This window comes from Rhizobium acaciae (genome assembly GCF_025941625.1).
GTDB lineage: Bacteria > Pseudomonadota > Alphaproteobacteria > Rhizobiales > Rhizobiaceae > Rhizobium > Rhizobium acaciae.
Genome location: NZ_JAPCZO010000037.1, coordinates 1 through 50,933 on the forward strand (window position 1 = coordinate 1; position 50,933 = coordinate 50,933).

Genomic DNA, 50,933 nt, shown 5'->3' on the forward strand with positions numbered 1-50,933 from the left:
AGCGAATGAGCCGCGTTTCTCTCGTCGCCCATCACGAAGAAATCGCGCCGAGTGACGGACGCGGTTTAATTGCCGCATCTTCCCCGCTGCGCTTACGTCGCCGCGCTAAAATCGGCCGCCAGCACCGCGTCCTTCAGCGCCTGCGAATACGGATGCCGCGGGTTGTCCAACACGGCCCGGGCCTGTCCGCGCTCGACGATTTCGCCTTTGCGCATGATGATGATGTTGTCGCTGATGTAATAGGCGGTGGCGAGGTCGTGGGTGATGTAGACGATCGAAAGACCGAGCTCGTTTTTCAGGCGGCCGAAGAGATTGACGATGGCCATGCGCAGCGATGCATCGACCATGGAGACCGGTTCATCGGCGACCAGCAGGCGGGGTTGCGGGATCAGCGCGCGGGCGATGGCGACTCGCTGAAGCTGGCCGCCCGAGAGTTCGTGGGGAAACCGGCCTTTCACTTCTTCAAGGGTCAGGCCGACATGGACGAGGGCTGCATCCGCCATCTTCTCCGCCTGCTCTCGGTCCGGCCGGTTTCCCGAGAACGAAAAATTGCGGGCGGTCTCGAAGAGATAACGGTCGACACGTTTCAGCGGGTTGAAGGCTTCGAAGGGGTTCTGCAGAACCGGCTGCACCTCCTTCATGAAAGCCTTGCGTTCGGATCTGCTATGGATGGCGACGGTCCTGCCGCTGAATTGAAGCTCGCCTTCCGTCGGTTCGGTCTGGCCGAGGATCATCGCCGCGATCGTCGATTTTCCCGAGCCGGATTCTCCAACGATCGAGAGGATCTCCGGCTCCGCTCCCAGTTCGAAGCTGACGTCCTTGACCGCCGTAATCAGCCGCCGGCCGAGCATGCCGCCCTGCCTATAGACTTTCGTAACATGCGAGAGGCTAAGAAGAGCGCTCAAACCTGATCTCCCGTAACGGCAAAACACGCCACGCGCCGCTGCGGCTCGACGGTGACGAGCGGCGGAGCCTTCTGCGAGCAGATCTCCATGCGCTTCGGACAGCGCGGGTGAAACCGGCAGCCTTCCGGCGGCATGGCGAGGTTGGGCGGCCGTCCCTCCAGCGAAGGGCGGGCCGTCGCATCGCCGATGCGCGGCAGGCTGCCGACGAGATGCTGCGTATAGGGATGGAGCGGTTTGTTGAAGAGCTTGGCGGTCGGCGCTTCCTCGACAAGACGCCCGGCATAGACGATGCCGATGCGGTCGGAGACCGTCGCGTGAACCCCCATGTCATGGGTGACGAACAGGAAGGACGAGCCCATCTCGCGCTGGATTTCGCGGATCATCGACAGCACGTCGCGCTGAACGATCACGTCGAGCGCGGTCGTCGGTTCGTCGGCGATGATGAATTCCGGCGTCAGGATGGTGGCCAGCGCAATGGTCATGCGCTGGCGCATGCCGCCGGAGAGTTCGTGGGGATAGGCATCGAGCAGATGCGGATCCAGCTTCAGCCGCTGCAGATGGGCGGCGACCCTTTCGAGAAAGACCGGGCCGCTGACCTTCATGTGGCGAAAGGCGAAATCGGTGAAGGAATGACGGATCCGGCGCACCGGATTGAGCACATTCATCGAGCCCTGCATGATATAGGACAGATGCTTCCAGCGCAGCGCCAACCGATCCTCCGGCTTCATCGCGTAAATATCCTGGGTGCCACCGTCGAAATGGAATGTCACTTTCCCGGACACGACCCTCAGCGGCGGCCGGATCGCGCCGGCGATGGTCTTGATCAAGGTCGTCTTGCCACTGCTCGATTCACCGGCGACGCCATAGACCTCGCCGCGGGCAATCGTCAGGCTGATATCGTCGACGGCACGCACCTCGCGATCGACGCCGTAGAGGAAGGCACGGTAATAGGCTTTCAGATTCTCAATTTCGACCAAAGGATCCATACTAACTTCCCATCCGGTTCAGCCGGCTGCGCGGATCATTGTATTCGTTCATCGACATGGACAGCAGGAAGAGCGCCAGGAAGAGGACGACGATGACGGCGACGGGGGCGGCCACCCACCACCATATGCCTGAGATCAGCGCCGAATGCGCATTGGCCCAATAGATCATCATGCCCATGGTCGGCGTCTCGATATCGGTGAAGCCCAGCACCGACAGGGTGATCTCCATGCCGATCGACCAGATCATGTTGTTCATAGTGGTGGCAAAGACGATCGGCAGAACATAGGGCAGGTGCTCCTCGACGAGGATCTTGCGCATGCTCATGCCGGAATAGACGCTCTGGGTGGTGAAGGATCTCGTCTTCAGGCTGATCGCCACCGAACGGATGAGGCGTGCATCATAGGACCAGCCGAGCGCGGCCATGATCAGGATCAGCGCCGTCCAGGTCATGCTGTCCTTCAGCACGAAGTAGAAAAGGATCAGCAGCGGAAATTGCGGGATGACCATGACGCTGTCGTTGATGGCCATCAGCACCCGGTCGACTGCGCCGCCGGCATAGCCGGCGACGAGGCCGACGACCAGCGAGATGATGCGTGAAATGAAGGCGACGCCGATGCCGAAAAACAGGGTGTTCCTAAGCGCGGTCGTCAGTTGCCAGAAAACGTCCTGGCCGCGCGACGTCGTGCCGAGCCAATATTCGCCATCGGGCGGCATATCGGGCGGCAGAAGATAGATGTCGGTCGCGCCGTAGGGCGAGAAATAGGACACCACTATCAATGCGACGATGACGGCAAAGAGCAGCAGGCCGCAGAGGAATTCCATATTCTGGCGCGCGAGGTCGCGGACGATCGTAAACATGCTCTATTCCACCTTGATGCGCGGGTCGATCAGCGGGCTCAGAATGTCGATGATGAAGACGGCGGCGGCAACGCCGACGATCGACAATGCGCTGAGGCCGAGCACCAGGCTGTAGTCGCCGGCATGCACCGCTTCGATCAGCAGGTTGCCGATGCCCGGATAGCCGAAGACGATTTCGGTGATGACCGTGCCGTTGAAGATCGCGCCGAGCGACATGGCAAGCCCGGTGAACTGCGGCACCATGGCATTGCGGGCGATATAGGAGCGCAGGATCTTCCGCTTCGGAACGCCGCCGAGCTCGGCGAAGACGACGTAATCCTCGGTGATGATGTTGGAAACGAGCGCGCGCATCCCGATCAGCCAGCTGCCCGCGCCGACCATGATCAGCGACAAGGCCGGAAGGATCGAGTGTTTCAGGATATCGAGGACCAGGGCGAAGGAGAGGTCCAGATTGGCGTTCATCTCGTAGCCGCCATTGATCGGCAGCACCGGCCAGAGATAGCCGAACACAATCAGAAGCACGAAGGCCAGGATGTAATAGGGAATGGGAAGCAGGGCGATGAAGACGAGGCTGACGGCCTTCAGCACCATGTCCTTGCGGTAATAGCCGGCGAGCGCGCCGATCGCATTGCCGAGCACGAAGGTGATCAGGGTCGACACCGTCATCAGCCCGATGGTCCAGGGCAGGGACCGCAGGATGATGGTGGAAACGGGCGTGGGAAAAGCCGATAGCGAGGGACCGAGATCACCGGTCGCAAGCCGCAGCCAGAAATTCAGGTATTGCTGCCAGATCGAGCCCTCCATGCCGTAAAGCTCGCGAAGCGACTGGCGCATCAGCTCGATCGCATTCGGATCGGACTGCCCCATCTGGGTGATGGCGCCTATGCTTTCTTCGACCGGATCGATCGGGGTCAGGTGGGTGACGAAGAATGTGATGGTCACGCCAAGAAATACGACAAGCAGAAACTGACCGAACCGCTTCAGCACAAAGATCAGATAGGACGTCATAGGGCGGTGGTTCCTCTCTGGTTCCCTTCAGCAAGTGGAAAGGATCGACGGACATGCCACATGCCCGTCGATTAGGGGGCCGGCGCGCAACACTCGCGCCGGCGTTGGGAGGATTATTTCGGTTGTGCCGGCTTCAGCTTGACCATCATCAGCCTGGAGTTGGCCCAATTCGGCACTGGATCGGTATAGGGATCAGCGATCGTCGGATAACCGGTCCAATAAGTCGTATCCATCGAGGTGAAGACGTTATACGACATCAGCGGGATCGTCGGCATTTCGCGGGCGACCAGCTTCAGATAATCCTTGCCGAGCTCGACGCCCTTCGGATCGTCGGCGCTGATGCCGCGGATGCTTTCGATGATCTTGTCGAGCTCCGGATTGCTCCAGCGCTGCCAGTTGCGCGGCGGCTGATTGTCACCCTTCTTGGCCACGAACTGCGAGTGCCAGCTGTCGAGGAAGAACGACAGGTCGGGATCGCCGCCCCAGGTTTCGACGCTCCAGGCAATCGCCACCTGGAAATCGCCGGGCTGGAGCGCCACCTGCCACAGTTTCGCGGCCGGCACGGCTTTGGCGTCGATACCGAAAGCGGCCCATTGCTGTGCGATCAGCGTTCCGGCCCGGGTGAAGACGGAGCGGGTGTCACCCTCGACCGTCATCCGGACTTTGAACGGCTGTCCATCAGGGGTCAGCCATTTGCCGCCGGATTTCTTGAAGCCTGCCTTCTCCAGCAGTTCGCCGGCAGCCTTCGGATCCGGTTTCCACCAGCCATAGCCGAAGGCACCGCTGATCGCCTCCGGATCGGTCGGGATCTGGTCCTTGAACTTCGGCTGCTTGCGCAGGATATCGGCGATCTGTTGCCCGACCGTCGGGTCATAAGGCTTGATCTTGCTCTTGCCGGTATCGATCTCGAAATTCTTCAGCCAATCCTGCATCGGCGCCTGATAGTCCTTCATCGTGGCCGCCGTCGGTGGCACGCCGAGCGCCGAAAGCGTCGCTGCCCCGCGATAGCTCGCCATATCAACCGCCTTGATGTCGATCAGCAGCGCAAGCGCCCAGCGTACATCGGCGTTGTCGAAGGGCGGATTCTGGGTGTTGAAGATCACGGCCGGAAGCGTCGGGTCCGGATGGGCGAAGGGAAAACCCGGGAACCAGGTCTCGATCGTCTTGGATTTTTCCTTCAGCGTGAACATGCCCTCGGGCGTGTTGTCGTGGATGATATCGAGATTATGCTCGAGCTGAGCGATGGTGCGTTTATCCGGCGGGCCGGGATCGGCATAGGTGACATATTTCGGAGCCGGCTCGCCGAAGCGGGCAAGCGATGTCCGCTGCCAGTCGTCGCGCTTCTCCCAGGTATACCACTTGCCCTGGGGGTCGAAGGACTTGAGCTTGTAGGCGCCGAGCGAAACGGGATTGGCGAAATCATAACGAAGCGGATCTTCGACTTTCTCGAAGACATGCTTGGGCATGATCCAGGCGCCGTTCCAGCGAACGGTGAAGATGGCGTGGAAGCGCGAATTGGGCTTCTTCAGCTTGAACACGACAGTCGAGGGGTCGGTCGCCTCGACACTTGCCACCTGCACCGAGAAGGCAGCACTCCAGACCATGCCGGGGTGATCCATCTGCGTCTTGACGGTGTAGACCACGTCGTCTGCCGTGAACTCCACGCCGTCGCTCCAGAAGAGCCCCTTGCGCAGTTTCACGGTCATCTCGGTGAAGTCGGCATTATATTGCGGCTTGTCGGCAGCCAGCGAATTGTCCCAGGTCGCGCCGCCAAGCCCTTGTTCGGGGTCGATATACCAGAGCGTATCCATGGTCAGCTGCTGCAGGCCGGTCGAAACGCCGCCGCCGCCATTGACCCAGATATTGAACCAGCCGGGATTTTTGATCGTCCCTTCCGGATTTTCGACGATGAGCGTCTCCTTGCGCGGCAAGGAGGTGTAGTCATCGGCCTTGGCCGTCGCTGTCAAGCCGAGTGCGGCCAACGCGACGCCAAATGCGAGCCTCTTCCACTGTTGCATGAACTCCTCCCTAGAAAGCGACGATACGGCGGCCGCAAAGGCACGCATGGGCACGTCGCGGTTGTCGGTTCGCAGAGGCGTCAGGACTTGAACAGTCGGGTCCAGGACCTCAGTGAACCATCTCTCCGGCTCCCTGCCTCCTCGCAGCGAGCCGAATATCTCAGAGCATGATGCCGAAAAGTGTCAGCGGTTTTCGGACGACATCATGCTCTAACTCTTTAATTTAGAACAGGATTCAGATTTTAGGCCGCCCCGGCCTAAAATCATCCTGTTCTAGCCGGGGGCGCCCCAATGGGCTACCCGGCGGTAGCTGTCACACCGACAGCCGGATGACGTTGTAGGAGAACGGTTTCAGCGCCGCCCGCAGCCGTCCATCCTCGATCTTTCCACTCTCGACATTGACGGGGGCGACCGTCTTCGGCCGCGCAGCCGTGTTGACGGCTTCCAGATCACCGTGGGTCATTTCCACCTGCTCGACCACCCGGGCATTTGCGAAGCCTTCCAGCCGCACATCGAGATCGAGCGCCGTGCTCGGATGGCGGTTGACGGCAAAGAAGGTCAAGGTCTTGCCGTCCTCGGAATGGACTGCCGATACGTCGAGATAGGGGACGTCGTTCTCCTCGTCGCTGTCATAGGTCGGGCCATCGACGACCAGCTGCAGCGCCGTTCCACGGCCATATCTGGAGGCGTAATAGAACGGGTAATAGATGGTCTGGCGCCAGGCAGCGCCGCCGTCCTCGGTCATGATCGGGGCGATGACGTTGACGAGCTGCGCGATGCAGGCGATGCGCACCCGGTCGGAGCGACGGATGAAGGTATTCAAGATGCCGCCGACCTGCAGCACGTCCTCGAAATTATAGATGTCTTCCAAGAGATGCGGCGCATCCGGCCATTCGTCGCGCGCCAGGATCTCCTTGTCCTGCTGGTTGGAATGATACCAGACATTCCATTCGTCGAAGGAAATGCCGATCGTCTTCTTCGAGCGTTTTTTCGCCTTGATGTAGTCGATCACGCCGCCGATCGTGGTGATGTAGCGGTCGAGCTTCGTCGCGCGGGCGAGATAGTTGAGCGTGTTTTTCTCGCGGTTGGCAAAATACATATGCAGCGAGATATGGTCGGCGCTGTCATAGCACTGCTCGAGGACCTGGGCCTCCCATTCGGGGTAGGTCTTCATGTCGGAATTGGACGAGCCGCAGACCACGAGTTCAAGCGACTTGTCGAAGCCGCGCATGGCCTTCGCCGTCTCATCCGCCAGCCGGCCATATTCATAGGCCGACTTGTGGCCGACCTGCCAGGGACCATCCATCTCGTTGCCGAGGCACCACAATTTGACGTCGTGCGGATTGGACCAGCCGTGTTTGCGGCGCAGATCCGACCAGTAGGTGCCGCCTGGATGATTGCAATATTCGAGGAAATTGCGGGCGGCATCCAGGCCGCGTGATCCGAGATTGACGGCGAGCATCGGCTTGGTATTCGCCTTCTTGCACCAGTCGACGAATTCATTGACGCCAATCTGGTTGGCTTCGCGGGTGCGCCAGGCAAGGTCGAGGCGAACCGGGCGCTCGGCACGCGGGCCAACGCCGTCTTCCCAATTATAGGCCGAGACGAAGTTGCCGCCGGGATAGCGGCAGTATGGGGTGTCGAGCTCACGGACGAGATCAAGGACATCCTGGCGAAATCCGTCCTCGTCGGCCGTCGGGTGTCCGGGCTCATAAATGCCCCCGTAGATCGCCCTGCCGAGATGCTCGAGAAATGAACTGTAGAGCCTGGAATCAATGGTCGCGATGCGGAAATCGCGGTGAACCACAACGTTCGTCTTCAACGGATCCTCCCGTTTATATATCAAATATTTTGTTTTCTTGCCTCTAACTTGATATCAGGAATGTTGTTCTGTCAACCAAGTTGCGGCTTTAATCATACTAATATGGATTTCAGAGAAAATTGTTTTATTTCAGTTGTTTCTGCGATTTTGACGACGACGGAAACTGGAAAGAATCGTGATATTTAAATCAAGATATCCGATTTTGATTTTTCAGACATGCAGCCGCATGATGATATCGCGTCCGTGATTTCCGAAGCCGCGGCCGAAAATATTGACGCCACCGGTATGGCCGGCATTTTCTGCGATGCCGACACGGAGCCGGATGGAGGAATGCTGGGCAAGGGCAAGATCGCTGAGCGTGACATTCGAGGCGGCGATACCGTCGATGAAGGTTCCGCGCGTGGAGATGCGCCAGGTCTTCATCATCCCATATTGCGAGCCCTCGAGCTTCCACCATGCCGGCGTGAAAGCGCCGCGCTTGTCGCCATAGTCGCCGGGAGACGTCCAGGTTCCGATCGCCATTCCATTGACCCAGAGGGTTATGTCAGACGGCCAGTCCGGATTGGTGCCCGGCACTTCCGACGACAGCTCCAGCGAAAACTCGATGGCACGGATATCCTTGTTCAACACCTTGGCATTGTTTGGGAATTTATATTCCACATATCCCCTGCCGAACCAGACGAGCCCGGCCTGCATGCGCTGCGGATCGAGAAAATAGTCGGGGACATCGAGAGGACCGATGACGCTCTCGGTGGAGCAAAGACCACATGGCGCATGGACGTCACAACTGGTGTAGAGCCCGACCGGCATCTCGACTTCGATGATATTGTTGGCCCTTTGGGCCGCACTTTCCTCAAAGCTGATCAGAATTTCGCTATAGATTGCCGAGCAGATCTTCTGGTTTCCCTTGCGGGCCTTCGTCAGCTGGGAATCGACAAGCCGGGCATCTTCCAAGATCTGAATCCCGGTGGCGACAGTCGATTGAGGCAGAGAAAGGGCACGCGCGATATCGTTGATATTCATCGGCCCTTTGGCGCAGAGCAGCTTGAGCATCTCGAGCCGCGCCGGCGCCGAAAGCGCGCGTATCGCATCATTATTCTCGCCGGCGGCAATCGTCAAAAACGAGCGTTCCATCATTCCCCCACCATTTCCGATGAAATGATGTATATCGGATATTATGATACATCAAGTGGGAATGCTTCGCCGGTTTGTAGGATAGCGGCCCCGGTTTCAACCGGCCATGAATGAACGTGAAGTCCTTCCGACTTCCGATATGACAGTGGTATCGGGATCGTTACGCGTCAAAGTCCGGCGCGTCTCGGATCGGCTGGCGGGGTGGAACTGCGAGCTCAATTCCCCCGATCGATCGCAAGCGGGCGCGAATGGCATCGGCGAGATTCCGGATCGTCATGCTGGCCATCGCTACCTCCATTCGTCAATGACGCATATGAAACACCGATTGCATATTCTCAAGCAATGACCGAGATGCGTTTCCGTCCTCAGCCTGGCAGGTCCACAACAAGAGTGGTCCGCCGGCCCGGGTCAATGCCCGGTCGCATCGGATTGCAGGTCGGCATCGGTCAGTGTTCCGAGGAAAGCGACGATGTCGTCGATTTCGGGATCGGTGAGGGCGGGCGCATCGCCCGGCTTCCTGCCGAAGGGCGGGTCCTGGTTGAGATTGTCCCAATAGGCCTGCGGCAGGTCGTCATATCTACGGACCGTGCCGTCTGAGTTTTTCGGATACCAGCGGCCGGGATCGCTGTCGCGCGTCGCGTAGAAGGAGACGACGTCGCGCAGCGAGTGGAAATAGCCATTGTGGAAGAAGCTCTTCTTCAGCGAGACATTGCGCAGCGTCGGGGTGCGGAACAGGCCGCAATATTCGCTGCGTCCGGCAAAGTCGGTACGCTGCGGGCCGCAAAGACCGAGATCATGATAGTTGGGATCACTGTTGGCCGGGATCGCCATGTTGCGCGGTGCGGCAAGCCCGAGGAAGCCGAAATCGGAAAATTGCGGCGGCTCGCCGTCATTGGCGGGTTCGCTTAAGTGACAGCTCGAACAGTTGCCCTTGGCCGGATCCTCGAACAGTTGTCGTCCGTGCAGCTCCTGCGCCGTCAGAGTCGTCTTGCCGGCGAGAAAGGCGTCGTAGCGGCTGGAATAGGGATAGAAATCCGGGCCGCTCTGTTCGAAGGTGGCGAGCGCCTCGGCGGCGGCATCGAAGGCATCTTGCGGATTGTCGAACACCGTCTCGCCGAAGGCTGCCTTGATGTCGCCGGCATAGGCCGCCGTCTGCAGCTTCGCCACCACTGCGGCCGCATCCTTGTTGCCCATCTCGAAAGGCGAGAGCAGCGGGATCTTCGCCTGATCGGCGCCGTGATCGACCCGGCCGTCCCAGGTCAGGCCACCCGTCGGGCCATTGTCGACGCTTTCGTCCCCCTCGTCTTCGGAATCGTAGTAGTGTTCGGTGAAAGCAGGTACTGCCTGCAGATAGCGCAGCGTTGGAACCGCGCGCAGGCCCGGTTGGTCGCCATGTTCGCCGCCCATTTCGACCGGCATGGCCGATGCCGGGCTGAAGGCGTGAGCTGGATCATGGCAGGACGCGCAGGCATGGAGCCCCGAGGCCGACAGCGAGGGATCTGAGAATATCTTGCGGCCGAGCGCGGTGAGCGTTTCGGCCCAGGCAAAGGCCTCAGCGCGCGACATCGGACCGGGATGAACGCCGGAGGCGGTCGCCGCGCTGCTTTGCCGCAGGGGAAGAATGGCAAGACAGAGCGCTACGGCACCCATGCTCACCGCCAGGCCGGACGGCACAAGCCAGATGGTCTTGATCGTCATCATAAGGATTCCAATAGCTTAAGGCTGGTTTCCTCCATGATCGAACCTCGTTGCAACAAATTGATGACGGCTATTCCCTGCGGCATCACGGCAACCCCTGATGTCACAAAGTTGATAGACGGCCGGAATAGCGTCCGAACGCCCCCCGAGCGTTCTTCGCTCCCTCTAGCCAACGCCCCCTAGCCATGAGGTACTCCCCGTGAAAAGACTGAAACTCCTCCATTCCATCTGTCTCGCCGGATCGGCCATCGTGCCGTTTGCCATGGCGACGGCAGCCCATGCGGCGCCCGCCGGTTACGACAAGATCGACAATGTCGTCGTCATCTATGCCGAAAACCGCAGCTTCGATAATCTCTACGGCAGCTTTCCCGGCGCCGACGGGCTCTCCAACGCGACCGCCGATCGCGCCCGCCAGCTTGACCGCGACGGCCAGCCGCTGTCCGAACTGCCGCCAGCCTGGGGCGGCCTCACCGCCAAGGGTGTCTCGCCTGCCGTCACCGAGGCGCAGTCGGCCCATCTTGCCAACGCCGCCTTCGCGATCGACGACCCGAAGGGTTTCGCAGAGGCGCCTTCGGTCATCACTCGCGACCTCTGGCACCGCTTCTACCAGGAGCAGATGCAGATCGACGGCGGCAAGAACGACAAGTTCGTCGCCTGGGCCGATTCCGGCAGCCTAGTCATGGGCCATTACGATGGCTCCATCCTGCCGATGTGGCAGGTCGCCAAGAAATACGTCATTGCCGACAATTTCTTCCAGGGCGCCTTCGGCGGTTCGTTCCTCAACCATTTCGCGCTGGTCTGCGCCTGTGCACCCTATTATCCGGATGCCGACAAGAGCCCCGCCAAGCCGACCATCGCCAAGGTGGATGCGGACGGCACGTCGCTGACGGTCGCGGAAAACGCCTCGAAGTCGGCGCTGGAGGGCGCACCGAAATTCGTCTCCGACGGCAACCTGACGCCTGACTTCTACGCCGTCAACACCATGCAGCCGCCCTACCAGCCGAGCGCTAATCCGCCGGCCAAGAACGGCGATCCGGCCTATGCCGATCCTGCCGCCGCAACGACGCTGCCGCCGCAACATGAAATCACCATCGGCGATCTCATGTCGCTGAAGGGCGTCAGCTGGGCCTGGTATAGCGGCGCCTGGCAGGCAGTCCTTGACGGCAAGAATGCCACCCCGGTGCCGAACTTCCAGTTCCACCACCAGCCGTTCAACTATTTCGCCAATTTCGCGCCCGGCACCCCGGCGCGTGCCGAGCATCTGAAAGATGGTGGCCTTGGCGGCGAAGCCTTCCTCAAAGATATCGACGACGGCAAGCTGCCGGCGGTTTCCTTCTACAAGCCGCAGGGCAACCTCAACGAACATGGCGGTTATGCCGATGTTTCGAGCGGCGACCAGCATCTTGCCGATATCGTCTCCCACCTCGAGAAGAGCCCGCAATGGGGCCATATGCTCGTCATCGTCACCTATGACGAAAATGGCGGCTTCTGGGATCATGTCGCGCCGCCGAAGGCTGATCGCTGGGGCCCGGGCAACCGCATTCCGGCCTTCATCATCTCGCCCTTCGCCAAGGGCGGCATGGTCGATCATACCCAGTACGACACGACCTCGATCATCCGCTTCATCACCGCGCGCTACGATCTGCCGGTGCTGCCGGGGATCATCGCCCGCGACAAGGCGCTGCGCAATAACGACCGGCCGCCGATGGGTGACCTGACAGCCGCGCTCGACCTGTCGCATTGACCGATTACGAGCGGCCCCGGCGCTGACCGGGGCAGCTCCATCTCTTATTTTACGCATTCCGGACGCAAAACCGCTGCGCACTTTTGCTGGAACTGCTTACCATCACCGCCGCAGCAGCGGCCGCAGCGCCGCCTGCGTTTCCTTCAGCAGCGGCAGATAGCGTTCCTTCATCTCCGCCGCTGGCACGAGGGCGGCCGGCGCGCCGATATTGATCGCCGCGACCGTTTCGCCGCGGTCGTTATCGACCGGCACGGCAATGGAGCAGAGGCCGATCTCCAGCTCCTGATCGATGATGGCGTAACCCTCGGCGCGGACCCGGCGGAATTCGGTGATGAGGTCCTCGGGGTCGGTCTTGGTATTCGCAGTGTTTTGCTTCAGCTCGCTGCGGGCGAGGATGGCGCGTACCTCGCTCTCTGGAAGGCCTGCGAGCAGCACGCGGCCCATCGAGGCGCAGTAGGCGGGCAGGCGGCTGCCGGGGGTGAGGTTGATCGACATGACGCGGCGCTGCGAGGCGCGGGCGATATAGACGATGTCGGTGCCGTCGAGCACCGAGGCCGAGGCACTCTGGCCGGCCTTCTCCGAAAGATGATCGAGGTGCGGCTGCAGCAGCGCCGGCAGCGGCGTTGCCGAGAGATAGGCATGGCCTAGGCGCAGGATCTTTGGCGTCAGCGTGAAGAACTTGCCGTCATAATCGGCATAACCGAGTTCGGCGAGCGTCAGCAGTGAGCGGCGCACGGTGGCGCGGTCAAGCTCCGTCAGCTTCGAGGCTTCGGCGATGGAAAGCCGCTGCCGGGTTTCGCCGAAAGCTTCGATGACCTTCAGGCCGCGGGCAAAGCCGCTGACGAAATCCGTTTCGCGCATGGGTCTGGTCTCCAATGAGATTCATTCCAATATGTGCGGTATACGAACAAATGTCAAATAGCGCACAAAATGAATTGCCGGCTGACCCGCCGCGCTTTATGTCTACGGCAGAGGACGGGATGGAGAGTTCCCGGCCGCATCTAGCCAAGGAGAGGTCTCGCATGGACAAGACAGTCGGGAGCACGGCGGAAGCCGTCTCTGAGATCGGGGATGGCGCGACCGTCATGATCGGTGGTTTTGGTGGCTCGGGCGCGCCGATCGAGCTCATTCATGCCTTGATCGACAAGGGCTCAAAGAACCTCACCGTGATCAACAACAATGCCGGCAACGGGCGCATCGGTATCGCTGCGATGATCGATGCCGGCATGGTCAGAAAGATGATCTGCTCTTTCCCGCGTTCGTCGGATCCGCGCGCCTTCACCGATAAATATCTGGCCGGCGAAATCGAGCTCGAGCTGGTGCCGCAGGGAACGCTTGCCGAGCGCATCCGCGCCGGAGGCGCCGGCATCCCGGCGTTTTATACGCCGACGGCCTACGGCACCGAACTTGCCAACGGCAAGGTCATCGCCGAATTCGACGGCCGCCATTACGTGCAGGAGCGCTGGCTGAAGGCCGACTTCGCGATCGTCAAGGCTGCGATCGGCGATATCCAGGGCAATCTCACCTACAACAAGGCCGGCCGCAACTTCAATCCGCTGATGTGCATGGCGGCGGCGAAAACCATCGTCCAGGTCTCATCCATCGTGCCGGCCGGCGGCATCGATCCCGAGCAGGTGGTGACGCCAGGCATCTTCGTCGACCGCGTCGTCACTGTTCCCAATCCCCAGCAGGAAGAAGAGCTCATTCGAGCCGGAGTGGCCTACGTATGACCATCGACACCCGCGAAGACATCAAGCTTTCCAATGCACAGATCGCCTGGCGCGCCGCGCAGGACATCGCCGACGGCGCCTATGTGAACCTCGGCATCGGCTTTCCCGAAATGGTGGCCCGTTATCAGCCGCCCGGCCGTCAGGCGATTTTTCACACCGAAAACGGCATCCTGAACTTCGGCGAGCCGCCGGCGGCAGGCGAGGAGGACTGGGATCTGATCAACGCCGGCAAGAAAGCGGTGACGCTGAAGCCGGGTGCTGCCTTCTTCCATCACGCCGACAGCTTCGCCATGGTGCGCGGCGGCCATCTCGACGTCGCGATCCTCGGCGCCTATCAGGTTGCCCAGAGTGGTGATCTCGCCAATTGGCGGGTGGGCAGCAAGGGTGTGCCGGCCGTAGGCGGCGCCATGGACCTGGTGCACGGCGCCAAACAGGTCTGCGTCATCACCGAGCACGTCACCAAGACAGGCGAGCCGAAGCTGGTGGAGGCATGCACCTTCCCGCTGACCGGCGTTGCCTGCATCACCCGCGTCTATACGAGCCATGCCGTCATCGACATCGTCAAGGGACGCTTCGTCCTGCGCGAGATGCTGGCCGCGATGTCGCAGGAGGAATTGCAGGCCATGACCGGCGCGCCGCTGCATGTCGAGGGCCTGGTTGCCGACCTCGTCGTGCCCAAACTCTGAGGAAAAGTAATGACCGAAGCCTTTATCTGCGACTATATCAGAACGCCGATCGGCCGCTTTGCCGGCTCGCTCTCCCAGGTGCGCGCCGACGACCTCGGCGCAATCCCGCTGAAGGCGCTGATGCAACGAAATGCCGCCGTCGATTGGGAAGCCGTCGACGACGTGATCTTCGGCTGCGCCAACCAGGCGGGCGAGGATAACCGCAATGTCGCGCGCATGTCGGCCCTGCTGGCCGGCCTGCCGATCGCCGTACCCGGCACGACGATCAACCGGCTCTGCGGCTCCGGCATGGATGCGGTGATCACGGCCGCGCGCGCCATCCGCTCCGGCGAGGCCGAGCTGATGGTCGCCGGCGGCGTCGAGAGCATGTCGCGCGCGCCTTTCGTCATGCCGAAGGCCGAGACCGCCTTTTCACGGGCGGCCGAAATCCATGACACGACAATCGGCTGGCGTTTCGTCAACCCGCTGATGAAAAAGCAATACGGCGTCGATTCCATGCCGGAGACCGGCGAGAATGTCGCCGAGGACTATCATGTCAGCCGCGAAGACCAGGATGCCTTCGCGGTGCGAAGCCAGGTGAAGGCGGCAGCGGCCCAGGCAAACGGACGGTTGGCGAAGGAGATCACCCCGGTGACCATCCCGCAGCGCAAGGGCGATGCTGTAATCGTCGACAAGGACGAGCATCCGCGCGCGACGACGATCGAAACGCTGGCGAAACTCGCCACACCTTTCAAAAAGGAAGGCGGCACGGTGACGGCCGGCAACGCCTCCGGCGTCAATGACGGGGCGGCCGCACTGATCGTCGCTTCCGAAGCGGCGGCGCGAAAATACGGCCTGACGCCGATCGCCCGCATCCTCGGCGGCGCGGCTGCCGCGGTTCCGCCAAGGGTGATGGGCGTCGGGCCGATCCCGGCCTCGCGCAAGCTGATGGCACGGCTCGGTATGACTCAGGAGCAGTTCGACGTGATCGAACTCAACGAAGCCTTTGCCAGCCAGGGGCTGGCGGTGCTGCGCGCGCTCGGGATTGCCGATGATGACGCGCGCGTAAACCGCAATGGCGGCGCGATCGCGCTCGGCCATCCGCTTGGCATGTCGGGCGCACGCATTACCGGCACGGCGGCACTCGAGCTTCTGGAGATCGGCGGACAATATTCGCTGTCGACCATGTGCATCGGTGTCGGGCAGGGGATTGCGATAGCGCTTGAAAGGGTTTGAGGCCGGGACGCTTCCGGCTTTTGCCGGAGGCTGCCGACCCGTTGCGCGGCGTGTCCGGTTTCGTTAGAGATCGAGCATGCTGATCCGACCCGCAGACAAGAACGATCAAGGCGCGATCTGGAGGATCATCGGTCCGACGATCCGCGCCGGCCAAACCTATGCGCTCGATCGCGATCTGAGCGAAGCCGATGCGCTGGCCTATTGGATGGGGCCGGACCGCGAGACCTTCGTCGCCGAAGAGGATGGCGTGATCCTCGGCACATATTACATCAAGGCCAATCAGGCAGGCGGCGGCCGGCATGTCTGCAATTGCGGCTACATGACCGATTCTGCGGCAAGCGGCCGTGGCGTCGCCCGGCTGATGCATGAGCATTCCCTGGAGCATGCCCGCTTGCGGGGCTTTCGGGCGATGCAGTTCAATTTCGTCGTCAGCAGCAATGAGCGTGCGGTGGGGCTGTGGCAATCTCTCGGCTTCGATATCGTCGGCCGGCTTCCTGGCGTCTTCCTTCATCCGACGCAAGGTTACGTCGACGCATTGGTGATGTTTCGCACGCTTTAGCTGTTTGATCCCGGACCCTGCGCGACCGGATGATCTGCACGGCCGATGAAAACAATCACGCACTTCCAAAAATGCTGCTGCGGAGGAAAAGAGTGGCATACGAAAAGCTGATTCCCAAAGCGGCAGGTTCACGTCGTGTAGACAGCGTTGTGCCTGCCGCCTCTTTGACCCCAAATCCGCGATTTGCACGGTATCGTCATTCGTCCTGATTGCGATGCCCGCGAGAAACACCCCGGCTCCGCCAGAACGCCTCTTCTTCTTGCGCCGTAACATAACCCTCGGATTCCGGCGCGCACGGCTCCTCCTCATCGGGGTAGCCCGCCACCAGAAAGTCTTCGGCCTCGAGATAGGCCTCTGCTTCAGGTCGAAGTTCGACCTCGAGAACGTGCACGGCAACCTCTTCGGAATATTCCTTGATCGGCTCGGCGTAAGAGTAGGTTGCCCAAGGGAAGAGCCTGGTCATGACGTCATGCAGATTGTCTGCCCGAAGAAGATAGTCGATCCGAATATCCGGCTCGTCCCTCCCGTCTTCGCCGATATAGATCTGCAGGTTGGAAAAGATCGCTGTCGTGTCGCCCCACTCGTCCCACACGAAAAAAGTTGTTTGATCCTGAACTTCCTCCATGAGCTCTCGATCAAGGGCAAAGGCAGAGCGCATCAGCGACTCCTGATCGGAGGCAACGGCCTCGTCGAAACAGAACTTGGCGTTAGCATCCAACACGTTGGCTGCCGGAACAACCATCTCCCACCCCGACTCCGTTTCCGCGCAGTTCCCCTTGTCGGCTCTCTGCCATCGCATTATCCCGCTGCGGGCATCGGCGATGACGATACAGACAGGCAACAAGTGTTTCGCCCAGTAATCGAGATGGCTGCGCTCGCCGCGATGGATGTAATCGCCACCGGCTTCCACCCATGATGGTATCGATCTGATTTGAAGAGGCAGGAACTTTCCGGTTGGCCGCCCGCTATCAAGAATCTCGGCCCGTGCATCGATGCCGACCTTCGAAACCGGCAGCCTGCGAAAAGACCACTTGAAATCCCGGACAAACACCTTCTCGACGGCATCGATTGCCATGCGCATAGCGGGATCCGCCGGTTGACCGCCCAGCGCAATGTCATGCCGCCGGCGCGGCGGTATTGGTGGCACGATCCGGTGCCAAATGGTTGCAAGTAGCCTTGGCGCTGCCGCGGCCAGCGTGGTGATTGCAATGATCCCAGCCTGTAGAAGTCGAACCATCGAAACTGCCCGTCACGAAACGCGGCCCTCCCTGTTCACATCTTCAAGCAGCGCGAGCAGACCCTTGAGGATATCCATTGGTGAAGGAGGACATCCTGGAATATGCAGATCGACGGGCACGACCTTCGAAACCCCGCCGAGGACGGCATAGCTGCCCGCGAAGCAGCCTCCATCGCGACCACAGTCGCCGAGGGCAACGACCCATTTGGGGTCGGGCGTGGCAATGTAGGTCCGTTCGAGTGCCTGCACCATGTTCCTGGTCACCGGGCCTGTAACCAGCAGCACATCGGCATGCCGCGGCGAGGCGACGAAACGAAGCCCGAAGCGCTCGATGTCATAGAAAGCATTGCTGAGGGCGTGCATTTCCAGCTCGCAGCCGTTGCAGGACCCGGCATCGACGGCTCGGATCGACAGGCTGCGTCCAAGCCGTAGGCGCGCGCTCCTTTCGATGGCGGCGGCGAGCTCTGTCATCGCAGCGTCGGAAACCGGCGGTCTCAGTTCCGTCAGTGGCGGCCGGATGAGACTTTCGAAGAGGAGCTTGCGCATGATGGGTTGCCTTCAGAGATCGTGACCGGAATAGGAACAGTTGAACGACTTGTTGCAGAGCGGAAAGTCCGCGACGATATTTCCTTCGATCGCGGCCTCCAGCAGTGGCCATTGAAACCAGGATGGATCGCGCAAATGGCAGCGTTCGATCCTACTCTCCCGAGTCAGCCGCAGCCAGACCAGAACGTCGCCGCGAAAGCCTTCGACGAGCGCCATGCCCTCCCGGCTCTCATTGATGAAGGGGATATCCCTCACGATCGGACCATCCGGCAACCGGTCAAGGATCTGGCCCAGCAGGGATAGGCTCTGCTCGACTTCGCGAATGCGGATCCAGACGCGGGCATTGACATCGCCCTCGTTCAGCACCGGAACCTCGAATGAAAGCTGATCATAGGGCGGGTAACGCAGGACATCCCGTGCGTCGAAACCGCGCCCGGAGGCGCGTCCGACATAACCGCCGGCACCATATTGGCGGGCGAGCTCGCCTCGCAGCCTGCCGGTTCCGACCGTTCGGTCCTGAAGCGAGGCCGTGTTGTCATAGAGTTCCACCAAGGCCGGCAATTTTCGGTGGATTTCATCAAGCAGGGTCTTCAGGCTGGCGCGTCCATCTTCGCTGAGGTTGACTGCAACACCGCCGGGGAGGATGCGGTCGCGCATCAACCGGTGGCCGAAGGCAGTCTCGGCCGCGCGAAGCACACCTTCGCGCAGCACGCCGCAATGGGCCAGCATCAACGAAAACGCGGCATCGTTGCAGATGGCGCCAATATCGCCGAGATGGTTGGCGAGCCGCTCCAGTTCGGTCATCAGGGCCCGCAGCCATACCGCGCGGGGCGGGACGACAAGCCCGGCCGCAGCCTCCGCTGCCTGAGCAAAAGCATAGGCATAGGCGACCGTGCTGTCGCCGGACGTCCGCCCGGCGAGCTGCGCTCCGCGGAGCAGGTCCGCTCCGACCATCAGCGCCTCGATCCCCTTGTGGACATATCCGAGACGTTCTTCGAGACGGACGACCGTTTCGCCGTTGGCCGTGAAACGAAAATGCCCGGGCTCGATGATGCCGGCATGCACCGGGCCGACCGGGATCTGATGCAGACCGTCACCCTCCGCACGCAGGAAGGTGTAGGGATAGGGCTCTGCCAGGGTTGCCGCCCGCTCGCCAAGCGGGTGGCGCAGATCCCAGCGTCCATGATCGAGCCATGGGCGGATATCCGGCAGATCCTGCGGCTCCAATCCGGTAAGGTCGCGGATTGCCCGCTCCAGCCGCAGCGCGGGTGGATGATGCCGCGCAACGGAGGGATATCCATCCGCCAGCCCTTCAAGGCTGATGACCGCGATCGAGCCGGCGGATTCATCGAGGAGGGCCATGTGAACTGCGTGCTCCTCTCCCCAAAGGCCGAGCAAGGTCAACCGCCCTTTCGCGAGCTCTAGTGTCGCCGATGCCCATACCGCCGGATCGACGACGCGGCGCGGCCATGGCGCGTGATGTTGAACCGACACCCCCTTCTCAATCAGATCGCTCAGCACCGACATCTTTTCCCCGCATCATCGAAGAAGGTTGGCGATATGCTGGAACCAGGCGACCAGCGGCGGCGGCAGATAGACGCCGGCGACGAGCACCAGCGCGAGATGGGCATACATCGGCAGGTAGGACGCCTGGGCCGGCGCCGTGCTGCCGCGCGGCTGGCCGAAGACGGCCCCCGTCAGTCTGAGCAGTAGGGCGCCGAATGCGACCAGCAACCCGAAGACCAGCGGAATGGCAAGCAGCGGCTGCTTGGCGAAGGTCGAGCTGACGATCAGGAACTCGCTCATGAATATCCCCGCCGGCGGCAGGCCGGCGATAGCGATGACACCGGTGAGCAGACCCCAACCAAGCCCCGGATGCGTTTCGCTCAGGCCGCGGATGGCGGAGAGCCTCTGCGTTCCTTTGACCTGGGCGATATGGCCGACGGCAAAGAAGATCGCCGATTTGGTCAGCGAATGCATGACCATGTGCAGCAGCCCGGCGAAATTGGCGATCGGCCCGCCCAGGCCGAAGGCAAAGACGATAATGCCCATATGCTCGATCGAGGAATAGGCGAACAGGCGCTTGATGTCGCGGCGACGGTAAAGCATGAAGGCGGCGAAGATCAGCGAGGCGAGGCCCATCGTCATCATCAGCGGTCCGGGAGCGAGCGCCTCGGGACTGGCCGACAGCAGCATCTTGAAGCGCAGCACGGCATAAAGCGCGACATTCAGGAGCAGGCCGGAAAGGACCGCCGAGATCGGTGTCGGCCCTTCGGCATGTGCGTCCGGCAGCCAGGCATGCAGCGGTGCGAGACCGACCTTGGTGCCGTAGCCGAGCAGCAGAAAGATGAAGGCGACGTTGAGGAGCGCCGGATCGAAGGCGGCGGCATGGTCGATCAGGATGGTCCAGACCATGGCGTCGTAACCTTCGCCCACCACCGGCTGCGCAGCCAGATAGACCAAAATGGTGCCGAAGAGCGCGAAGGCGATGCCGACGCTTCCCAGAATGAAATATTTCCAGGCGGCTTCGAGCGCTTCATGCGTGCGGTAGAGGCCGACCATCAGCACGGTGGTCAGCGTCGCAAGTTCGACGGCAACCCACATCAGGCCGATATTGTTCGACACGAATGCGAGATTCATACCGAACATCATGATCTGATACATGGCGTGGTAGAAGCGGATATTTGCCGATGTCAGCCGCCCGGTCTCCAGCTCGTGGGCGATGTAGCTGGCGCTGAAAACGCTGGTGGTGAAGCCGACGAAGGTGTTGAGGACGATGAAGACGATGTTGAGATCGTCGACGAGGAGATATTGTCCCGGTGCCGGGCGATCGGTCACGAACAGGCAAAGGGCGGCAAGCAGGGTCAGCAGGCTTGCAAGGACGTTCAGTCGCGCCGCCATCCGATAGCCGGGCAGCAGCGCCAGAAGGGCCGCCGCCGCAATCGGTATCAAGAGGACGGCCGTTACAGCATCGAGGGCCAGGACAGGGGAGAAAACGTTCATTTTCGCCTCCTTCCCTTGAAATCATCGAGCGCGCGGACATCGACGGTGTCGAACCGCTCGCGGATGCGGAACAGGAAAACGCCGATGACGATGAAGGCGATGAGGATCGAGAAGGCGACACTGATCTCGACCACCAGTGGCATGCCCTTGGCGCCGGTTGCGGCGAGCACTAGCCCGTTTTCCAGCGACATGAAGCCGACGACCTGGCTGACGGCATTGCGGCGGGTGACCATGATCAAAAGCCCGAGCAACAGCACCGAGAGGGCGAAGGCGAGATCCTCCCGCGCCAGCGGATCCGCCTCCGGCGTCACCCGCAGCATCACCGCCGTCGCCAGGGCGACCAGTCCGATCCCGGCGAGCATGGTTGGGCCGATGCCGACGACCGTCTCGATCTCGCGGTGGATGCCGAGCTGGCGGATCATGCGGTGGAGCACGACGGGAATGACGATGGCCTTGAAGACGAGGGCGATTGCTGCCGTTACATAAAGATGCGGCGCATCCTGGATGAAGGCCTGCCAGGCCACCGACAGCGTCAATATCAACGAGTGCAGGGCGAAGACGTTGAGCAGTGCGTAAAGACGGTCCTGATAGAGCATCATCATGCTGACCAGCACCAGACCGCCGGCGAACATATGGGCGATGTCGAAGACCGGTCCGTCCATCAAAGACTCCTCGACACGAACCGCAGAAGGGTGGCGAGCAGCGCGAGCATGAGTGCCGCGCCAAGGAATTCCGGCACGCGGAACACCCGCATCTTGGCCGTTGCGGTTTCAAACAGCGCAAGCAGCGCTCCGCCGGCCGCAAGCTTGGCGAGGTAGGCGAGCAGGCCGGCCAGATAGACGGCTGGGCCGGCGCCTAGGACGGCCAGCTTCCACGGCCCAAAAATGCAGGCGATCAGCGAGATGTAGAGCAACAGCTTGAGCGATGCCGCGAGCTCGATCATCGCGAGATGGCGCCCGGAATATTCGAGCACCATGGCTTCATGCACCATGGTGAGCTCCAGATGGGTCGCAGGGTTATCGACCGGAATACGGGCATTTTCGGCGATCGCGACCATGACCAAGGCAATCAGGGCGATCGCCAGGGAAACACGCAGGCCCACCTGCGATGAGGTCATGAAGGCGGCGATGGACGAAAGCTGGGTCGAACCGGCGATGAGGGCGAGGGTGAAGATGATGAGCAGCATCGAAGGCTCGGCGAGCGTCGCGATCATAACCTCGCGGCTCGATCCGATGCCGCCGAAGCTGGTGCCGACATCCATGCCGGCGAGTGTCAAGAAGAAGCGGGCGCTGCCGAGCAGCGCGACGATGGCGATCAGATCCGCGGTCCAGCTGAAGATGAGGCCGGTAGCGAAGGTGGGGATGATGGCGGCTGCGACCCACGTGACGGCGAAGATCAGATAGGGCGTCACCCTGAACAGCCAGGAGGCATTTTCGGCGAGCACCACCTCCTTGCGCAGAAGCCTCAGCAGGTCACGGTATGGCTGGATCACGGAAGGCCCCCGCCGACGCAGCAAGCGCGCCTTGATGAGGCGTATGAAGCCTGTCAGCAGCGGCGCAAGCAGCACGACGAGCGCCATCTGGAATGCCTGGACGAGAAGAGCTGTGATCAGGACCATAGCGCCAGCACCAGAAGCAGGAAGACGAGCGCGAGGAAGACCAGGCTCAGATAACGCCGGATCGTGAGAAACTGCAGGTGGTTGAGCTTTTCGGCCACAAATCCGACGGCGCCTGCGATCGGCAGGTAAAGCCCTTCCCAGATCAGATCATGTGTCTCGACGGCAAAATGCGCCGGACGGAGATCGCCGGGCGCCGGCATGTCGACCCGCTCGCGCGCCCGGAAGATCAGCGTGCCGAAAACGCGCCGGACGGGCTGGGCGAAGCTGCCGCCGCCATATTGCGTCATCGGATCGACCTCGGGGAAGCCGCAATCCCAGGCGGGCGCCCGGCGGAGCCGCCGCGAAGCGAAGCGGTGGATGAGATAGGCCGTCAGCGACGCCGAGAAGAGGGTGAACAGGAAGACCAGCAGGCCGTTGTAGGAACTGCGGCTTTCGGCGACCGGCACGATCGACAGCCACGGAATATCCGTCTGCACCGGCATCCGGTCACCGATCAGCGACAGCGTCACCGGCGCAAGGCCGTCGATGACGATCCCCGGCAGGATGCCGGCGAAAAGGCAGAGCGCTGCCAATACGGACATTGCCGCATGCGAGAAGCGGTCGACTTCCAGCGCCTGTTCGGCGACGACGGTTCGGGGACGGCCGAGGAAGATGACGCCGAATGCCTTGACGAAACAGGCGGCAGCCAGCGCCGCCGACAAGGCGAGTAGCCCGCCCACCGCCGGCACCAGGATCTTCAGGCCCCATTGCGGCAAGGCAGGGCTTTGCAGGATCGCCTGGAATGCCAGCCATTCGGAAACGAAGCCGTTGAACGGCGGCAGGGCGGAGATCGCGACGCAGCCGATGAGGAAAAGGAAGCTGGTGACCGGCATGCGGTGGATGAGGCCACCCAGCTTGTCCATGTCCCGCTCGCCCGTTGCCGTCAGTACCGCGCCGGCGCCGAAGAAGAGCAGGCTCTTGAAGAAGGAATGATTGAGAGCGTGAAACAGCGCGGCCGTCAGCGCCAGTGCGGCCGCCAGATCCATGCCGTTCGCCTTGAAGGCGAGCGCCAGGCCGAGGCCTACGAATATCACGCCGATATTCTCGATCGTACTATAGGCAAGCAGACGTTTGAGATCCCTCTCCATCATCGCATGCAGGATACCCAGCACAGCCGTGCCACCGCCGAGCACAAGGACGATGACGCCCGACCACCATGTCGGCGCGCCGATCAGGTCGAAAATCACGCGGATGAACGCATAGACGGCGACCTTGGTCATGACGCCGCTCATCAGTGCCGAAACATGGCTCGGCGCAGCCGGATGTGCCAGCGGCAGCCAGACATGCAACGGCACGAGGCCGGCCTTGGAACCGGCGCCGAGCAGCAGCAGGATGAGCACGAGACCAGCCGTGAACGGCGCATGTTCGGACATCCGCATGGCGGCAAAACCATAGTTTCCGTCAGCCCCGGCAAGCAGCCCGAAGGCAAGCAGGAGCGCGAGCGTGCCGAAGCTCGCCATGACGATATAGAGATAGCCGGCCTTGCGGTTGCCGGCGTCGCGATGATGGGCCATCACCATCGCCCAGGACGCGAGCGACATGAACTCCCAGGAAATGAGGAAGGTGAAGGCATCATCGGCCATGATCACAAGGTTCATGCCGGCGAGAAAAGCCGGAAAGAACGGCAGCACCCGATGCGGCGCGTGTTCGTGACGGCCGTAGCCGAGACCGTAGAGGCCGGAGAGCGCGCCGCCGAGGTTGACGATCACAAGGAACAAGGCCGCAAGCGCATCGATCCGGAAGTGGCTTCCGAGCCATGGCAGGCCGAGAGGAAGGACAAGCGCCGACGCTTCGGCGGCAGGGAGAGCCGTGGCCAGATAGGCGAACGCAATAACGAAAGCGATGACGGAGAAAACCAGGCTTGCACCGTAGATGATAGGCGTGGACGGGGCCGAACGGGCGATCGGCACGGCGAGCACAGCCATCCCAAGCTGCGCGGCCACACATGACAACAGGATAGAAACCGATGTCACGGATCATCCCTCGCTGCAGGAAAGGGCCCTGATGGCTCCGTCGCTCCGCTCTTTGATGGCTTGAGTTTCGCCCTGAGCCTGACCCCTCGCCCACCATCCGTGCTGACGGTTCCCTCGTTGATCACCTCGACACCGGCGCTTTCCAACGCGGCCAGTAAACGCATCAGCGAGTCGACATTGCCGCGCACGACATCGGCGCTCGCCTCCATGCGCTGAATTGTCGGGACAGAAATTCCCGCCAATTCGGCCAGTTGGCGCTGGTCGATACCGAGAAGGGCCCGGGCGGCCCGTATCTGAGCGGCGGTGATCACGATTGAAACATCGCTTATCTTGCGCAAACTCTGATAATTGACTCCTATGATGTGCTTATTGATGTCTGAAATCAACATTCTGATGCGTCAGCCTCGTTTTGACATGAACCGCTGCTTGTTAAGCCCACCCGGCTGAGAGTAAGTAGAATGTCGTTTTCACACACCCAAGAGCCGTTCGTGGCCGACCAGCGCCGATATGTGCAGTCAGCCGTTGCTGCCCTCGATGACGAGTTAGGCCGCTCGAGCGTGTCGGCAGCGGAACAGTCTGCCGTCATCGCGCCAAGAAAATATTCTCGCAGGCGTCGATTCGATGCCGGAGACCGGCGAGAACGTCGCCGAGGACTATCAGTCAGCCGCGAGGATCAGTATGCCTTCGCCGTGCGAAGCCAGGCGAAGGCCGCTGTCGCGCAGGCGAGCGGACGGCTGGCGAAGGAGATCACGTCGGTGACCATCCCGCGGCGCAAGGGCGCTCCCGTTGTCGTCGACAAGGACGAGCATCCGCGTGCAACGACGATGGAGGCACCCAGCGCGACCGGGCGATCTGCACGGCCGATGAAAACAATCACGCACTTTCAGTGAGCGAGAATTCAGGCAACTCCAGCAACGGCATCGAACCACGCACCAAACGCAGGAAATCGCGGACCGGAGATTTCTCGAGCGCACGCGGAAAATAGATCGCGCCCGATTCTTGTACCCGACCGTGGTCCTCGAACATCACCGGTCTGATCCCGAACCCATCGAATAATTTCGCAAAGCCGCTGGAGGCGGCCATCACCAGCGGCGAACCCTGCATGATCAACAGAGCCCCGATAGTGCCATTGCCGGCTCGACATTAAAAAAAGATGTGAGTGCGCTGTCGAATCCGCCGCGGCCCAAACGTCTTGAGATCGCGGGCGCGAAATGCGGTAGGCTTGCCGCATGCGTCGCGATCACTCTGTCGGCATGGAGGTTATGAAGCCATGGGTGTTTCCTATCGTTGGGTCATCGTCGCTGCGGGCGCATTGATGACATGCGTTGCGCTCGGCGCGATGTTCTCTCTGGCGATTTTCCAGGAGCCGATCGCAACGGCGACCGGCTGGTCGCATGTCGGCATAGCGAGCGCGATGACGCTGAACTTCATCGTCATGGGTTTCGGCGGCTTCTTCTGGGGGGCGGCAAGCGACCGCTTCGGCCCGCGCATCGTCGTGATGATCGGCTCCGTGCTGCTCGGCCTGGCGCTGGTCCTGGCGAGCCGGGCCGAGACCCTGCTGCAGTTCCAGCTGACCTACGGCATCCTCGTCGGGCTGGCGGCAAGCACATTTTTCGCGCCGATGATCGCGGCGACGACCGCCTGGTTCGACGAAAACCGCGGCCTTGCGGTGTCGCTGGTCTCCGCCGGCATGGGCGTCGCGCCGATGACCATCTCACCCTTCGCGCGTTGGCTGATCTCGGCCTATGAATGGCGGCCGGCCATGCTGATCATCGGCGTTGCCGCCTGGGTGCTGCTGGTGCCGGCCGCGCTGCTGGTCAAGCGCCCGCCGGCTGAGACCCCTGACACCGGAACCACGTTCGCGGCCGACGGCGCCCGGCCGCAGCTGTCGAAAGTCTTTCGATCGCCGCAATTCATCGTGCTTGGCCTGACCTTCTTCGCCTGCTGTGCGGCGCATTCCGGGCCGATCTTCCACATGGTGAACTATGCGACGATCTGCGGCGTCGCACCGATGGCGGCCGTCAGCATCTACAGCGTCGAAGGCCTGGCGGGATTGGGCGGCCGGCTGCTCTATGGCAGCCTTGCCGACAGGATCGGGGTGAAGCCGGTGCTGGTCGCCGGCCTGCTGGTGCAGGCGGCAGCACTGGCGACCTATCTCTTGGTCAGCCAACTCGGCGAATTCTACGCGCTCGCCATCGTCTTCGGCAGCGCCTATGGCGGTGTCATGCCGCTCTATGCCGTGCTGGCGCGGGAATATTTCGGGCCGCGCATCATCGGCACCGTCTTCGGGGCGGCAACGATGCTCTCCAGCCTCGGCATGGCGTTCGGCCCTCTGATTGGCGGCTGGATATTCGACACCTTCGCCAACTATTCCTGGCTGTTCATCGGCTCGGCAATGGTCGGGCTGGCGGCCGCGGCGATAGCGCTGGCATTCCCGCCTCTCGCCCGCCAAAAGCCGCAGCCGGCCTTTGGTATGGCGCCGTAACAGGCGCCATACCAATCCTTGCGGGCGGTATCGAGAGTGGACGTTGGTGACGACGCCCACTCAAAGGTTTCGCATCGTCGCATTTGCCGCAAAATCGCGAACGCCGCAGGCGGCACGTTTGCCTCCGCCGTAACAAATGGACGAGGACCAGCCGAACCGCAATCATTCGCATCCGCTGGTTTGTGTGCCATTCTGGATGTTGAAAGAACAAAGCGTTGCAAGGCAAGGAATAACTTGATGCCGGCGAAAACCGATCTCGTATTGGTGTAGTAGTGGACGCTGCGGCGACGCGCTCTGCTAGGGTGGTAACGGGTAAGACGCACCAGTCCTTAAATATTCACTTGAGGAACCCTCAGTTCTTCGGCAGTATACTCTTTATTAACTTTTGGCTGGGGGCCATGCTGCAGCAATGAGGGTAATAGGGATTGCTCTGGCATGTATCATGTTGCTGTCGCAGCCGGCTCTGGCGCAGTCTCCACTCGACATCATCAGGAGCTTGACCGACGGCGTCACGCGTGATTCCGCGCCGCCAGATGCTGGCAGCCGACCGTCTAAACCGATACCGACTCTCCGGTCACAGCTGACAAGATCGCAAGTGCAACGCCTGCAGCGTGCCCTGGAAGCACTCGGTTACTATCATGGTCCGATCGACGGAGATGCCGGGGCCGAGACGTGGAGTTCGGTGGTAGCGTGGGCACGCGACCGGGGATGGGAGGCTCCAACAACCCTCCGTGTCGCGCATCTCAATTCCCTGGAAGCTGAACGCGTGCAGGGACAGGTTGCGGAACAGGATCGTCCAAGCTCTGGTCCAGAAGATGGGACTGTTCGTCGCGTTCAAACGGCCCTCTCACGGCTCGGCTACTATTCGGGGCCGGTGAATGGGCAGGCAGACCAAGCGACCATGGCCGCGATGGCGGCCTGGGCGTCGGATCGGAGCTGGGAGGCGCCGGCATCGATCCGGGAGGCACATGCCGTCAACATGGAGGAGGAGCTTTCCCATAGGACAGGTCCGGTTGTCGGCGATGCGGCCTTACCACCGTGGCAGCCGGACGACACGGGGATCGGCAGCAAAGTCTGCGCCTCCACCGGCTACAGCAAAGTCTGCCTTCGTCTTGCCTGCGATGCCGAAGCCGGTGTGGTCCTTGATTTCGAAGAGGTGGCAGGCTACGCGACGCCGTCGGTCTCGAGCGCAGGACTGACGGTGGATCGGGGCCCTGAGGCAATGCTTCCTCTCGATGGCATCCGCAAGAGACCGGTCCTCGATGCCGGTCGCGATGCAGCGCTCATCGCCCGCCTTTCCTCCGGGCGGTCGCTGAACCTCAAGTTGGGGACATGGTCAATGTCCTTCGGTCTCGCGCAATTCGGCCCCGAGTACGACCGGGTTGGAAAGGCATGTGCTACCCTCCTCGCCAGGCTCCGTAGCGGCGAGGATCCCTTCCCTGGCCAGTTCTCCCGTCTCGCCGACGAACTGGCCGAGGCCACGGTGTCCGAAGGAACCTGGAGCTCGCAGCCGAATACGGATCTTGCCGGCAATGATATTCGACATGGGCTGGCCGATCCGCTTCTGCGTGGCCTGACGGAAGGCGAATGTATCGCGATCTGCTCGGAAACCGACATGTGCCGGGCCTATACGTTCAACCCGAGCGGCGGGGCATGTTTCCTGAAGTCCGCAAAGGGCTCGCCCAAACCCTATGCAGCCGCAAGGAGCGGCGTTTTCGATGGCCGGAAAGCGGGTTTAGCACCTCCACCCACCCGCGGTGCGGGACCGATCGTGGATGGAGCGGTGGGGTGGCACGAGGGCGAGCCGCTGGAAGGCTTTCAGGCCCGCGTGAAACAAGCTGCTCGCAGGCTCGGCGGGTCATGCGACGAGGAGAAGGAGACGCTCCGGCGCCTGGCCGAAAAATTCCAATGGACACTGCCGCATGAGGGACCGCTCCGCGCCGGAAACAGCTTTGCGATCGAGTGGTCGGGCAACACGCTCGAAGATCGCATACCGGTTTGGTTCATGGTCAAAGCAGAACAGCCCGTCCGTTTTAAAGGCAAGGGGCATGTGGCGTTGGGTCCTGCCGCGCCCAATCCGTTCGCGATAAAAACCGGTCTGGGCAAGACACGCGCCATGGTCGCCCTGGCGACGCGTGGCGCCGCAGCGAGTGGTTCAGTTTCAACCATTCCGCTGCAAGCCGGGCCTTTGAACCTATCCGTCTCATTGGTGGGCTATCTGCGCGCCTGCGAGGAGGAGATCGTTCTGAAGGAAGAGTCAGAGCGGCTCGACATCGCACCGGCGCCCGCCGAGATCGTCCTCAACACCGCCGAGGGCCGCGCGGCGTTCACACATAGCATCGATATCCCTAAATTCTCCCGCCGCATCCTCCTCAACGATACCCGCTTTCTTCTGCTGGATGCGGCAAGCGGGACGGAAATCGTCGAGCGGGCAGGCACACACCTGCAGATCTCGCCAACCCACCGCTTCATCGGCGTCGAGCATAATGGCCGGCTCGACATCGTCGACATGGTCGATGGGCATACGGCCGCGACGGCGGATGCCGGCGACCTTCGCTGGGCGCTCGGCGACAGTGTCGTCTTCACCACACTCGCGCCTTGGGCGGAGGTGAATTTTGCCTCCACCTTCGGCGATCATTTGCGCATACGGGAACAGATTACCGGGCCGTCTTGCTGCACCGCGGAACGCGGTCAAACGCGCGTGGCGATCGATCTGGAGAATGCCGCCTACGCCATCTGGGGTGGCGCCGGCTACCGCATTGGTGCGCTCCAGAACCCGGATTACGCCTCGATCGCGAATTCTTCCGGCGCTTACAGTTCGCAGGGGGCGAGACGATTCCCCTTCATCTTCACATGTTCTGGTCGCTTGGCATGGTGTCGCCCGTCAGCGTCGCTCGCGAATTCGATGTTGCCGGCGGCTTCAGGACGACCAGTACCTGGGAAGACTGGGAGGTCGCGGACGCCGACAGCCGCCGCCCCCGCGATTTTTCGGAGAGCCTGTCGCGCACACTGGGCAAAATCGAGCTTCAGGCAGTCATGATCGATACGGCCGTGGCATCGAGCGACCAAGGCTCCACCAGAGCCGGCAACGAAACGCCTCTCGCCGCCGCCTTGCCCGAACAACTCTTGCGCCTCGGCGTCGCGCTCGATCCAATGGTCGACGGTGAACGCCTCGTCGCGTCCTACGCCGCGGGTGAGAAAAACGCCCTCCACGCGCTTGATCGTGATCAGCGGCTGAAACGATCCGCAGAGGCGATGGGGCGCTTCCGCCGCGAGGCGGAGCGTGCGGGCTGGCGATTCGACTGGGCTCTGCCCGTCGGGGAGGAGGGTCCCATCTCCGACTGTGAACATCTTCTGCTCGGAGAATCCTCAAGCTCGGGGGGCACGGGCTCGCTGTCCGCGCCTCGCGATGTTGTCGAGGTCTCGACGGTCCGCACGTCTCGCGGCGCGGTATGGGTGGCGCGTGCGGAGTGTGTCGCGGGCGCGACGTTCGGAAGCCTCAGGCCCTATGCTGCCCTTTACGTCATGGATATCGCGCGCCCCGCGCCGGCGGCGAGTGCGGCACTTCAGGCGGAAGGCGCATTTTTCTTCGAAAACAATGCCCATCGTCTGTGGTACCAACACGCTTTTCGTATCAAAGCCAATGACGATCTGCTGCTGACCTATGCGCCCGGCAACGGCGTCATTACCGTGCGTGACCGCGCAACACAGAAGTTCCTCTGGATCGGCGAGAATCTTCCGAATGGCGACCTCCTCGTCAACGCCTGGTTGACGAAAGACCGTCGCCATGCGGTGCAACTTAATTCTGACGGCAACTTCTACATTCACGCCATTCTGGACGATAGGCAGTCGCTCCTGTCCGGGCGCATTGCCGACGACGAGATCGCGGTCTGGACCAAGGACTACTTTTACGACGCGACAGCCGAGGCCGCCGCCCTCATCGATCTGAAGTTTCCCGGTAGGGTTGGACAGTATAGTCTCGACCGGTTTGGCACAGCGCGCCTGGTCCCAGATCTGGCGCGCGCCGTTCTTGATCGAGGGCAGACGCCGCAGGCCGTCGCCGAGGTGGGCGTACCGCCGTCGTTGACAGGCGAGATCGCGCTCGAGGAAAACGGCAGTCGTGTACGAGCCATATTGCGCTTCGACCCGGCCGAGACGGTGCATATGTCCGTTTTTCAGGACGGTGTGCTGACCGGAACGGTTGATGCTGCCACCATCGGAAATGCAGTGTCGATCGAGAGGCTCAAGGACGCGCGTTGGGTGTCGGTCATCGGATTCAATTCTGCGGGCCTGGCGAGCCTCCCGGTATCGGCTGATCTCGGCGAGCCTCTTGCGCGCCGTGCGGTCACCCGCGCGCTCGTCATCGGCGTGAACACTTACGAGGATGAGCGCCTCCGTTCGCTCAATTACCCTCTGCGCGATGCAGGCACGGTGCTCGAAACGCTGACCGAGCCGCTTGGCAAGGAGCCACCGTTCCGCGGCGAGGCAGGGCCGAAGGACAGGCGTGCCACACCCGAGGCCATACTGGAGGCGACGGCGCGACTGCTGGACGGGCTGGCGCGCGGGGACCACGCGGTCCTGTTCCTGGCCGGCCATGGCATGCAGGATCGAATTGGACGTTTCTATTTCGCGACGTCGGCCACCGATCCAACGGATCTCGAAAACACAGCCTTGCCTTTCGACCGGCTGGCCGCGCTGTTCGAAAGAACCGAGGCGCGCATCACCATTCTTCTTGACGCCTGCCATTCTGGCGCGGCAGGGACCGGGGCTTTCACCACCAACGACGATCTCGCCAACAGCCTCGCCGCCCTTAGATCCAATCTCACCGTTCTCGCCGCCGCGAAGGGGCGACAGGAGTCGCTCGGGCGGCGCGAGGTCGGGGGCCTGTTCACCAACGCGATCGTTACCGTCCTTGGAAAGGAACGCGATCGTTATGACCACAATCACAATGGTCGCATAGAGGCCTCCGAACTGTATCGAGGCGTCAAGACGCTGGTTTTCGCGGCGAGCGACGGCAAGCAGACACCCTGGATCATCAACAGCCGACTGGTGGGAGACTATGCCCTCTTTTAGATTTCGCGACGCGTATAAAGCGGTTGCGGCCCTAACCGTTGCCATGCTGCTTCTCGCACCTGCCGCCGCCGGTGCCGCGTGCCTCATCTGCGACGAGGTCGTCGAGCTGGATGGAGTAAGGGCAAAATGCTTCCGTCAGGACTATGAAAAGTTTCTTTCAACCGCCCGGAGCGCGGAAACGAGCAATGCGGAGGTCGACCTCTCCGCCTGCGCCGGGGACGACGGACGCGAACGCCGCGGTCTTGATCGGATGCCCGGGCTATTACCGCCCGGCAGTGAATCCACCGCACGGAACCAGCGCGAGCTACGCTCGGTCTACATCTTCGACGAGGCAAGCCTTGTTTGCCTGAAGCGGTTGCTGGATGGGCACGAAGGCACGATCGATCCGTCGGTGCGGTTCGATCTGGTCGAGAATTGCAAGCCATGAGCCAGCCATCATCCAAGCGGCGGGTCGGGCTTTCTTTCTTCTACGTTTCGGATAACGGCTGGTCGCTTTTGAGCAGCATTGTCACCGTTGTCACCTTCGTCGGCGCGGTGGGGGGTATTTTTTGGGCAGTCTTCGAGTACCGCGAGAGCCAGGAGACCGAACGCACGAAATATACGCTCACTCTCATTGAGACCTGGGAAACGCAGGGCTATCGGCAAGCCTATGGTGAACTTCGTAAGTTCTACACGGCGTTTATCGAGACGGTCCCGCCCGCCGACAGGAGGACGGCTGAGACGAGCGGACACGCCAGGGACAACCTGCTGCAGTCCTTCAACCGTCGGATTGCGCAGGAGCCTGCGCGCCAGGAGCAGGTCAGGGAGGTCGTCTATTTCTTCAACCGGCTTGGTCTCTGCGTGAGCGCGTCGCTCTGCTCCAAGGAAACAACTGCAGTCTTCTTCAATGATACCGTGCAGTCTTTCCTTGATGCTTACGGCCCATATATCGAAAGCAGCAAGGAAACATTGCCAGGCCGGGGCGCGACACTTGTCGATCTCTCTCGGGAACTCAATCCTGCTGGTCGGGACTAGGCACCATGCCAGTCTCCCGCTTTCGTGCATTGCCCTTCGTCTATTTCCCCTGATAAGACTTCTCCTATTCGTTTCATCACCTATGTCCTTGGTTTTTCGGGAGGCAATCGTCGCCATGGTCGAACTCGCGCAATCGCTCGCATCCATCAAGCTGCCGGACCTGTCCGGCAAGGCCGTGCTGATCACCGGCGCCTCGACCGGGATCGGCGCGGCGCTTGCCCGCGCCTTTGCCGCGCAGGGGGCCAAGGTCGGAGTGCATTACAATGCCAGCCGTGAACCGGCGGAGAAGCTTGCAGAAGAGATCCGGGCTGCCGGCGGCACCGTGCATCTGATCCAGGGCGACGTGTCGAGGGAAGGCGAGACCGAGCGTGTCGTCGAGGAGACGGCGAAGACCTTCGGTCATCTCGACGGGCTCATCAACAATGCCGGCGGCATGCTGGGGCGCAAGCCGACCTCGGACTATACCGACGCGCATTACGCCGCGGTCATGGACCTCAACGCCCGCTCGGTGCTGGCGGCAACGCGTGCGGCGCATCCCTGGTTGAAGAAGCAGGGTGGCTTCATCATCAACACCACCTCGATCGCCGCGCGCAACGGCGGCGGCAATGGTGCGATCCTGTATGCGGCGTCCAAGGGCTTCGTCTCGACGATCACGCGTGGTCACGCCAAGGAATTCGTCGCCGACCGGATCCGCGTCAACGCGGTGGCGCCGGGTGTTATCGCGACACCTTTCCATGAGCGTTATACCAATGACGAGCAGATGGAGCTTCAGCGCAAGTCGATCCCGATGGGTTTTGTCGGCACGTCGGAAGATTGCGTCGGCGCCTATCTCTTCCTCGCCTCGCCGACGTTGTCGGGTTACATCACCGGCCAGATCATCGAGGTCAATGGCGGCCAGCTGATGCCGTGAACGCTTCGATCGGCGAGCAAGATCCCTCGCTTCCCGTTTAAAAAGGGAACTTTCGAACCGCCGTGACGTTTCCCGCTTGGTCTTTTCAGCAAGCGGGGCACCATGAGCTTTTCATTTTCGGAACTCGACTTCCTCAAGCCGGAGCTGGGAGCGGAGTATACGGGTTCCGGCACCCATTTTGCGGTATTCTCCGCCCATGCGGAACAGATGGAGCTCTGCCTCTTCTCGCCGGACGGAAAGAACGAGATCGCCCGGCTGCCGTTGCCGAAGCGCGAAGGCGACATCTGGTCGGGCTATATTGCCGGCGTCGGGCCGGGCACCGTCTACGGTTATCGCGCCCACGGCCCCTATGACCCGCAAGCCGGCCATCGCTTCAATCCGAACAAGCTCCTGCTCGACCCCTATGCCAAACAGGTGACGGGCGAGCTTAAATGGGACGACGCGCTGTTCGGCTACCAGATCGGTGAGGACGACCTTTCCTTCGACGAACGTGACAGCGCGCCCTTCACGGTCAAGGGCGTGGTGCAGGATCCGGACTTCGATTGGGCGGGTGAAGAGGCGATCCGCCGTCCCTGGCCCGACACCATCATCTATGAGGCGCATGTGCGCGGACTGACGATGACGCATCCGAAAGTGCCCGACCGGCTGCGCGGTACATTTCTTGGCATGTGCAGCGATCCGATCATCGACCATCTCGTCAAGCTCGGCATCTCGGCGATCGAGCTGCTGCCGATCCAGTATTTTCTCGACGATCGTTATCTCCTGGAAAACAACCTACGCAATTATTGGGGCTATCAGACACTCGGCTTCTTCGCGCCGCAATCTCGTTACATGTCCGGCGACAAGATCACCGAAATCAAGACCATGGTGAAGAAGTTCCATGCCGCCGGCATCGAAGTCATCATGGATGTGGTCTACAATCATACAGCCGAGGGCAGCGAGAAAGGACCGACGCTGTCCTTCCGCGGGCTCGACAATGCCAGCTATTACATTCTCTCCCCCGACGATCCGCGCCACACCTACGATACGACGGGCACCGGCAATACGCTGAATGCCGCCAATCCCATGGTGATGCGCATGGTGCTCGACAGCCTGCGCTATTGGGTCGGCGTCATGCATATCGACGGCTTTCGTTTCGACCTTGCCAGCACGCTCGGCCGCCAGGATATGGAATTCGACCGGCAGGGCCTGTTCTTCGGCGCCATCCGCCAGGATCCGATCCTTGCCGGTGTCAAGCTGATCGCCGAGCCCTGGGACGTGGGCGATGGCGGCTATCAGGTTGGCGGCTTTCCGCATCCCTTCCGTGAGTGGAACGACAAGTTTCGTGACGACGTGCGTCGCTTTTGGAAGGGCGATGGCGGCATGGTCTCGGAGATCTCGCAACGCATCACCGGCTCGGCGGTACAGTTCAACCACTCGGATCGCGGCGCGACCTCATCGATCAATCTGCTGTCGGCCCATGACGGCTTCACGCTGATGGACACGGTTTCCTTCGACGACAAGCACAATGACGCGAACGGCGAGGATAACCGGGACGGACATTCGGACAACCATTCGGACAACATGGGTGCCGAAGGCGTGACGGATAACGAGGACATCAACAGCCTTCGGGCGCGGCGGCGCCGCAACATGATGGCGACGCTGATGCTCTCCCAGGGCGTTCCGATGATCCTTGCAGGCGATGAGGTGGGCAACAGCCAGGGCGGCAACAACAACGCTTATTGCCAGGACAACGAGATCGGCTGGACGGATTGGTCGGGGCTCGACGACCCCTTTCTCGATTTCTGCCGGCAGGCCGTCGCCTTCCGAAAGGCCCATCCGGTCTTGCGGCAGGAGCGGTTCCTGACCGGAGAGACAGCCGAGGACGGGCGCATCGAGATCGCCTGGTACAAACCGGACGGCGGTTTCATGGACGATGGGGCCTGGAACGACGACGGTTTGCAGGTACTCGGCGTCTACGTCTCGAGGAGCGTGCATGCACCGGAGACCGAGGAGATGGACGACCTCTTCCTTGTCTTCAACGCCGGTGGCGATTGCGAGGTTCATCTGCCCGTGGTGAATGGGCTGAAACAGTGGTCGAGGGTTGTCGACACGGGCTCGGAGACGGATTCCTTCGAGGTGCGCGAGCCGGAGAATCCGGTCATCGTCTATGCCCAGAGCGTGGCGGTCTTCGCGCCGAAGGGACAAACCGAGCCGCCGAAAGGCGCGACAAAAGCCGAGCGTCGCCGCTGGTTCCAGTTCGGCCGCAGGAGCAAGTAGCGGGTCGCAGAGAACATGAATGCCGAAGCCATCACCGACCTTGGTCTCGTCTATGTCAGCGATACCGAACCAGGCATCCGCAGAAGAAGGAAGGGCAAGGGTTTCAGCTATGTCATGCCCGATGGCACGACCCTTGCCGACGAATTGCAGCGAGCGCGCATCGGCGCGCTCGGTTTGCCGCCGGCCTATGAGAATGTCTGGATCTGCCTCTACGACAACGGCCATCTGCAGGCGACAGGCTTCGACGCGCGCGGGCGCAAGCAATACCGTTACCACAAGGATTGGCAATCCTTCCGAAGCGCGGGGAAATTCCATCAGCTGATCGAGTTCGGCCAGGCGCTGCCCAAGATACGCCGCACCGTGCTGCGCCACCTCGACACCGGCGCGGAGGATGTGAACGGCGTGCTCGCGGCCCTGACGACGCTGCTCGACGAGGCGCACCTACGCGTCGGCAACCAGGCCTATGTCAGGGAGAACGGCACCTATGGCGCGACGACGCTGCTGAAGCGCCACCTGAAGATCGTCGACGGGCAGATCGAGCTGAAATTCCGCGCCAAGGGCGGCAAGCGTGTCCAGCGCAGCCTCAAGCACCCCAGGCTGCAGAAGATCCTGGAGGAGATAGCCGACCTGCCCGGCCGCCAACTCTTCGTTTGGAAGGATGAAAGCGGGGCACTGAAACCAATCGATTCCGGCCGGTTGAACGCCTATCTGGCCGAGATATCGGGGATTCCGATTTCGGCGAAGACCTTCCGCACCTGGGCCGGATCGCTGTCGGCCTTCGGTGTGGCGCGCGAGATGATCCTCAGCGGCGGCCGGCCGACGGTGAAGCAGATGGCGGAGGCCGCGGCCGAGGCGCTGCACAACACACCGGCGATCTCGCGCTCGAGCTATATTCATCCCGCGATCATCGCGCTCTCCGGCAACGATCATCCGCTGGTCGAGACTGGTAACGAGCCGCTACGGGGCTTGCGGGCCGAGGAAAACAGGCTACTTGATTTCCTCACAAGCGAGATCGAAGAATGAGCCCCAGACATCCGCCGGCATCTGATGTATCGCTGACCCATCCCGACCGGCTCTACTGGCCGGACGAGGGCGTGACCAAACAGGCGCTGGCGGATTACTACGCCGCGGTCTGGCCGTTCATGGCGCCTTATGTCGTCAATCGGCCCTTAGCATTGCTGCGCCTGCCGGACGGGATCAAAAGCCACCAGCGGTTTTTCCAGAAACATGCCTGGAAGGGCATGAACCCACATATCGAGGAGATCGCCGACCCGCAGGATGCGGACGGCGAAAAGCTGCTGCGCATCGCCGATTTCAATGGTCTCGTGGCGCTGGTGCAGTCAGCCGTGCTCGAAATTCATCCCTGGGGCGTTACGACCGACGATTGGGAAAAACCGGACATGATCACCATGGACCTCGATCCCGGCGAGGACGTGGCCTGGAGCGCTGTGATTTCAGCAGCGCTTGAGTTGAAGGCGCGGCTGGAGGCACGTGGGCTGGCCGCCTTCGTCAAGACGTCGGGCGGCAAGGGGCTGCATGTGGTCACGCCGCTCGCGCCGAAGGCCGGCTGGGCGGAGGTGAAGGATTTCGCCCATTCGCTGGCCGAAAGCATGTCGGCCGACGCGCCGGAGAAATATCTGGCAACGGCGACGAAGGCAAAGCGCAGTGGACATATCTACATCGATTATCTGCGCAACGGCCGCGGCAATACGGCGGTCGCGGCCTATTCGACGCGGGCACGATCGGGCGCGCCGGTTTCGATGCCGCTGGATTGGCCGGAATTGAGCGCTGTGAGTGGCCCCGCCGCTTTCACGCTCGGAAACATGCCGCGGCGATTGGAGACCCAGCCGAAAGACCCGTGGGGAAATTTCTTCGATGCGGCGGTGCCGCTCGAATGAACGGCTCTATCCCTTTGCTTTTACGCAATTCCCGGCAAAACCGCTTCGCGCTTTGCCGGGAATTGCTCTTAACTCAGCCCACACCGTCGAGCTCAGGATAATGCCTGAAAATCCCTTCCTCGTTGAAGGCGAGGCGGCGGGGGGAGGCGAGATAGCGGGCGATCTTCGGTCGCTTCGCCACCGCATCATGCAGAGCCAAGAGGCCGGGATATTCCGCCTTGCGCTTCGTCATGGCTTTCGGAAAGGCGTAATTCAGGCCCTCGATCACCTGGAAGAGCGAGAGGTCGACATAGGTGAGGGCATCACCGACCATATGGTTGGCGCCTTTCGGGTTCTGCCGCAGCACCCGCTCGAAATAACCGAGGAATTTTGGAATGCGGTCGCGGATGAAAGCGGCCGAGCGGGCTTTTGCCTCTGGCTTCTGGTCCTCGTAATAGAGCGACATGTCGATCGGGTGATGCGTATCGTGCGCTTCGGCGACGAAATCGGTGACGGTCAGCTGCAGGCCATTGACGACGTGGCGAAGGCCTTCATCCTTGGGCGCTAGGCCGAGCTTCGGACCGAGATAAAATAATATGTTGGCGACATGCGGGATAACGAGGTCGCCGTCCTTCAGGAAGGGCGGCGCGAAGGGTATGTGCGCTTCGCTTTCGCTCTCCATGATGTCGATCATGGCACCGGTCCCGCGCTCCGACTGGCGGGTGATGTTGATATAGTCGGCGCCGGCTTCTTCCAGCGCCAACCGCACGAATTCGCCGCGGCCTTGGATGCCGTCCCAATAATAAAGCTCGTATGCCATGGCTGCTCAATCCTTCGGTTGACGAGCGAAGTCTTTTCGCAGTTCGTCCTTGGCCTTTTCAAGGGTTCCACGCCGCTTTTTCGTCAGTTGATCGCCGGCGCGGTTGATGTAGAAGGTCAGCATCGACATGGCGGCGCGATAAGGGCTCGACTTGCGGCGATCGCTCTCCTCGGCGGAGTGCTTGACGGAGCGGGCAATCTTCTTCGGATCGTCCGATTTGAACACGCCTTCCTTCAGGTCCATCGCATCGCTGTGTTCGGTGACGTCCTGCGACCATTTCTTCTTCGATTTGGCCATGGGTCAAACTCCCTATACGGCTGGCGGAAAGCCCCCGCTTGCCGCATCAGTTGTTAATGGTGGCTGTGGTGTTCGTTGCGCTTGCGCGTCGCAGCGGCCTTCTTTGCCGAAGCGGACCGGTCCTCCTTCGAGCGTGCGGCGGATGCCGCGCCGCCGATGCGGCCGCCCTTTTCGGAGGATTCATGCGTATCCTTCTTGCCGCGGCCGGAACCGGATTTGTTGCCGCCGCCGCTTTCCTTGTTGACGGTCGCCCAGGCACGCCGTTCGGCTTCCTTCTCGGAAACGCCACGATCCTCGTAGCCCTCCTCGATGTGCTCGGCCTTGCGCTTCTGCTTGTCGGTATAGTCGGATTTGTCACCTCTCGGCATCTTGGCCTCCTCTGGTTTGCAAAGGGACTGAACCGGTCAACAGCCCAAAAGTTCCGGCCGCGATCGTGGCCCGCAAGGCCCGGATTCGGAACAAAAGCCGATTTTATCAGGTTTCCGATGGCAAAGCCCTGCACAGAAGAAGGAGCCGAGAACATGGAAAAACACATCGTCAAAGCCGATGGAAACGGCGCGATCGACGTGAACGGCCAGGTATCGCCGGTCACCTATACCGTCGGCCTCAAGCAAGGAAAGGGACGTTCCTACGAGGTCGACATCCGCCTGATGGCGCCGCGTGACTGGCTGCTGCAGAGGGGCTTCGAGCGGGATGCCGTGCTGGTCACTCAGAGCGGAGCGCGCATTCCCGTCTATCACGATGGCGGCAGCCATCACGATGGTAGCAATGATGGCCGTCTCGCTCCTGCCGACACGATCTCGATCGAACTGACGGCGCGCGACGACAGCTGCACCAGCGAGGTGGATCTGATGCGCAAATATCCCGAGTTCGACGGCGCCGACGCATAAAGCAGAAGCTGCAGCATTCCGTGACGGCACAGAGATACTCTAGGCGCCAGGCCGCTGCTGGACGGCGCTTCTGACCGCCTGGTCGAGCGCCGCGCTGCTGAAAGGTTTCGACAGCAGCACCGAGCCGGGGAGACGGTTTGCATCCGGCAGGCCGCTGTTGCCGGTGGCAAAGACCAGGCCGACCGACGGAAAGGCCTCGCGCGCCTTGGCGGCAAAGGCCGGACCCGACATGCCGGGCAGGCCGACATCGGTGACGATGATATCGATGGTGGTGTGTCCGATGATTTCCACGCCCCTTTCGCCGCTATCAGCCTCGATGACGTCATAGCCGAGATCCTGCAGGATCTCGGCGGTATCCAGGCGGATGAAGGCGTCGTCTTCCACAAGCAGCAGCTTCAGCTTTTCGCGGGTGATCTCGGGGTGTTTGGCAGGGGCCACTACGGCATCGCTCGCCCCTTGGCGGCGTTGCGTCCTGAGAGTAAGCACGTGGCGGATCTTGCGGGCGAGTTCCTCGCGCGTATAGGGCTTGGAGAGCAGCTCGAGACCGGGATCGAGCCGGCCGCCATGGACGATCGAATTTTCGGTATAGCCCGACGTGTAGAGCACGGCGATATCAGGCAGACGCTCGCGCGCCATGCGGGCAAGCTCCGGACTCCGCAACGGCCCGGGCATGACGACATCGGTAAAGAGCAGGTCGATATGGGCGCCGCTTTCGATCACGGTGAGCGCGCTTTGCGCATCCTTGGCTTTCAACACGTAGTAGCCGAGATCTGACAGCATCTCGACGACGGTGGCGCGCACGCCCTCGTCGTCCTCGGCGACAAGGATGGTTTCCGTGCCCCCGGCGGCCGGTACGCTGTCGGCGGCCGTGACCCGATCCTCGCTTCGGAACGAGCGGGTCAGGTAGAGCTTGACGGTCGTGCCTTCGCCGATCTCGCTGTAGATCTTCACATGGCCGCCGGATTGCTTGACGAAGCCATAGACCATCGACAGGCCGAGACCGGTGCCCTTGCCTTCCGGTTTCGTCGAGAAGAAGGGCTCGAAGGCCTGCTCCATCACCTCCTGCGTCATGCCGGCGCCGGTATCGGTCACGGCGAGCACGACATATTGGCCGGCGGTGACTTCAGGATGGATACGGCTGTAGGAATCGTCGAGGAAGGCGTTGCCGACCTCGATCGTCAGCTTGCCGGCGCCATCCATCGCGTCGCGGGCGTTGATCGCAAGGTTGAGCAGTGCGTTTTCAATCTGGATCGGATCGGCGAAGGTGTTCCAGAGACCGCCAGAGACCATGGTCTCGACTTCGATCTCCTCGCCGAGCGCGCGGCGCAGCATGTCATCCATGCCGGTGACGAGGCGGCCGATGTTGATGACCTTCGGTTCCAGCGGCTGGCGGCGACCGAAGGCCAGCAACTGGCTTGCCAGCCGCGAGCCGCGTTCGACGGCGGCAAGCGCGTTGGAAATGCGTTCCTTGCCCCGGCCGCTATCTGCCACATCCTTGCCGAGAAGCTGCAGATTGCCTGAGATCACCTGCAACAGATTGTTGAAGTCATGGGCGACGCCGCCGGTGAGCTTGCCGATCGATTCCATCTTCTGCGACTGCTGGAGGGCTGCTTCGGCCTGCTGGCGTTCGGCAATCTCGGCCGCGACGCGGACCTCGAGCATTTCATTGAGTTTCCGTAGTTGATCTTCCATGTCGCGGCGCTGGTCGATTTCAACTTTGGCGGCACGGAAGAGCCGGATATTGTCGATCGCGACGGCCGATTGGCCGGCGAGGCTGACGAGGCTCGCCTCGGCCGCTTCGGAAAAACGGCCGGGCTGGCCGTGACCGAAGAACAAGCCGCCGATGACGCTGCCGTCGCGTGATTTCACCGGCACGGCAAGATAGCTCCTGACTGGAAGATGCCCCTTCGGCATGCCTGCATGCGGCGCATTCTGCCCGTAGCGCGGGTCGAGCAGGATGTCGTCGGTGCGCACGATGCCTTCGCCGTTGAAGGTCGGCGCGAAGACCTTGGTATTGCGTGGCATCGGGAATTTCTCGAAGTTCTTCCGATCGACACCGGAGAGCGCATAGAGCATGTAGCTGCCGCCCTCGCCATCATCGACATTGTAGAAGAAGGCGCCGAATTCCGCGCCGGTCAGCGTCACGCCGGCATCGACGACAATCTGGGTGAGGCGTTCGACACTGGGCTCGACGGTGATCGCGGCACCCGCCCGGTTGACGACCGCAAGCGCCTCCGATTTTGCACGCAGTTCTTCCAGCGCGATCTGTTCGCCGCGCTTGGCCGACACCTGGTCGGTGACATCGAGGGCCGCGCAGAGGATGCCGGCGACCCTGCCGTCATCGTCGCGCAGCGGGGTGTAGGAGAAGGTGAACCAGGTGTCCTCGGTACGGCCGTCGCGGCGCATCGGGATGAGCAACTCTTTGAAAAGCTGCGAACTGCCTTCCAGCGTGCTGGCGACGATCGGCGAGAACTGTTCCCAGATATCGGCCCAGACCTCACGGAAGGGTCGTCCGAGTGCATCGGGATGCCGCTCCGGGAAAACAGGCACATAGGCGTCATTGTAGAGAAAAGCGAGATCCGGACCCCAGGCAACGAATTTGGGCTGGCGCGAATTCAACACCATTTCGGCGATATGCTTGAGGGACGCAGGCCAGCTTTCGACCGAACCGAGACCGACGGCGTGGAAAGCCGGATGCCGTAACAATTCGCCGATTTCGCCGCCGCCTCTCGGCCAGCCGTTCCCGACGCTTCCCATTCAAATCGCTTTCTTCTCGTCAGCCGCGCCGGGGTGATCGGCCACCTCGGGGTTCAGCCCTTCCAAACCGTCAACATAGAGGCTTCCGATGGGAGGGAAAGGGCGCGGTCAAAATATCCTTAACTGCTGGGTGTTCAACACTTTTAGCAGTCTGCGGACGGCGCCTGCGGGCTGTTATTTTCGGTAGAGTTTTTGCGATGCGGCAAATGCGCGGCCGATATAGACGGAGACCAACTGCACCGGTGCGCGCGGATCGCGAAAAACCAGTCCGACCAGATTGTCGACGACAAGGATGAACCCGAGCGCGAGACCGAGGTAGAGCAGTGCGGCGATGACGAGGAGCGACATCTCCATCCCTCACACGATCGCGGTCGAAACGCGGCCGCTGGCCGCGAAGAGCAGGATGGAAAGTATTTCGATATGGCCGTCGTTCATGGCAACTTCCCCGGTTTCGCCATAAACAGCCAGGGGATGCTCTTGTTCCTGGTTATCCGGGCAGGCCTCAACTTTTTTTGGAAGCCTCAAAGCTTGCAGCGTCATCCGGCCTCTGTTCACCCCCGCATGGAAGCCCACCCCTGCAATTCAATATCGCACAACCAATTCAGGCATATGACAAAAAAGGAATCAAGGGCGTCGAGACGACGCCCTTTTTAATCGAGATACTCACTATTTTAGCGTTCAGGACGCGGTTTTGCGGCTCGCGGTGCGCTTTGGCGCCGGCGTGACCACGCCATTCGTCTTGGCACCGGTCGCAGTGCGCTTCGCCTTGGGCTTGAGCTCTTTGCCCTTGGAAGACGCAGCCGAGCCCTCGAGCGCTTCGCGCTCGTATCGTGCCTGTTCCCAATGGATGGACTCTCGCCCTGTCGGATAACCCTCTTCTTCCCAGAGGGTGTATGCACGTTTCTTGATCCACTCTTCCCGAGTTTCTGCCATCGCTGATCTCCAGTCACATGATGCCGTCGTTCGAACGCGATACTGCTTGGATGGTTCCAGAGGAGGGGAGCTCTTTCAAGCGAAATCGCGCCGCAACCGGAAATATTTCGCATCGCAGCATATTAGGGTTGAAAATCGGCACTCATGCGGGCCGAAACGCCGCCGCCTTGTGCAGATCTGAGACGAAATCCCGGTGTTGGCGGCGCCGCTCCGCCTCGTCGCGGATGCGCAAGAGATAGGAGGGGTGGATGGTGACCAGGACAGGCGGACGGTTTGCCGGATGGAGGATATGGCCGCGCTCCGGCGTCAGCTTCGCCTTCGGCCCGAGCAGCGCGTAAAGTGCACTTGCGCCGAGCGTCACGACGAGCTTCGGCCGCAGGATGTTGAGCTCGGCGCCGAGCCACCAGGCACAACGCCTGATCTCGCCGGCATTCGGTTTTGCATGTAGCCGCCGTTTGCCGCGCGGCGTGAACTTGAAGTGCTTGACGGCATTGGTGACATAGCAGCGCTGGCGGTCGAGACCGGCCTCTTCGAGGCAACGATCGAGCAGGCGGCCGGCGGGACCGACAAAGGGCCTGCCGGTCAGATCCTCCTGGTCGCCCGGTTGCTCGCCGACAAGAACGATCTCGGCTTTCACAGGGCCTTCGCCGAAGACGACTTGCGTGGCATTCCTGTAGAGATCACAACGGGTACAGCCATCGGCCTGATGCCGGAGTTCGGCAATGGTGTCGGCATCCGCGACTTCGAGCGCCAGAGCCGGACCGACGTTTGCGGCGATGTTCATGATGCCATCCTCAGTCTCCTCGGGATCAATCGATCCGTGCAGGGATTGTTCCCTGCCGAAACGGCCGTTCCGGGCCGGCAAAATGATCACGGCGAGAAAATTCGCGTCATGGGAGAGCGAAGGCGCGATTGAACGCAGCCGTTTCGCGGCTATATTCGCCAGCAATGTTCTATCTCTTGTCGACCTACTGGCCGCATATCCTCTTTGTCGTCTCGATCGCCATGGGGGCCGCGGCGGCGATCCATGCCGCCATGACCAAGGAGGAAGTGCGTGCCGCGATCGGCTGGGTCGGCGTCATCATCCTGTCTCCGATCATCGGCGCGGTGCTCTATGCGATTGCCGGCATCAACCGCATCCGCCGCAAATCGTTGAGTGTCCGCCGCGACGCGCTGCTGCTTGCGGCCGAATTCGACGAGCTGGAGACCTTCGACGCCGAGGCAGAGACGGTGATCAGTCAGTTCGGCCGCCGCTTTGCGGCGCTGCAGACGCTGGGTGACCGGGTGACGCGCAATCCGCTGACCTCAGGCAATACGATCGATGTGCTGGAAACCGGCGACGAGGCCTATGCGGCGATGAAGACGAGCATCGACGAGGCGACGCGCAGCATCCTGCTCGAAACCTATATCTTCGACCGCGACGCTGTCGGCCTTCGCATCGCCGATGCACTGATTGCGGCGGTCAGGCGTGGTGTGGAGGTCCGGGTGCTGATCGACGCGGTCGGCGCGCGTTATTCGGTGCCGAGCATTCTTGGCCATCTGAGGGAAGGCGGCGTCACCGTCGCCGTCTTCAACGGCAATGTCATCATGGGCTTGCGGCTGCCCTATGCCAATCTGCGCACCCACCGCAAGATCCTGATCGTCGATGGGAAAATTGCGCTGACGGGCGGAATGAACATCAGGGCGGGCTTCAGCGAGGAGGCGACGGGCGAGAGCTTTGCCCACGACACGCATTTCAGCGTCACCGGTCCTGTCGTGGCCGATCTTTTCGACCTCGCCGCCGAAGACTGGCGCTTCTCGACGCAGGAGTTGTTGAACGACGAGCCCTGGCGCATCGAACCGCCGCAGCGCAGCCCCGGCGATCCCATCCTGATGCGTGTCGTCGCCTCCGGCCCGGACCGCAGCGTCGAGACCAACCACAAAATGCTGATGGGCGCCTTTTCCGTGGCGCGCCAATCGATCCGCATCATGTCGCCCTATTTCCTGCCGGACCGTGAACTCATCAGCGCCCTGGTGACGGCGGCGCGGCGCGGCGTCGAGGTCGATATCGTCGTGCCCGCTGTCAACAACCTCGTGCTGGTCGACCGGGCGATGACGGCACAATTCGATCAGATCCTCAAGAACTACTGCCGCATCTGGCGCTCCACCGGCAGCTTCAGCCATTCGAAGCTGCTGACGATCGACGGCACCTGGGCCTATGTCGGCTCTTCCAACCTCGACCCGCGCTCGCTGCGGCTGAATTTCGAGGTCGATCTCGAAGTGCTGAACGAGGGTTTCGCCGCCGAGATCGACGAGCATATCGAGGAAACTCTGAAAACGGCAACCCCTGTGACGCTTGAAGGGCTGCAGGCGCGACCCTTCGCGGTGCGGCTGCTCGAGAAGGTGCTATGGCTGGGGTCGCCCTATCTCTGAAGGATTTTTTGTGATCGGACGTGGCAAGTCCGGCTTGCCTGCCTATACTGCTGAGACAAGCCTTTTCGATCAACGGAACAAGTGCGCCTGCCGATGCACGCCAGAAAAGACAGCCTTCCCGCCAGCATTCTCGCCTCGATCAGGAGCAGGAAAAAGCGGCTCGACGCAGCCTATACGGAGGCAAGGCCGCGCAGTGCCGGAACGCTGATTGCCTCCTACAACGTGCACAAGTGCATCGGCACCGACCGCCGCTTCGATCCGGAGCGCACCAGCCGGGTGATCCATGAAATCGGCGCCGACGTGATCGCGCTGCAGGAGGCCGACACGCGCTTCGGCGAGCGCACCGGCATTCTCGATCTCGGGCGGCTGGAGCGGGAGACGGGACTGATCGCAGTGCCGGTTGCCGGCATGGCGAAGGCGCATGGCTGGCACGGCAATGTCGTGCTCTTCAAGAAGGGGCTGGTGCATGACGTGCATCAGGTCAAGCTGCCGGGGCTGGAGCCGCGCGGCGCGCTCGTTGCCGAGATCGAACTCGAGAAGGGCGGGGTGCTGCGCATCATCGCCGCGCATTTCGGGCTGCTACGCCATAGCAGAGCCCAGCAGGCCCGCATGTTGGTCGAACTGATCAACGACAGGCACGAGATGCCGACCATCCTGCTCGGCGACCTCAACGAATGGCGGCTCGGCGACCGGTCTTCGCTCAACACCTTCCAATCCGCCTTCGGACCGCTGCCGCCCGCCGTCCCGAGTTTCCCCGCCGGCTTGCCGCTTCTGGCGCTCGACCGGATCATCGCCAACCGCAAGGGGATCATCTCGGAGGTGGAAGCACATGATACGCCGCTCGCACGTATCGCCTCCGACCACCTGCCGATCAAGGCGCTGATCGATCTGGAACCGGTGGGCGGTTAGAAACCCTATCGACAGAGACGTGATCGGAGCGGCTCGATCGGCCGCCAAGTGCCTCTCACTTCGAGCGAAACAGACGCGTGAGACGGCGAAACCGCTGAGCCCACAATTGCGGATCGATCTTTTCCGATGAGGAAGGTGCAGTCAGTCGCTCAAGACGAGGCAAGAGAAACGTAGCCCAATCGTCAAGATCGCTTTTGCTGAAATAAGGCAGCCAGACGTCGGAGGGAGCCTCCCATTGTCGTGGATTTGCTCGAGCCAGATCGCCGAGCTTGACCAATATAGTTTGGCCGCCGTCTCCGAGGACTTCGATCTCCGGGTCTGGATCGGGTCTGGGAAGGCGCGCAATGATGCTTTCTTCCAGAGCTTTGCCAATGCTTCGATCCGCCTCATTGAGGCGACGAAGTATTCTTGTGTCTCCGGCGGGGCCGGAGCCCCCTGTCATGTTGATCGTAAATTTGGCACCGATAATGCTGTTCGAATATTGGGAAACTTGTAGCCAACAAGCCCTTCCGTCCCGGGTAAAGCTGCACTTGCCCGCGTTCTGGGATTCCCACCCGAGCTCCCGAAATCTCCAAGCCAGCAGCAAGCGCATATGTCGGTGAAAATCTCTACTTTTCAGATAGTCTCGCATGCTTTTGTCCCAGGGATATGCATCGCGCTGGAGCATCTCATGGCATGCTCGAAGGCACAACGGACGCTTGTGTCGCAGCAAGCGTCTGCCAGCGCGGCATCTGAAAATTTTTTAGAACCGAAAGGGATGGCGTCTGCGGGAGCTGGAAGCTACTCGGTGAGCCCTTTTTGAGCGCCGGCATCGCAGCGTCCATCTCACCGCCGCCGGGGGCAGGCTGCTCGCATCCTAACTTTATCTTTCGACCGGATCGACGAGTGCCTGGAGGAGATCCGCGGCCGGTCCTGCGTTGGATCAGGCCGCGGATTGGGGGCTGAAGGAGGATGATATTGGCAAAGATTAGGCGCATTTGTCGCGTGGCAGGCGGCGCCGGCCGGTCGATGCCAGCCGGCGCCGCATGTCCAATCCTTGCAAATCGCGCTAGAGAGCGCCTGCTGTCTGCAGCAGCTTGCGATCGAGATCGACTGCCACGCGGGACTGCTTGTCGAGGACCATGGTCGCTGGTTTGTCGGCTGTGTAGGCCGGCCAGTCGGGCAGGCCCTCGGCGCTCGGCTTGCCGTTGCGCGCGAAGTTGACCCAGGCCTGGCTTACCTTCCTGGAAAGCGCGAGCGCGTCGCTGCCACCGCCAGTCGACGTCTTGACCAGGGCGGCGTTCGCAAACACGTAGGGCAGTTCCGAGCAATGCCAGGCCATGGCAATGCCATCCAGGACCGGTGATTCGTAGGCGAACATGTAGGAGTAGACCGGAGCCCCTTTCTGCTTTGCCTTCAGGTCGAGATCACGGATGGCTCCCGGCCGGAAGCGCAGGTCGAGGAAATAGGCGTCGGCGATCTTCTTCTCAGGGTAGGCCGCCCTGAATGCCTTGCCGACCGCGTCGGCCTTGTCGGCGAAGCGCTCCTTCAGCTTGGCCTCGGACTTGTCTTCGTCCCAGTTGTTCTTGTTGTCGGCAAGAAGCTCGCCCGCCTTGTGGCTGATCACCGTCTCGAACTCATTGAGGGTGTTTCCGACCATCAGCGGAATGTCCTTGGCCTGGTCGACCCACTCTGTCCCGACCGGGTTCGCCGGAATATAGTCGCCGTCCTGAACGGGCGCGAAGCGGGCGTCCTTCGCGCCTTGAGCGGTCGCGTCCTTGATGGCCTTGTCGGCTGCGGCAAGGAGATCGTAATAGTCCGCGTCGGCAAGCTTGTCGATTTCGCCGGCCTTGAGACCGAGATTGGCGAGCGTCAGTTCGGCCACCTTCCGCGAGGACGCCTGATCGATGACGGAATCGGTCCGGGAGCCGCTCTGGACGATGGCCTTCTGGAAGAGGTCCTTCGCTGACGGCGTCCCCATCAGGGCGCGCACCTTGTAGCCACCGCCGGACTGGCCGAAAATCGTCACGTTGCCGGGATCGCCGCCAAAGGCCTCGGCATTGTCGTGGACCCATTTCAGCGCAGCGACGAGATCCGTGACGCTGGCATTGCCCGACCGTTTGTATTTCTCTCCGTAGGCGGAAAGATCGAGGAAGCCGAGCACGTTGAGCCGGTGGTTGAGGGTGACGACGACGACATCGCCGTCCTTGCTCAGATTGCGGCCGTCATAGGAGGTCAGCTCGATGCCGGAGCCATTGGTGAAGCCGCCCCCATGGATCCAGACCATGACCGGCCGTTTCTTTCCGTCCTTGATCGCCGGCGTCCAGATGTTCAGGAACTGGCACGCTTCGCTCATCGGCAGATAGCGGTGCGGATTGAAGAGTTCGTCGCCGGCCACTTCCTTCATGCGGGGGATGAAGCAGTTCTCGCCATAGGTGACTGCGGGACGGATGCCTTTCCAGGGCGCGACCTCTTCCGCCGGCATGAAGCGGGCGGCATGAGCATAGGGGACGCCAAGATAGCTGTAGATGCCATCGTCGAGTGCGCCGACGAGACTGCCCTTCTTGGTTTCGACCACCGTCTTGCTCTGCGAAGCAACAAACTCTTCGGCGAGAGCGGGTGCGCCGGCAATGGAAATTGTCACCGCCGACAGCGCAGATAGCAAAGCGCAACAATATAGAAACGTCCTTTTCATCAACTTATCCTCTTGTCGTTGATTTCGAGTTTTCAAAGCCCGACGGCCGCCATCCCCGACCGTCGGTGACTAACTAGGTCGGTGCCGCCGATTGTCAGGCCACAGTCAGATGGTTTGCTGGAAAGAGGATCACGCCGGAGGGTTGGACGGGTCTTCTTGCTTCTTGAGTATGTCCGACGGAACACTACGCGGCCCCCGAGTGGTGTCGTTGGCCAACACTACCCGCACAGGTGATTAAACGGCGAGATACATGGAAATCTCGCCGCTTGCCCGGACTGCGCTAGCGTCCGCCACTTGTCAGAAAGATGACGAAGGGACCACGCCGATCGTTGGGACGGGTGGTTCGTGCTCCGGCACCTTGTTTCCTTGCTCGCCGCCCGCGCTCAGTGCCTCGCGCACTTCCTCCTCTTCCCAGCCCGCCTCGACGGCGGAAGCCACGAGCGTTTCGATTTTCTCGGTTTCCGAGTTGTGCGAAGTCTCATCGAGGCGGCGTCTGGCGGTCTCGAGACACTGACGGAGGTTTGAAGCGCGGCTGGCGTCGTTACGGTCGTAGCTTGGCGATGCGACGTAGGTCATTTGAAAGCTCCCTGCTGATCGACAGGAACACCTGAAGAGAGAGCCGGTTCCACAGCGTGTCTGCGGTAAGCCGCCGGGTGCCGCCTCGGGGACTGACGGCATCTCCTGGCGCTGGTTCGCCTGCATCCGGATGGCGAGCATAAACAACCGGCTCGAGATATAAGGGAGGCACCGGTGCCCAACCCAAACGGCGATCCTGTCGACGAACCTTAGCAACTGCCAGACCGTCGTGAACCAACTTTTGGATTGGGTTCGCTGTTGCCTGGA

At 61.5% G+C, this 50,933-nt stretch carries 46 protein-coding genes and 1 pseudogene; 18 read left to right on the plus strand and 29 right to left on the minus strand.

The genetic code is table 11. The features are described 5' to 3' along the window. Positions 1 to 92: 92 nt before the first annotated feature. From OLZ32_RS35980 to OLZ32_RS36015, 8 genes are all read right to left on the minus strand, one after another. Complete coding sequence (locus tag OLZ32_RS35980) at positions 93 to 905, minus strand: ABC transporter ATP-binding protein (RefSeq protein ID WP_264425130.1); 813 nt, start codon at positions 903 to 905, stop codon at positions 93 to 95. After that, on the minus strand, positions 902 to 1,891 hold the full coding sequence (locus OLZ32_RS35985; protein WP_264425131.1) for an ABC transporter ATP-binding protein: 990 nt from the start codon (positions 1,889 to 1,891) through the stop codon (positions 902 to 904). The genes OLZ32_RS35980 and OLZ32_RS35985 overlap by 4 nt, the downstream gene beginning before the upstream one ends. 1 nt (position 1,892) lies before the next feature. Beyond that, a complete protein-coding gene (locus OLZ32_RS35990) occupies positions 1,893 to 2,750 on the minus strand; it encodes an ABC transporter permease (RefSeq protein WP_003554066.1) in 858 nt (285 codons plus the stop codon). A 3-nt stretch (positions 2,751 to 2,753) separates the two neighbouring features. Beyond that, positions 2,754 to 3,758, minus strand: a complete 1,005-nt coding sequence (locus OLZ32_RS35995) for an ABC transporter permease (RefSeq protein WP_028741746.1) — start codon at positions 3,756 to 3,758, stop codon at positions 2,754 to 2,756. A gap of 113 nt (positions 3,759 to 3,871) precedes the next feature. Then, the gene (locus OLZ32_RS36000) at positions 3,872 to 5,776 is read right to left on the minus strand and encodes an ABC transporter substrate-binding protein (protein ID WP_264425135.1); all 1,905 of its coding nucleotides are present in this window, start codon (positions 5,774 to 5,776) and stop codon (positions 3,872 to 3,874) included. Between the two features lie 313 nt (positions 5,777 to 6,089). After that, on the minus strand, positions 6,090 to 7,598 hold the full coding sequence (gene arfA, locus OLZ32_RS36005; RefSeq protein ID WP_028741748.1) for an arabinosylfuranosidase ArfA: 1,509 nt from the start codon (positions 7,596 to 7,598) through the stop codon (positions 6,090 to 6,092). 210 nt (positions 7,599 to 7,808) lie between these two features. Beyond that, positions 7,809 to 8,735, minus strand: coding sequence for an ArsR/SmtB family transcription factor (locus OLZ32_RS36010; RefSeq protein ID WP_011655028.1), 927 nt, complete (start codon positions 8,733 to 8,735; stop codon positions 7,809 to 7,811). 405 nt (positions 8,736 to 9,140) lie between these two features. Then, on the minus strand, positions 9,141 to 10,430 hold the full coding sequence (locus OLZ32_RS36015; RefSeq protein ID WP_264425139.1) for a cytochrome-c peroxidase: 1,290 nt from the start codon (positions 10,428 to 10,430) through the stop codon (positions 9,141 to 9,143). A gap of 199 nt (positions 10,431 to 10,629) precedes the next feature. Between OLZ32_RS36015 and OLZ32_RS36020 the strand changes: the two genes are divergently transcribed. Continuing rightward, on the plus strand, positions 10,630 to 12,174 hold the full coding sequence (locus tag OLZ32_RS36020; RefSeq protein ID WP_264425141.1) for an acid phosphatase: 1,545 nt from the start codon (positions 10,630 to 10,632) through the stop codon (positions 12,172 to 12,174). Positions 12,175 to 12,276: 102 nt separating this feature from the next. On the opposite strand, the gene OLZ32_RS36025 is transcribed toward OLZ32_RS36020, so the two are convergent. After that, the gene (locus OLZ32_RS36025) at positions 12,277 to 13,035 is read right to left on the minus strand and encodes an IclR family transcriptional regulator (RefSeq protein WP_264425142.1); all 759 of its coding nucleotides are present in this window, start codon (positions 13,033 to 13,035) and stop codon (positions 12,277 to 12,279) included. 161 nt (positions 13,036 to 13,196) lie between these two features. Between OLZ32_RS36025 and OLZ32_RS36030 the strand changes: the two genes are divergently transcribed. From OLZ32_RS36030 to OLZ32_RS36045, 4 genes are all read left to right on the plus strand, one after another. Next, positions 13,197 to 13,904 (plus strand): 3-oxoacid CoA-transferase subunit A, encoded by a 708-nt coding sequence (locus tag OLZ32_RS36030; RefSeq protein ID WP_018497113.1) that lies wholly within the window; start codon positions 13,197 to 13,199, stop codon positions 13,902 to 13,904. Beyond that, positions 13,901 to 14,590 (plus strand): 3-oxoacid CoA-transferase subunit B, encoded by a 690-nt coding sequence (locus OLZ32_RS36035; protein WP_264425146.1) that lies wholly within the window; start codon positions 13,901 to 13,903, stop codon positions 14,588 to 14,590. Before OLZ32_RS36030 ends, OLZ32_RS36035 begins: the two co-directional genes overlap by 4 nt. A 9-nt stretch (positions 14,591 to 14,599) precedes the next feature. After that, positions 14,600 to 15,805 (plus strand): 3-oxoadipyl-CoA thiolase, encoded by a 1,206-nt coding sequence (pcaF, locus tag OLZ32_RS36040; protein WP_264425149.1) that lies wholly within the window; start codon positions 14,600 to 14,602, stop codon positions 15,803 to 15,805. A gap of 76 nt (positions 15,806 to 15,881) precedes the next feature. Further along, the gene (locus tag OLZ32_RS36045) at positions 15,882 to 16,364 is read left to right on the plus strand and encodes a GNAT family N-acetyltransferase (protein WP_017992153.1); all 483 of its coding nucleotides are present in this window, start codon (positions 15,882 to 15,884) and stop codon (positions 16,362 to 16,364) included. 196 nt (positions 16,365 to 16,560) lie between these two features. On the opposite strand, the gene OLZ32_RS36050 is transcribed toward OLZ32_RS36045, so the two are convergent. The 8 genes from OLZ32_RS36050 to OLZ32_RS36085 are packed head-to-tail and all read right to left on the minus strand — an operon-like array spanning position 16,561 to position 25,166. Further along, on the minus strand, positions 16,561 to 17,601 hold the full coding sequence (locus OLZ32_RS36050) for a DUF4365 domain-containing protein (RefSeq protein ID WP_264396796.1): 1,041 nt from the start codon (positions 17,599 to 17,601) through the stop codon (positions 16,561 to 16,563). Between the two features lie 12 nt (positions 17,602 to 17,613). Further along, positions 17,614 to 18,147 carry an NADH-quinone oxidoreductase subunit B family protein gene (locus tag OLZ32_RS36055; protein WP_017992151.1) on the minus strand — a complete coding sequence of 178 codons (534 nt, stop codon included), beginning with the start codon at positions 18,145 to 18,147 and terminating at the stop codon, positions 17,614 to 17,616. A gap of 12 nt (positions 18,148 to 18,159) precedes the next feature. Next, entirely contained in the window at positions 18,160 to 19,674 is a 1,515-nt protein-coding gene (locus OLZ32_RS36060) for a hydrogenase large subunit (protein WP_264425154.1), read from the minus strand. Positions 19,675 to 19,686: 12 nt separating this feature from the next. Continuing rightward, positions 19,687 to 21,150, minus strand: coding sequence for a hydrogenase 4 subunit F (locus tag OLZ32_RS36065; protein WP_017992149.1), 1,464 nt, complete (start codon positions 21,148 to 21,150; stop codon positions 19,687 to 19,689). Then, positions 21,147 to 21,812, minus strand: a complete 666-nt coding sequence (locus OLZ32_RS36070; protein WP_003548927.1) for a hydrogenase-4 component E — start codon at positions 21,810 to 21,812, stop codon at positions 21,147 to 21,149. The genes OLZ32_RS36065 and OLZ32_RS36070 overlap by 4 nt, the downstream gene beginning before the upstream one ends. Next, positions 21,812 to 22,768 (minus strand): respiratory chain complex I subunit 1 family protein, encoded by a 957-nt coding sequence (locus tag OLZ32_RS36075; RefSeq protein ID WP_017992147.1) that lies wholly within the window; start codon positions 22,766 to 22,768, stop codon positions 21,812 to 21,814. Before OLZ32_RS36075 ends, OLZ32_RS36070 begins: the two co-directional genes overlap by 1 nt. Then, a complete protein-coding gene (gene hyfB, locus OLZ32_RS36080; protein WP_264425157.1) occupies positions 22,759 to 24,780 on the minus strand; it encodes a hydrogenase 4 subunit B in 2,022 nt (673 codons plus the stop codon). Before hyfB ends, OLZ32_RS36075 begins: the two co-directional genes overlap by 10 nt. Next, the gene (locus OLZ32_RS36085) at positions 24,777 to 25,166 is read right to left on the minus strand and encodes a helix-turn-helix domain-containing protein (protein ID WP_264425186.1); all 390 of its coding nucleotides are present in this window, start codon (positions 25,164 to 25,166) and stop codon (positions 24,777 to 24,779) included. The genes hyfB and OLZ32_RS36085 overlap by 4 nt, the downstream gene beginning before the upstream one ends. Positions 25,167 to 25,389: 223 nt before the next feature. On the opposite strand from OLZ32_RS36085, the pseudogene OLZ32_RS36090 reads away from it, so the two are divergent. After that, positions 25,390 to 25,628: pseudogene (locus OLZ32_RS36090) on the plus strand (thiolase family protein); the annotation flags it as partial. 25 nt (positions 25,629 to 25,653) lie between these two features. On the opposite strand, the gene OLZ32_RS36095 reads toward OLZ32_RS36090, so the two are convergent. Beyond that, a complete protein-coding gene (locus OLZ32_RS36095) occupies positions 25,654 to 25,890 on the minus strand; it encodes a hypothetical protein (protein ID WP_017992143.1) in 237 nt (78 codons plus the stop codon). Between the two features lie 160 nt (positions 25,891 to 26,050). Between OLZ32_RS36095 and OLZ32_RS36100 the strand changes: the two genes are divergently transcribed. The 9 genes from OLZ32_RS36100 to ligD all read left to right on the plus strand — a co-directional run bounded on the left by OLZ32_RS36100 (position 26,051) and on the right by ligD (position 38,419). Beyond that, entirely contained in the window at positions 26,051 to 27,265 is a 1,215-nt protein-coding gene (locus tag OLZ32_RS36100; RefSeq protein ID WP_017992142.1) for an MFS transporter, read from the plus strand. Positions 27,266 to 27,707: 442 nt separating this feature from the next. After that, positions 27,708 to 30,305, plus strand: a complete 2,598-nt coding sequence (locus OLZ32_RS36105) for a peptidoglycan-binding protein (RefSeq protein WP_264425160.1) — start codon at positions 27,708 to 27,710, stop codon at positions 30,303 to 30,305. Further along, positions 30,302 to 32,338, plus strand: coding sequence for a caspase family protein (locus tag OLZ32_RS36110; RefSeq protein WP_264425162.1), 2,037 nt, complete (start codon positions 30,302 to 30,304; stop codon positions 32,336 to 32,338). Before OLZ32_RS36105 ends, OLZ32_RS36110 begins: the two co-directional genes overlap by 4 nt. Beyond that, positions 32,325 to 32,765, plus strand: coding sequence for a hypothetical protein (locus OLZ32_RS36115; protein WP_026160326.1), 441 nt, complete (start codon positions 32,325 to 32,327; stop codon positions 32,763 to 32,765). Before OLZ32_RS36110 ends, OLZ32_RS36115 begins: the two co-directional genes overlap by 14 nt. Next, positions 32,762 to 33,352, plus strand: coding sequence for a DUF4760 domain-containing protein (locus OLZ32_RS36120; RefSeq protein WP_017992139.1), 591 nt, complete (start codon positions 32,762 to 32,764; stop codon positions 33,350 to 33,352). The genes OLZ32_RS36115 and OLZ32_RS36120 overlap by 4 nt, the downstream gene beginning before the upstream one ends. A gap of 115 nt (positions 33,353 to 33,467) precedes the next feature. After that, positions 33,468 to 34,262, plus strand: a complete 795-nt coding sequence (locus tag OLZ32_RS36125) for an SDR family NAD(P)-dependent oxidoreductase (protein ID WP_003548952.1) — start codon at positions 33,468 to 33,470, stop codon at positions 34,260 to 34,262. Between the two features lie 102 nt (positions 34,263 to 34,364). Then, complete coding sequence (gene glgX, locus OLZ32_RS36130) at positions 34,365 to 36,521, plus strand: glycogen debranching protein GlgX (RefSeq protein WP_003548953.1); 2,157 nt, start codon at positions 34,365 to 34,367, stop codon at positions 36,519 to 36,521. Positions 36,522 to 36,536: 15 nt separating this feature from the next. Further along, the gene (locus tag OLZ32_RS36135; protein WP_017992137.1) at positions 36,537 to 37,544 is read left to right on the plus strand and encodes a DNA topoisomerase IB; all 1,008 of its coding nucleotides are present in this window, start codon (positions 36,537 to 36,539) and stop codon (positions 37,542 to 37,544) included. Then, positions 37,541 to 38,419, plus strand: coding sequence for a non-homologous end-joining DNA ligase (gene ligD / locus OLZ32_RS36140; protein ID WP_264425166.1), 879 nt, complete (start codon positions 37,541 to 37,543; stop codon positions 38,417 to 38,419). Before OLZ32_RS36135 ends, ligD begins: the two co-directional genes overlap by 4 nt. 73 nt (positions 38,420 to 38,492) lie before the next feature. Here ligD and OLZ32_RS36145 read toward each other — a convergent pair whose 3' ends face one another. The 3 genes from OLZ32_RS36145 to OLZ32_RS36155 are packed head-to-tail and all read right to left on the minus strand — an operon-like array spanning position 38,493 to position 39,883. Continuing rightward, on the minus strand, positions 38,493 to 39,218 hold the full coding sequence (locus OLZ32_RS36145) for a glutathione S-transferase (RefSeq protein ID WP_264425168.1): 726 nt from the start codon (positions 39,216 to 39,218) through the stop codon (positions 38,493 to 38,495). Between the two features lie 6 nt (positions 39,219 to 39,224). Next, positions 39,225 to 39,515, minus strand: a complete 291-nt coding sequence (locus OLZ32_RS36150; RefSeq protein ID WP_264425171.1) for a DUF3175 domain-containing protein — start codon at positions 39,513 to 39,515, stop codon at positions 39,225 to 39,227. Between the two features lie 53 nt (positions 39,516 to 39,568). Then, positions 39,569 to 39,883, minus strand: a complete 315-nt coding sequence (locus OLZ32_RS36155; RefSeq protein WP_017992133.1) for a hypothetical protein — start codon at positions 39,881 to 39,883, stop codon at positions 39,569 to 39,571. 153 nt (positions 39,884 to 40,036) lie between these two features. On the opposite strand from OLZ32_RS36155, the gene OLZ32_RS36160 reads away from it, so the two are divergent. Continuing rightward, complete coding sequence (locus OLZ32_RS36160; RefSeq protein WP_017992132.1) at positions 40,037 to 40,405, plus strand: hypothetical protein; 369 nt, start codon at positions 40,037 to 40,039, stop codon at positions 40,403 to 40,405. Positions 40,406 to 40,444: 39 nt separating this feature from the next. Here the strand turns inward: OLZ32_RS36160 and OLZ32_RS36165 are convergent, their stop codons facing one another. The 5 genes from OLZ32_RS36165 to OLZ32_RS36185 all read right to left on the minus strand — a co-directional run bounded on the left by OLZ32_RS36165 (position 40,445) and on the right by OLZ32_RS36185 (position 44,879). Further along, positions 40,445 to 43,162 (minus strand): hybrid sensor histidine kinase/response regulator, encoded by a 2,718-nt coding sequence (locus OLZ32_RS36165; protein WP_264425175.1) that lies wholly within the window; start codon positions 43,160 to 43,162, stop codon positions 40,445 to 40,447. 174 nt (positions 43,163 to 43,336) lie between these two features. Next, on the minus strand, positions 43,337 to 43,510 hold the full coding sequence (locus OLZ32_RS36170) for a hypothetical protein (RefSeq protein WP_003548963.1): 174 nt from the start codon (positions 43,508 to 43,510) through the stop codon (positions 43,337 to 43,339). 9 nt (positions 43,511 to 43,519) lie between these two features. Continuing rightward, a complete protein-coding gene (locus tag OLZ32_RS36175; RefSeq protein ID WP_264425177.1) occupies positions 43,520 to 43,702 on the minus strand; it encodes a hypothetical protein in 183 nt (60 codons plus the stop codon). 138 nt (positions 43,703 to 43,840) lie between these two features. After that, on the minus strand, positions 43,841 to 44,095 hold the full coding sequence (locus OLZ32_RS36180) for a DUF2934 domain-containing protein (RefSeq protein WP_026160325.1): 255 nt from the start codon (positions 44,093 to 44,095) through the stop codon (positions 43,841 to 43,843). A gap of 142 nt (positions 44,096 to 44,237) precedes the next feature. Continuing rightward, complete coding sequence (locus OLZ32_RS36185; RefSeq protein WP_026160324.1) at positions 44,238 to 44,879, minus strand: UdgX family uracil-DNA binding protein; 642 nt, start codon at positions 44,877 to 44,879, stop codon at positions 44,238 to 44,240. A gap of 164 nt (positions 44,880 to 45,043) precedes the next feature. Here OLZ32_RS36185 and OLZ32_RS36190 point away from each other — a divergent pair, with 164 nt between their 5' ends. Continuing rightward, the gene (locus OLZ32_RS36190; RefSeq protein ID WP_180195390.1) at positions 45,044 to 46,507 is read left to right on the plus strand and encodes a phospholipase D-like domain-containing protein; all 1,464 of its coding nucleotides are present in this window, start codon (positions 45,044 to 45,046) and stop codon (positions 46,505 to 46,507) included. 93 nt (positions 46,508 to 46,600) lie between these two features. Next, a complete protein-coding gene (locus tag OLZ32_RS36195) occupies positions 46,601 to 47,416 on the plus strand; it encodes an endonuclease/exonuclease/phosphatase family protein (protein ID WP_003548979.1) in 816 nt (271 codons plus the stop codon). 55 nt (positions 47,417 to 47,471) lie between these two features. On the opposite strand, the gene OLZ32_RS36200 is transcribed toward OLZ32_RS36195, so the two are convergent. The 3 genes from OLZ32_RS36200 to OLZ32_RS36210 form a co-directional block, all read right to left on the minus strand. Continuing rightward, positions 47,472 to 48,047, minus strand: a complete 576-nt coding sequence (locus OLZ32_RS36200) for a hypothetical protein (protein ID WP_264425181.1) — start codon at positions 48,045 to 48,047, stop codon at positions 47,472 to 47,474. A gap of 417 nt (positions 48,048 to 48,464) precedes the next feature. After that, positions 48,465 to 50,090 carry a carboxylesterase/lipase family protein gene (locus tag OLZ32_RS36205; RefSeq protein ID WP_264425183.1) on the minus strand — a complete coding sequence of 542 codons (1,626 nt, stop codon included), beginning with the start codon at positions 50,088 to 50,090 and terminating at the stop codon, positions 48,465 to 48,467. Positions 50,091 to 50,387: 297 nt separating this feature from the next. Next, a complete protein-coding gene (locus tag OLZ32_RS36210) occupies positions 50,388 to 50,666 on the minus strand; it encodes a hypothetical protein (protein WP_028741771.1) in 279 nt (92 codons plus the stop codon). Positions 50,667 to 50,933: the final 267 nt, after the last annotated feature.

Excerpts from the sequence above, each read along its gene's own strand:
- OLZ32_RS35985 (WP_264425131.1), bottom strand. The coding sequence starts at position 1,891 with ATGGATCCTTTGGTCGAAATTGAGAATCTGAAAGCCTATTACCGTGCC.
- OLZ32_RS35990 (WP_003554066.1), bottom strand. The coding sequence starts at position 2,750 with ATGTTTACGATCGTCCGCGACCTCGCGCGCCAGAATATGGAATTCCTC.
- OLZ32_RS35995 (WP_028741746.1), bottom strand. The coding sequence starts at position 3,758 with ATGACGTCCTATCTGATCTTTGTGCTGAAGCGGTTCGGTCAGTTTCTG.
- OLZ32_RS36000 (WP_264425135.1), bottom strand. The coding sequence starts at position 5,776 with ATGCAACAGTGGAAGAGGCTCGCATTTGGCGTCGCGTTGGCCGCACTC.
- OLZ32_RS36010 (WP_011655028.1), bottom strand. The coding sequence starts at position 8,735 with ATGATGGAACGCTCGTTTTTGACGATTGCCGCCGGCGAGAATAATGAT.
- OLZ32_RS36015 (WP_264425139.1), bottom strand. The coding sequence starts at position 10,430 with ATGACGATCAAGACCATCTGGCTTGTGCCGTCCGGCCTGGCGGTGAGC.
- OLZ32_RS36025 (WP_264425142.1), bottom strand. The coding sequence starts at position 13,035 with ATGCGCGAAACGGATTTCGTCAGCGGCTTTGCCCGCGGCCTGAAGGTC.
- OLZ32_RS36030 (WP_018497113.1), top strand. The coding sequence starts at position 13,197 with ATGGACAAGACAGTCGGGAGCACGGCGGAAGCCGTCTCTGAGATCGGG.
- OLZ32_RS36035 (WP_264425146.1), top strand. The coding sequence starts at position 13,901 with ATGACCATCGACACCCGCGAAGACATCAAGCTTTCCAATGCACAGATC.
- pcaF (WP_264425149.1), top strand. The coding sequence starts at position 14,600 with ATGACCGAAGCCTTTATCTGCGACTATATCAGAACGCCGATCGGCCGC.
- OLZ32_RS36045 (WP_017992153.1), top strand. The coding sequence starts at position 15,882 with ATGCTGATCCGACCCGCAGACAAGAACGATCAAGGCGCGATCTGGAGG.
- OLZ32_RS36050 (WP_264396796.1), bottom strand. The coding sequence starts at position 17,601 with ATGGTTCGACTTCTACAGGCTGGGATCATTGCAATCACCACGCTGGCC.
- OLZ32_RS36055 (WP_017992151.1), bottom strand. The coding sequence starts at position 18,147 with ATGCGCAAGCTCCTCTTCGAAAGTCTCATCCGGCCGCCACTGACGGAA.
- OLZ32_RS36060 (WP_264425154.1), bottom strand. The coding sequence starts at position 19,674 with ATGTCGGTGCTGAGCGATCTGATTGAGAAGGGGGTGTCGGTTCAACAT.
- OLZ32_RS36065 (WP_017992149.1), bottom strand. The coding sequence starts at position 21,150 with ATGAACGTTTTCTCCCCTGTCCTGGCCCTCGATGCTGTAACGGCCGTC.
- OLZ32_RS36070 (WP_003548927.1), bottom strand. The coding sequence starts at position 21,812 with ATGGACGGACCGGTCTTCGACATCGCCCATATGTTCGCCGGCGGTCTG.
- OLZ32_RS36075 (WP_017992147.1), bottom strand. The coding sequence starts at position 22,768 with ATGGTCCTGATCACAGCTCTTCTCGTCCAGGCATTCCAGATGGCGCTC.
- OLZ32_RS36100 (WP_017992142.1), top strand. The coding sequence starts at position 26,051 with ATGGGTGTTTCCTATCGTTGGGTCATCGTCGCTGCGGGCGCATTGATG.
- OLZ32_RS36105 (WP_264425160.1), top strand. The coding sequence starts at position 27,708 with ATGTTGCTGTCGCAGCCGGCTCTGGCGCAGTCTCCACTCGACATCATC.
- OLZ32_RS36110 (WP_264425162.1), top strand. The coding sequence starts at position 30,302 with ATGATCGATACGGCCGTGGCATCGAGCGACCAAGGCTCCACCAGAGCC.
- OLZ32_RS36115 (WP_026160326.1), top strand. The coding sequence starts at position 32,325 with ATGCCCTCTTTTAGATTTCGCGACGCGTATAAAGCGGTTGCGGCCCTA.
- OLZ32_RS36120 (WP_017992139.1), top strand. The coding sequence starts at position 32,762 with ATGAGCCAGCCATCATCCAAGCGGCGGGTCGGGCTTTCTTTCTTCTAC.
- OLZ32_RS36125 (WP_003548952.1), top strand. The coding sequence starts at position 33,468 with ATGGTCGAACTCGCGCAATCGCTCGCATCCATCAAGCTGCCGGACCTG.
- glgX (WP_003548953.1), top strand. The coding sequence starts at position 34,365 with ATGAGCTTTTCATTTTCGGAACTCGACTTCCTCAAGCCGGAGCTGGGA.
- OLZ32_RS36135 (WP_017992137.1), top strand. The coding sequence starts at position 36,537 with ATGAATGCCGAAGCCATCACCGACCTTGGTCTCGTCTATGTCAGCGAT.
- ligD (WP_264425166.1), top strand. The coding sequence starts at position 37,541 with ATGAGCCCCAGACATCCGCCGGCATCTGATGTATCGCTGACCCATCCC.
- OLZ32_RS36145 (WP_264425168.1), bottom strand. The coding sequence starts at position 39,218 with ATGGCATACGAGCTTTATTATTGGGACGGCATCCAAGGCCGCGGCGAA.
- OLZ32_RS36150 (WP_264425171.1), bottom strand. The coding sequence starts at position 39,515 with ATGGCCAAATCGAAGAAGAAATGGTCGCAGGACGTCACCGAACACAGC.
- OLZ32_RS36155 (WP_017992133.1), bottom strand. The coding sequence starts at position 39,883 with ATGCCGAGAGGTGACAAATCCGACTATACCGACAAGCAGAAGCGCAAG.
- OLZ32_RS36160 (WP_017992132.1), top strand. The coding sequence starts at position 40,037 with ATGGAAAAACACATCGTCAAAGCCGATGGAAACGGCGCGATCGACGTG.
- OLZ32_RS36165 (WP_264425175.1), bottom strand. The coding sequence starts at position 43,162 with ATGGGAAGCGTCGGGAACGGCTGGCCGAGAGGCGGCGGCGAAATCGGC.
- OLZ32_RS36170 (WP_003548963.1), bottom strand. The coding sequence starts at position 43,510 with ATGTCGCTCCTCGTCATCGCCGCACTGCTCTACCTCGGTCTCGCGCTC.
- OLZ32_RS36175 (WP_264425177.1), bottom strand. The coding sequence starts at position 43,702 with ATGACGCTGCAAGCTTTGAGGCTTCCAAAAAAAGTTGAGGCCTGCCCG.
- OLZ32_RS36180 (WP_026160325.1), bottom strand. The coding sequence starts at position 44,095 with ATGGCAGAAACTCGGGAAGAGTGGATCAAGAAACGTGCATACACCCTC.
- OLZ32_RS36185 (WP_026160324.1), bottom strand. The coding sequence starts at position 44,879 with ATGAACATCGCCGCAAACGTCGGTCCGGCTCTGGCGCTCGAAGTCGCG.
- OLZ32_RS36190 (WP_180195390.1), top strand. The coding sequence starts at position 45,044 with ATGTTCTATCTCTTGTCGACCTACTGGCCGCATATCCTCTTTGTCGTC.
- OLZ32_RS36195 (WP_003548979.1), top strand. The coding sequence starts at position 46,601 with ATGCACGCCAGAAAAGACAGCCTTCCCGCCAGCATTCTCGCCTCGATC.
- OLZ32_RS36200 (WP_264425181.1), bottom strand. The coding sequence starts at position 48,047 with ATGCGAGACTATCTGAAAAGTAGAGATTTTCACCGACATATGCGCTTG.
- OLZ32_RS36205 (WP_264425183.1), bottom strand. The coding sequence starts at position 50,090 with ATGAAAAGGACGTTTCTATATTGTTGCGCTTTGCTATCTGCGCTGTCG.
- OLZ32_RS36210 (WP_028741771.1), bottom strand. The coding sequence starts at position 50,666 with ATGACCTACGTCGCATCGCCAAGCTACGACCGTAACGACGCCAGCCGC.